At 70.1% G+C, this 41528-nt stretch carries 36 protein-coding genes; 8 read left to right on the top strand and 28 right to left on the bottom strand.

The annotated features are described in order from the left end of the window. Positions 1–853, bottom strand: an 853-nt coding sequence (locus D7Y11_RS17905) for a sensor histidine kinase (RefSeq protein WP_126934278.1), incomplete at its 3' end; no start/stop codon positions are given. Between the two features lie 42 nt (positions 854–895). Continuing rightward, positions 896–1825: an alpha/beta fold hydrolase gene (locus D7Y11_RS17900; protein ID WP_121753783.1), complete on the bottom strand. Its 930-nt coding sequence runs from the start codon at positions 1823–1825 to the stop codon at positions 896–898. Positions 1826–2018: 193 nt separating this feature from the next. Here D7Y11_RS17900 and D7Y11_RS17895 point away from each other — a divergent pair, with 193 nt between their 5' ends. From D7Y11_RS17895 to D7Y11_RS17880, 3 genes are all read left to right on the top strand, one after another. After that, the gene (locus D7Y11_RS17895) at positions 2019–2381 is read left to right on the top strand and encodes a hypothetical protein (protein ID WP_120575963.1); all 363 of its coding nucleotides are present in this window, start codon (positions 2019–2021) and stop codon (positions 2379–2381) included. A 248-nt stretch (positions 2382–2629) separates the two neighbouring features. Then, the gene (locus D7Y11_RS17885; RefSeq protein WP_199753746.1) at positions 2630–6034 is read left to right on the top strand and encodes a Dauer Up-regulated; all 3405 of its coding nucleotides are present in this window, start codon (positions 2630–2632) and stop codon (positions 6032–6034) included. A gap of 307 nt (positions 6035–6341) precedes the next feature. After that, on the top strand, positions 6342–7952 hold the full coding sequence (locus D7Y11_RS17880) for a peptidoglycan-binding protein (protein ID WP_126934276.1): 1611 nt from the start codon (positions 6342–6344) through the stop codon (positions 7950–7952). Positions 7953–8000: 48 nt separating this feature from the next. Here D7Y11_RS17880 and D7Y11_RS17875 read toward each other — a convergent pair whose 3' ends face one another. The 3 genes from D7Y11_RS17875 to D7Y11_RS17865 form a co-directional block, all read right to left on the bottom strand. After that, positions 8001–8585, bottom strand: coding sequence for a TetR/AcrR family transcriptional regulator (locus tag D7Y11_RS17875; RefSeq protein WP_120575960.1), 585 nt, complete (start codon positions 8583–8585; stop codon positions 8001–8003). 63 nt (positions 8586–8648) lie between these two features. Next, on the bottom strand, positions 8649–9839 hold the full coding sequence (locus D7Y11_RS17870; protein ID WP_126934275.1) for a toxin-antitoxin system YwqK family antitoxin: 1191 nt from the start codon (positions 9837–9839) through the stop codon (positions 8649–8651). Positions 9840–9975: 136 nt separating this feature from the next. Beyond that, a complete protein-coding gene (locus tag D7Y11_RS17865) occupies positions 9976–11205 on the bottom strand; it encodes a S8 family serine peptidase (RefSeq protein WP_120575958.1) in 1230 nt (409 codons plus the stop codon). 135 nt (positions 11206–11340) lie between these two features. On the opposite strand from D7Y11_RS17865, the gene D7Y11_RS17860 reads away from it, so the two are divergent. Continuing rightward, a complete protein-coding gene (locus D7Y11_RS17860) occupies positions 11341–12018 on the top strand; it encodes an O-methyltransferase (RefSeq protein ID WP_126934274.1) in 678 nt (225 codons plus the stop codon). Positions 12019–12085: 67 nt separating this feature from the next. On the opposite strand, the gene D7Y11_RS17855 is transcribed toward D7Y11_RS17860, so the two are convergent. Continuing rightward, positions 12086–14239, bottom strand: a complete 2154-nt coding sequence (locus tag D7Y11_RS17855) for a M13 family metallopeptidase (protein ID WP_172808381.1) — start codon at positions 14237–14239, stop codon at positions 12086–12088. Between the two features lie 187 nt (positions 14240–14426). Between D7Y11_RS17855 and D7Y11_RS17850 the strand changes: the two genes are divergently transcribed. The 3 genes from D7Y11_RS17850 to D7Y11_RS17840 all read left to right on the top strand — a co-directional run bounded on the left by D7Y11_RS17850 (position 14427) and on the right by D7Y11_RS17840 (position 18440). Continuing rightward, positions 14427–15056, top strand: coding sequence for a GNAT family N-acetyltransferase (locus D7Y11_RS17850; RefSeq protein ID WP_120575956.1), 630 nt, complete (start codon positions 14427–14429; stop codon positions 15054–15056). A 165-nt stretch (positions 15057–15221) separates the two neighbouring features. After that, a complete protein-coding gene (locus D7Y11_RS17845) occupies positions 15222–16742 on the top strand; it encodes a CocE/NonD family hydrolase (RefSeq protein ID WP_233596776.1) in 1521 nt (506 codons plus the stop codon). A 90-nt stretch (positions 16743–16832) separates the two neighbouring features. Beyond that, positions 16833–18440 (top strand): hypothetical protein, encoded by a 1608-nt coding sequence (locus D7Y11_RS17840; RefSeq protein ID WP_120575954.1) that lies wholly within the window; start codon positions 16833–16835, stop codon positions 18438–18440. 28 nt (positions 18441–18468) lie between these two features. Here the strand turns inward: D7Y11_RS17840 and D7Y11_RS17835 are convergent, their stop codons facing one another. The 22 genes from D7Y11_RS17835 to D7Y11_RS17730 form a co-directional block, all read right to left on the bottom strand. Next, positions 18469–18900 carry an excinuclease ATPase subunit gene (locus tag D7Y11_RS17835; protein ID WP_120575953.1) on the bottom strand — a complete coding sequence of 144 codons (432 nt, stop codon included), beginning with the start codon at positions 18898–18900 and terminating at the stop codon, positions 18469–18471. Between the two features lie 17 nt (positions 18901–18917). Then, entirely contained in the window at positions 18918–20156 is a 1239-nt protein-coding gene (locus tag D7Y11_RS17830; protein ID WP_120575952.1) for a beta-ketoacyl-ACP synthase, read from the bottom strand. Then, a complete protein-coding gene (gene fabG, locus D7Y11_RS17825) occupies positions 20153–20884 on the bottom strand; it encodes a 3-oxoacyl-ACP reductase FabG (protein ID WP_126934273.1) in 732 nt (243 codons plus the stop codon). Before fabG ends, D7Y11_RS17830 begins: the two co-directional genes overlap by 4 nt. After that, positions 20877–21344 carry a hotdog family protein gene (locus D7Y11_RS17820; protein WP_120575950.1) on the bottom strand — a complete coding sequence of 156 codons (468 nt, stop codon included), beginning with the start codon at positions 21342–21344 and terminating at the stop codon, positions 20877–20879. Before D7Y11_RS17820 ends, fabG begins: the two co-directional genes overlap by 8 nt. After that, positions 21341–22522 carry a beta-ketoacyl-ACP synthase gene (locus D7Y11_RS17815; protein ID WP_126934272.1) on the bottom strand — a complete coding sequence of 394 codons (1182 nt, stop codon included), beginning with the start codon at positions 22520–22522 and terminating at the stop codon, positions 21341–21343. Before D7Y11_RS17815 ends, D7Y11_RS17820 begins: the two co-directional genes overlap by 4 nt. Before the next feature lie 6 nt (positions 22523–22528). Further along, positions 22529–23098 carry a DUF3261 domain-containing protein gene (locus D7Y11_RS17810; protein WP_120575948.1) on the bottom strand — a complete coding sequence of 190 codons (570 nt, stop codon included), beginning with the start codon at positions 23096–23098 and terminating at the stop codon, positions 22529–22531. Further along, entirely contained in the window at positions 23086–24315 is a 1230-nt protein-coding gene (locus D7Y11_RS17805) for an NAD(P)/FAD-dependent oxidoreductase (protein WP_120575947.1), read from the bottom strand. The genes D7Y11_RS17810 and D7Y11_RS17805 overlap by 13 nt, the downstream gene beginning before the upstream one ends. Then, on the bottom strand, positions 24312–26609 hold the full coding sequence (locus tag D7Y11_RS17800; RefSeq protein ID WP_126934271.1) for an MMPL family transporter: 2298 nt from the start codon (positions 26607–26609) through the stop codon (positions 24312–24314). The genes D7Y11_RS17805 and D7Y11_RS17800 overlap by 4 nt, the downstream gene beginning before the upstream one ends. Next, entirely contained in the window at positions 26599–27207 is a 609-nt protein-coding gene (locus D7Y11_RS17795; RefSeq protein WP_120575945.1) for an outer membrane lipoprotein carrier protein LolA, read from the bottom strand. Before D7Y11_RS17795 ends, D7Y11_RS17800 begins: the two co-directional genes overlap by 11 nt. Further along, entirely contained in the window at positions 27204–27623 is a 420-nt protein-coding gene (locus D7Y11_RS17790; protein WP_120563610.1) for a thioesterase family protein, read from the bottom strand. The genes D7Y11_RS17795 and D7Y11_RS17790 overlap by 4 nt, the downstream gene beginning before the upstream one ends. After that, entirely contained in the window at positions 27613–29172 is a 1560-nt protein-coding gene (gene hutH / locus D7Y11_RS17785; RefSeq protein ID WP_121753798.1) for a histidine ammonia-lyase, read from the bottom strand. The genes D7Y11_RS17790 and hutH overlap by 11 nt, the downstream gene beginning before the upstream one ends. Then, positions 29144–30091: an acyltransferase gene (locus D7Y11_RS17780; RefSeq protein ID WP_126934270.1), complete on the bottom strand. Its 948-nt coding sequence runs from the start codon at positions 30089–30091 to the stop codon at positions 29144–29146. Before D7Y11_RS17780 ends, hutH begins: the two co-directional genes overlap by 29 nt. Further along, positions 30088–30825 (bottom strand): glycosyltransferase family 2 protein, encoded by a 738-nt coding sequence (locus tag D7Y11_RS17775; protein WP_126934269.1) that lies wholly within the window; start codon positions 30823–30825, stop codon positions 30088–30090. Before D7Y11_RS17775 ends, D7Y11_RS17780 begins: the two co-directional genes overlap by 4 nt. Then, complete coding sequence (locus D7Y11_RS17770) at positions 30822–32531, bottom strand: AMP-binding protein (protein WP_126934268.1); 1710 nt, start codon at positions 32529–32531, stop codon at positions 30822–30824. Before D7Y11_RS17770 ends, D7Y11_RS17775 begins: the two co-directional genes overlap by 4 nt. Then, positions 32524–33075: a hypothetical protein gene (locus tag D7Y11_RS17765; protein ID WP_120575940.1), complete on the bottom strand. Its 552-nt coding sequence runs from the start codon at positions 33073–33075 to the stop codon at positions 32524–32526. Before D7Y11_RS17765 ends, D7Y11_RS17770 begins: the two co-directional genes overlap by 8 nt. Then, positions 33072–33332 carry an acyl carrier protein gene (locus D7Y11_RS17760; protein ID WP_120563604.1) on the bottom strand — a complete coding sequence of 87 codons (261 nt, stop codon included), beginning with the start codon at positions 33330–33332 and terminating at the stop codon, positions 33072–33074. Before D7Y11_RS17760 ends, D7Y11_RS17765 begins: the two co-directional genes overlap by 4 nt. 36 nt (positions 33333–33368) lie before the next feature. Beyond that, entirely contained in the window at positions 33369–33632 is a 264-nt protein-coding gene (locus tag D7Y11_RS17755; protein ID WP_014398640.1) for a phosphopantetheine-binding protein, read from the bottom strand. Continuing rightward, complete coding sequence (locus D7Y11_RS17750) at positions 33619–34398, bottom strand: 1-acyl-sn-glycerol-3-phosphate acyltransferase (protein ID WP_126934267.1); 780 nt, start codon at positions 34396–34398, stop codon at positions 33619–33621. Before D7Y11_RS17750 ends, D7Y11_RS17755 begins: the two co-directional genes overlap by 14 nt. Then, on the bottom strand, positions 34391–35131 hold the full coding sequence (locus D7Y11_RS17745; protein WP_233607320.1) for a beta-ketoacyl synthase chain length factor: 741 nt from the start codon (positions 35129–35131) through the stop codon (positions 34391–34393). Before D7Y11_RS17745 ends, D7Y11_RS17750 begins: the two co-directional genes overlap by 8 nt. A 346-nt stretch (positions 35132–35477) precedes the next feature. After that, positions 35478–36137: a malonate decarboxylase holo-[acyl-carrier-protein] synthase gene (gene mdcG, locus D7Y11_RS17740; RefSeq protein ID WP_126934266.1), complete on the bottom strand. Its 660-nt coding sequence runs from the start codon at positions 36135–36137 to the stop codon at positions 35478–35480. A gap of 247 nt (positions 36138–36384) precedes the next feature. Beyond that, positions 36385–37923, bottom strand: coding sequence for a hypothetical protein (locus tag D7Y11_RS17735; protein ID WP_233607321.1), 1539 nt, complete (start codon positions 37921–37923; stop codon positions 36385–36387). Positions 37924–38008: 85 nt separating this feature from the next. Next, positions 38009–40492, bottom strand: a complete 2484-nt coding sequence (locus D7Y11_RS17730; protein ID WP_126934264.1) for a ribonuclease H-like domain-containing protein — start codon at positions 40490–40492, stop codon at positions 38009–38011. 191 nt (positions 40493–40683) lie between these two features. Here D7Y11_RS17730 and D7Y11_RS17725 point away from each other — a divergent pair, with 191 nt between their 5' ends. Continuing rightward, positions 40684–41319, top strand: coding sequence for a YafY family protein (locus D7Y11_RS17725; RefSeq protein WP_120549247.1), 636 nt, complete (start codon positions 40684–40686; stop codon positions 41317–41319). Positions 41320–41528: the final 209 nt, after the last annotated feature.

Here is a 41528-nt window from a genome sequence, read left to right as displayed (position 1 = left end):
CCAAGCACAGCGCCCGGTCCTCGATGCGAGCCTTCACCGAGACCTCCCCTCCGCGGGGCGCAGGCGCGATGCCGTGCTTGATGGCGTTCTCCACCAGCGTCTGGACCAGCATCGCGGGCACGGAAACGCCCAGCGCGTCGGGCGCTACGTCCATGCGGACGCGCAGCCGCTCCTCCAGGCGGATGGCCTCCAGGCCCAGGTAGTCATCCACCACCTGGAGCTCACGCTGCAGAGTCACCGTCTCCGGCCCTGGCGCTCCCAGCGCGTAGCGCAGCAGCCCCGACAGGCGCGTCACCACCTCCTGGGCGCGGACGGGATCCTCCACGATGAGGCCCCGCAGCCCGTTGAGACAGTTGAAGAGGAAGTGCGGCTGGAGCTGCGCCTGGAGGAAGCGCAGCTCCGCGGACCGGGCCGCCGCCTCCAGCTTCCAGCGCTCCAACTCCACCCGCCGCGCATGCGTGACGGCCTGCACGGCGATGTAGAGGGTCAACCAGACACCCATCACCAGCGACCACATGGTGCCGCTGCTGAAGAAGCCCGCCCAGGAGGCCTGCTCCAGCGAGTACACGTGGAAGACGAACACGGCCTCCAGGAAGACGAGCGTGTTCTGGAGCAGGCCCAGGACGAGCCCCGCCGCCAGCACGCGCGCGACCAGCCGGGGCAATGGCAGACGGGCCCATGCGTGCAACCGCAGCGTCCGGCGCGCCACGTGCGTGAGCCCCAGCCCCGTCGCACCGGCGATGAGCCAGCCCATGGCCGGGGGGCCGTGAGCCCCCGACAGCGCGATGTTGAGGAGGGTGTGCAGTCCCCAGCCCCCCACCTGGCAGGCCGTGTAGCCCCGCGAGCGTGTCATCCGAATCGTGCCTCCGGCGAAGGACCGGGGAGTCGAACACAGTCAGTGGACCGGTTCCACCCGGGCCACCGGTGCGGGCAGGGCGCCGAGGAAGGCGTCGGTCTCCCGCAGGAAGCCCGCCGGGTCGTCCCACATGATGAAGTGCCGGGCCGTGTCGTTCAGCACCACGCGTGCACCGGAGAGGTTGCGGTACTGCTCGCGGTAGACGGCCTCCACCTGCTCCTTCGGCACCCGGCCCTTCAGCGCCACCCACGAGCCCAGCACGAGCGCGGGCACCTGGATGCGCGTCAGCTCGGGCCGCAGGTCCGTGGTGGACAGCTCGGAGAAGGCGTTGATGATGGTCTCCGGATCGCTGTCCACGCTCCAGCGCATCGCGGTCTGGACGTTGTCCTCGTCGGTGATGAAGCCGCGCAGCGTGCGCAGCGTCCGGGCATTGCGCTGATCCGGCGGCTGCATGCGCATCATCGCGCTCAGCTCCTCCACCTGGGGACGGACGCTCTCGGCCGTCGCGGAAGGGTCCATCGCGGCGGGAAGGAACGGCAGGCTGTCCACGAGCACGAGCCCTCCCACGAGCTCCGGTGCATCCTCCGCCACCGCGAGCGCCAGCACTCCGCCCAGGCTGTGGCCCACGAGGATGGGGCGCTCCAGGTGTTCGCCGCGGATGTAGTCCGCCAACGCGCGGCGCATCGTCGGCAGGAAGGGGCCGGGCACCGCGGGCTGCCCCGCGAAGCCCGCGAGCGTGAAGACGTGGCAGTCATACCGGGACTGGTAGTGCGCCACCGTCGCGTCCCAGACCTTGCCAGACGACGACAGCCCGGGGATGAGCAGCAGCGGTCGGCCCTGGCCCGAGCGCTGGACGCGGAACGGCGTGGGCGCCGACGCTTGAGCGGCCGTCGCGCCGCCGCCGGGGGACGCCGTCGCACAGCCAAGCAGCAGGGGAAGGGTACAGAGGGCAAGCAGGATGCGGCGCATCTACTGACTCCGCGAAGGACCGCCGGTCGGACGGTGCGTGACGCGAAGAAGACTAGGGGGCCGCCAGACCGGGTCCGCGCCTTTGTGATGAGCGGCGCCGCGGAAGGATGAGCGGTAACGACGTCATCGCCGTCCGGACAGTGTCCGCATCAGGGAATGGCGAGGAGCCAGGACCTGGGCTGGATTGAGGCCCATGTCCAAGTCCCCGCCGTCGCGCCGCTGGATGCTGACCGCCTTCCTCGTCTGGCTCCCCGGGCTCGTGCATGTCTTCCCGTTCCTGGGCGTCTACATGCTGATGTTCAACAAGGCCTACGCCCTGGCGATGTTCGTCGGCTTCGCCCTCACCGGGCTCGCCCTGGGCCTCATCCAGGCGCTCACGCGCGGCCTCAGGGCGCTGTGGGTCACCCCGGCGTCCTTCGTCGTGGGGTGGACGCCGTTGCCGCTGCTCATGTCCATGGACGCCCCCTTCGGCGTCGTGTGGGTGCTGACCCTGTTCACCTCCGCCGGGTGCGTGGGCCTGGGCCAGTGGATGCTCCGCTCCGACGCTCCGGCCTGAATCGCCCTGGAGGGCATGACGCGGCCGGACAGGAGCGGGGGCTCCTCGGGGAAATTACATAGCGTCCGCTATGCCTCCCTGCGTCATGTGGGGCCCGCGCGATCCATGTAACCCGCAGAGCGACACTGGCGTATCGCCTGCATCGCTCCGGGATTCACGCGATTGCGGAGAGTCAGGCAACATTCGCCGCGAAATGTAGAGAATCCCGGGGACTTTTCTCGATTCTCGAAAACGTAGGAGCTCCGCCCATGACCACCCCCATTGATGGTTCCGCCGCCGCCGCTGCCCGTGCCGCCGCCGAAGCCGCCGCGCGCGCCGCCGCCGAGGCCGCTGCCCGCGCCGCCGCCGCCGCGAAGGCCGCCGCTGACGCCGCCGCGAAGGCCGCCGCCGAGCAGGCCGCGAAGCAGCAGACGCAGCAGCAGATGCAGCCGCAGACGAAGCAGCCCACGGTGAAGCTCTTCAATGACGGGTTCTCCTCGGGCGGCGCGCAGAACAACCGCGGCGGGGTGAACCGGCTGACGGGCGAGACGACCAACCCGTTCGCCACGCCGCTGGGCACCAGTGGCGGCCATGCGCGTCCCCTCACCGGCCCGGTGCCGGGCAGTGCCAACGGCGCGGTCCCGGTGCGGGCCGACGTCAACGGCGCTGCTCCGGCGGGGGAGACGCAGCCGCCCCACGCGGAGGCGCTGCCGGACAAGCCGGAGGATTTGCCCAAGCTCTTCCCGGAGCTGAAGGACAAGAGCAAGGAGGACCTGAAGAAGGCCTACGACTCGCTCAACAAGCTGGGCACCGGCTCCTTCTCCGAGAAGGCCACCGCCCTGGGCGAGCTGGCCTCGCAGTTCCCGGAGACGGTCCCCAACGCCCTGGAGCGCATGGGCATCAAGGACGACAAGCTGGCGAAGCTGGCCACCAACTCGGACGCGCTCACCTCGCTGGGCAAGCTGATGGACCCCAAGGCGACCAAGACGGACAAGGCGCAGGCGGCCCTCACCCTGGCGAAGGCCACTGGCGACATCTTCGCGCCGGAGGACCTGAAGGGCGTGCTGGACACCGCGCTCAAGGGCCTGCCCGCGGCGGAGAAGCTGGTGGGCGCCATTGGCAAGTGGACGGACCCCAACGCCTCCGCCACCGACAAGGCCTCCGCCACGCTGGAGCTGGGCAAGGCGCTCAAGGACTTCGCCGGGGACAAGTTCCCCGCGCTCGCCAATGACCTGCGCAAGCTGGACGGGTCGCTGCGCGCCGCGGGCGCCGCCATCACCCTGGCGGACCCCAACGCGTCCACGCAGGACAAGGCGCTGGCCGCGGCTCAGCTGCTGGCGGAGGTGCCCGACCTCAAGAAGGACCTCAAGGCCTTCGCGGACGTCCTCAAGAACGCGGGCGTGAAGAACGCGACGGACGTGGCCCAGCAGGGCTCGCAGCTGGCCAACGTGAAGGTGAAGGGCCTGGATCCGCAGCTCGCGTCCAAGCTCACGCCGGATCAGCTGAAGAAGCTGGAGTCCGCCGCCACCAAGCTGGGCGGTCCGGAGTCGATGGAGGCCGCGCTCAAGGGCATCACCGACCCCAAGGCCCTGGACAACCTGGTGGGCCAGCTGGGCAAGGTGGACGCGGAGGCCGGCAAGAAGCTGGTGAGCGCCCTGGGCGGCATGGAGCACAAGGTCCTCAACGAGGTCCTGTCGGATCCGAAGACCACGGAGCAGTTCGCCAAGCTCGCGGGCAAGCTGGACGGCGACGCGGCGAAGATCGTGTCCAAGCTGGTGACGGACATGGACTCCGGCGCCGTGAAGGCGCTGCTCAAGCTCACGGACGGCCTGGGCGCGGACGCGCTCAACACCACCGTGAAGGGCCTGGGCCCGCTGCTGGACAAGGCGGGCAGCAAGCTCGTGGGCCAGGGCCTCAAGGTGATGGAGAAGGTGCTGGGCAAGATCGGCGTGGAGATCACCGCCGACGTGGCCGGCAAGGTCTTCAAGAACCTGGCGAAGGTCGTCCCGGTGGCGGGCGCGCTGCCCAACGCCATCGACGCGGTGAAGTACGAGAAGGAATCCCTGGAGCTGCACGGCAAGAACAACGACCTGGGCTACTTCGCGCACACCGCCGCGGCGCTGAACGTCGCGGACGGGGCCCTGGGCATCGCCCTGGATCTGACCGGCGTGGGCGTGGCCGTGGACGTGGGCGCCAGCGTGCTGCTGGGCGCCGCCGAGCTGGCGATGGACATCGGCTTCAGCCAGGAGAAGGCCAAGTACGAGGCCGACCCGGAGGGCTACAAGGCCCCGGACTGGATGAAGGCCGTGAACCTGGCGGGCGCCGCCGCGCAGGGCCCCGCGGGCCTGGCGCACATGGCCGCGTACTACGGGCCGGAAGGCACCGCGCAGCTGATCCAATGGGGCGTGGAGAAGGCCGCCAAGGGCGCAGTGAAGGCCGCCGAGTTCGTGGGCGTGTCCCAGGCGGAGCTGGCCGGCGACGGCCTCAAGGGCGCCGCGAAGGTCATCCACAAGCTGGCGGACGTGGTGCGCAACCCGTCCAAGTACGGCGAGGCCGCGGTGAAGGCGGCCACGGAGGCCTTCAACACCGCCATCGAGAAGGGCGGCGAGCTGGCGAAGGAGGCCAAGGAGGTCCTCGACGGCGTCATCGACGGCGCGAAGAAGCTGGGTGAGAAGGGCCTGGAGACGCTCAAGTACATCGCCCAGAACCCGGGCGAGGCCGCGAAGAAGGCGCTCGACGGCATCAAGAGCGTGGTGGACTCCGGCCTGGACCTGGCCACGGACGCCGGCAAGGCGCTCTACAAGCAGGCCGTCTCCACGCTGAATGACCTGAAGGCCGGCTACGACAAGCTCACTGGCGCCGCGAAGGAGAAGGCCAAGGAGCTCATCGACGGGGCGACGACGCTCGTCTCCAACACGGTGAACAAGGCCAAGGAGCTGGGCGAGAAGGGCCTGGAGCTGCTGGCCTGGACCGCGCAGAACCCGGGCGAGGCCGCGGCCAAGGCCAAGGAGGCCATTGGCGACGCCCTGGCCAAGGGCGGCGAGCTGGCCAAGAAGGCCTGGGAGTCCGTGAAGGACCTGGGCGCCGCGGGCGCCGAACTGGCGGAGGGCCTGGTGAAGGGCCTGGCCAACGCGGGCGAGAAGGCCGTGGAGACGCTCAAGTACATCGCGGAGAACCCCGGCGAGGCCCTCTCCAAGGCCGGCGAGTGGGTGGGCAGCACGCTGTCGAGCATGGCGCGCAAGGGCGGCGAGCTGGCCACCAAGGCTGCGGGGGCCATCAAGGACTTCGTCGACAACCGCGTGTCGTGGGCCAAGGACTTCGCCAAGGACCTGCTCAAGGACGGCGTGGAGTCCTTCAAGAACGTCGCCAAGGCCTGGAAGGACAACCTCACGGAGGGCGGCAAGGAGCTGCTCGTCGCCGTGGCGGACCTGGGCGACGCGGGCGTGGATGCGCTCAAGGACCTGGCTGGCGCGGGCGGTCAGCTGGCGGAGGCCGCCATCGGCCACCTGGGCAATCTGGCGAAGGACGGCGTCGAGGCCGCCAAGGACGCGCTCGGAGTGCTCGCGGACCTGGGTGGCGAGATCGGCGACCTCGCCGGGGACGTGGCCGGCAAGGTGAAGGACTTCTTCGACGACCTCATCCCGGACGACATCCCCGGCATCCCGGGCATCTAACCCACCGCGTCACAGGCCTGTAGCGCCGCACGGGGTCTGTTCCTTCAGGGGAACAGGCCCCGTTCGCGTTGATTGTGTGTGATTGAAAATTTCCACAAATCACCGTGGGTCAACGGCTGTGAAGCAAGGCGGACCCGGGGTGTCATCGTTGCCCGTTCGTGACAGGCCTCATAGTCCAGACAAGTTTGAGCGGAAAATTACTAACTGGTTAAACTGTGAGATCTTTATTTCCAGATCTCACGCAACTCACAGGGAGGGGTCTGGATAATCGGGGCAGGAATCACAGCCTCCACCGAGGAATCCCCGAATGAGCCTCTCCGCGACGACGTCCCAGCGCACGAACTCTGTCTTCTCGAATCGTTCCCAGGCTGTGACGACGAGCCCGGTTCGCAACAGCTCGAACCCCAACGCCATCCTGTCCCAGTACCAGCCGACGGGCGCCTCCGCGCGCACGGCGCGGCAGGACGGGCTGCAGCCGGGCGTGGCCGCGTCGACGAAGATGGCGCAGACGGACCTGGCGCGCCTGAAGCAGTACAAGGGCAACATCGAGGCGGCGGCGGCGAAGCACGGCCTGCCCCCCGCGCTGCTGGCGGCCATCGCCAGCCGTGAGTCGCGCGCGGGCGCGGCGCTGGACCGGACGGGCCACGGCGACGGCGGCAACGGCTTTGGTGTGATGCAGGTGGATCACCGCTACCACACGACCAAGGGTGGCCCCACCAGCGCGGAGCACATCGACCAGGCGGCGGGCATCCTCAAGGGCTACGTCAACGACATGAAGAAGGCGCACCCGGACTGGTCCGAGGCGCAGCAGCTTCGTGGCGCGGTGGCCGCGTACAACTCCGGCCCGGGCAACGTCCGCACCCTGGCGGGCATGGACGTGGGCACCACGGGCAATGACTACTCCAACGACGTGTGGGCGCGCGCGCAGGCGCTGGCGCCGCACTTCGGCGGTGCCGCGACGCCCGGCGCCACCAACACGAACGCCAACACCCCCACGCGTCCGTCGCAGACCGCCGACACCTTCGAGCCCGCGAACACCCCCCAGCGGCCGGGGGCGAAGACGTGGACCCCCGCGCCCTCGATGGACCAGGTGAAGGTGCGTGGCAACAACCTGCGCGAGGGCATGCAGGGCCCGGCGGTGAAGCAGCTCCAGGAGATGCTGGGTGTCCCGGCGGACGGCAAGTTTGGCCCCGTCACCAAGAAGGCCGTGGAGGACTTCCAGCGGGCGAACGGCGTGAAGGCGGGCAGCAACGCGGGCCAGGTCGGCCCCGACACGCTCAAGGCGCTGCAGGGCAACCGCCCCGGCACCACGAACAACACCCAGGGCACGAACAACACCCAGGGCACGAACAACACCCAGGGCACGAACAACACCCAGGGCACGAACAACAACGGCGCGGTGCTGGGCAACGGCGTCCGCATCGACACCAACAACGCCACGCTGAAGAAGCTGGCCACGTCCCGCCTGAACAACGGCCAGACGGGCTACTGCGTGCGCACCACGCTGGACAACATGACCCGGCTGGGCATCCCGAACACGCCGGCGGCGACGGGCAATGACCCGAACAACCCCCGCGGCGGCATGGCGCAGATGCTGCGCAACGGCTGGGAGTCCATCCCGTTCCCGGGCGCCCAGCAGAAGGCCATCAAGAGCCCGTACGGCAACGCGACCGCGAACGTCGTGTCCGCGGACCAGTACCGCAAGCTCGTCGCGGACGGGAAGGTGCCGGACGGCGCCATCATCTTCCAGTCGCGCCACGGCTGGGACTACAGCGGCGGCTCCAAGGGCAACGACATGGGCATCGTGCGCAACGGCGGCAAGACGACCCACAACTACCAGGACATGAACTCCATCATCTATTCGGACTGCAAGGAGGTCGTCATCCTGGTCCCGAAGGGCGCCATCCAGCGCGACTGATGTGAGTCGAGTCGGGTAGGTCGAGGAGGGGGCTGGAGCTGAAAAGCTTCAGGCCCCCTCTTTCGTCAGCAGCTCCGCGCCCAGCTTCCTGGCCGCGTCCAGGAACTCGTCCCCCAGCTTCGTGCCGCGCACGGCGCGCGCCAGTGACAGCGCGCCGTACATGAGCGCGATGGCGGTCAGCGCCTTCTCCCGGCGCCGCGCCCCAGCGGGCAGCAGCTCCGCGTACGACTGGACGAACTCCTGCAGCTCCGCCTCCAGCGCGCCCCGGTAGGGCTCCCCCGCGCGTGACACCTCCGAGGTGATGCTGGGCAGCGGGCAGGTGGGCGTGACGCCGTCGCGGTGCTTGCGCGACAGGTAGCGCACCAACACCTTGAGCGCGGGCGCTTCCGGCGCATCCTCCTTCGCCTTGCGCAGGAGCGCGTTCCACGTCGTGCGAGCGGTCGCCCGGAGGGTCTCCGTGAAGAGGTGCTCCTTCGAGTCGAAGTGACCGTAGAAGCCGCCCACGGTGAGCCCCGCCCCCTTCATCACGTCCATGATGGAGCTGGCCTGGATGCCTCGCTCCAGCAGCAGCGTGGCGGCGGACGCGAGGATGGCGTCATGCGACTTCTGCTTCTGCTCCGTCTTCTGCGTCATGATGGATGACGGCAGTAATCTTGCCGCCATCCACCGTCAAGATGGCGCTCCCTCGCGCGCCTGCTACTTCTTCTTGCGCGAGCCGTCCTCGTAGAAGGCCTCGTCCTCCACGAGCCCGCCGTCGGGGTTCCAGCGCTTGCGCTCGGTGACGCGGCCCTTCGTCCACTGCGAGTCCTCGATGAGGGTGCCGTTCTCCGCCCACACCTGGCGGCGGCCTTCCGCCTTGCCCTTCACGTAGTGCTCGCGGCGCTCCGTGCCGCCGTCCGGGAGGAAGCTCTCCGTCACGCCGTCGGGGTCGAAGCCGTTGTGCCATTCACCCTTGACCAGATTCCGCCGCTCGCGCAGCGCGCCGTCGTCCTCGAAGAAGGACTCCACCGCGCGGTCTCCGGTCACGACGAGCTCATGCTTGCGCTCGCCGTTCTGGAAGTACTCCACGCGCTTCACCTGCTGGCGGCTCTTCCAGGTGACGACCTGCTTCTTGCCGCCGTCCTTGAAGAACTCCGTCTCGTCGCCCTCCCGCTCGCCCTTGGCCCAGGTCGTGGAGGTGAGGGCCTTCCCGTCGGAGTACCGCGTGCTCACGCCGTCGAGCAGGCCCGAGGAGTACGCGTTGGTCGCGGTGCGCTGCCCGTCCTTGTCGAAGAGCTCCGTCACGCCTTCGCGCCGTCCATTCTTCATCTGGATGACGGAGCGCTTCTGTCCGTTCGGATGGAAGAACACGAGCGGCGAGGGCCCCTTCCAGACACAGTCCTTCAGGCCTGCCTCCCACGAGGACTGGAGGCCACAGCCCGCCTTGGTCAGCCGCCCGGTCTCGTCGTAGTCCTCGTAGGTGCTCTTCGAGTCCTCCGGCTGCCGGTCAATTCGCCGGGACACCTTGCCGTTGGGGTGGTAGCGCACCTCCTCGCCTCGCTGGTTGTCGTCCGCGTACTGCGCGGTCTCCACCAGCCGGCCGTCCTCGTAGCGCTTGAAGCCGCCCTGGCGCTTGTCGGCCTTGTACTCCTGCTCCACGGCGCGGCCGTCGGACCAGCGGCGGACCTCCCAGCCGTCCTTCTTGCCGTTCTTGAACGCGACGGTGTGCGTCTCCTTCTTCGTGTCCTCGTCCACGCAGCGCACGGTGCCGGTGAGGTTCTTGGTGGTGTTGCCGTTGTCCAGGTTGATGGGCTTGCCCTGGAACGAGCAGTGCTCGATGGCCCACGCGGGCGCGGAGAACAGGGGCACGGACAGCACGAGAAGACGCATCACGGACGGCGCGCGCATGGGTGACTCACGAAAGAGGAAGGTGGATGCACCGTAGCCGCGAAGCGCCGGGTCCTGGAACGGCTTCCGGGCCCACACCCGCCATGGACATGGCGAGGGGGCCCGGAGGGAGACCGCGAAGTTGCGAAGGGGCTCTTCAGCGCGAGGCGACGGCCTGCGTCTCCGGCTTCGGCTCCAGGGTGGCCTTGGCGGCGTCGATGGCGGCCTGGATGTCCAGCTTGCCGCCGGTGATGACCTTGCCCTTGAGGTCCGGGTCCTGCTCCACCGTCTTGAGGATGAGGTCGCGCACCTGCACGGCCGTCAGGTCCGGGTTCTCCGCGAACATGCGCGCGGCGGTGGCGGCCACGGTGGGGGTGGCCATGGAGGTGCCGCTCATCTCCTCCCAGTCGTTGCCGGGCACGGTGCTGAGCACGTCCTCGCCCACTGCGGCCAGGTCCACCACCTTGTCGCCGTGCGACGAGAAGCGGGCCAGCTTGTCGTTGTTGCGGTCCATGGACGCCACGGTGAGGACGTTGGGCAGGTCCACGTTGGCCGGCATGTCCGGCACGTTGTTCATGTTGCTGCCGTTGCCGTTGGCCGTGGCCGCGAGCAGCAGGATGTCCGCGTCCGCCAGCTTCTGGATGGCGGCCTCCCAGCGCTTCTGGGACGCGGCGTCGCGGTAGGAGTCACCGAAGCTCGCGTTGGCGGCGCGGATGTTCACGCCGTGCTCGGTCTTCATCTTCACCAGGTAGTCCACCGAGCGCTCGAAGTTGGTGAGCAGGTCCGCGCCGTCGTACAGGCCGCCCACGCTGAGAATCTTCGCCTTGCCCGCGGCGATGCCGGTGTTGCCCTCGCCGTTGTCCTCGGCGGCGATGATGCCCGCCACGTGCGTGCCGTGGTCCGTGCCCTCGCCCTTGAACGGGTCGCCCTTGCCGGTGCCCACGTTGAAGCCGTGGATGTCGTCCGCGATGCCGTTGCCGTCGTTGTCGATGCCGTCCCCGTCGATTTCACCGGGGTTCGTCCACATCGCGTCGTCCAGGTCGGTGTGCTTGTAGTCCACGCCACCGTCGATGACCGCGATGACCGGCTCGCCCGTGAGCTTGGGCTTGGGCTGAGACGGATCCACCGGCTTCGTGTCGGCGATCTTGTTCGCGCCCGGCTTCACCGCGACGTTGCCGCCACCGAAGGCGAAGGCCGACGCCGGCACGCTGGCGCCCGGGGTCGAGGGACGGCCCGTCGGGCGGTCCACGAAGTTGGAGGGACGCGCACCCTGGGAGTCGAAGCCGTCACGCACCGTCAGGGGCTTCGCCTTGGGCGCCTGGGCGCGCGAGGTGGCCGTGTTGGTGGTGGGGGCGATGGAGGCGGGCGACTTGCGGTTGATTTCCATGGTGTTCCTCCGAGGGGGGATGAGGAGCGGCCTACTGACTCCTACATTGTCGCATGGCGCCATTTTAAGTTTCGTCCCCAATGGTTTTTCGGCGGGGCGAGGGCGTTAGGACAGGTCCACTTCCAAGGAGGACGCATGAGCCAGGAGCAGTGGACCGAGGTCGACCGCTACATCACCGACCACATGGTGGCGCCGGACGCCGAGCTGGACGCGGCGCTGGAGGCGAGCGCGAAGGCGGGGCTGCCCGCCATCAACGTGGCGCCGAACCAGGGCAAGCTGCTGATGCTCCTGGCGCGGATGCACGGGGCGAAGCGCATCCTGGAGGTGGGCACGCTGGGCGGCTACAGCACCCTGTGGCTGGCGCGGGCGCTGCCTCCAGAAGGCCGCATCATCACGCTGGAGGCGGTGGCCAAGCACGCGGAGGTGGCCCGGGAGAACATCGCCCGCGCGGGTCTGTCCGGCGTGGTGGAGGTGCGGCTGGGCAACGCGGTGGACACGCTCGCCCAGCTGGAGAAGGAGGGCCAGGCGCCGTTCGACCTGACCTTCATCGACGCGGACAAGGTGCGCACGGCGGAGTACTTCGCGTGGGCGCTCAAGCTGTCGCGCAAGGGCAGCGTCATCCTCACGGACAACGTCGTGCGCAAGGGCGGCATCGTGGACGCGGACAGCACGGACGCGAACATCCAGGGCATGCGCCGCTTCTACGAGGCCGTGGCCGCGGAAGCCCGGGTGAGCGCCACCGCCGTGCAGACGGTGGGCAGCAAGGGCTACGACGGCTTCTCGCTCGCGCTCGTCACGGGCGACCCGAAGTAGCGCTTGCGTCGCGGCCCCGTGCACCGGACGCACGGCCTTCGTGCGCCCGGTGCAGGTGGGAAGCGGACTACCAGACCTTCACGCGCTGCTCCGGCGTCAGGTAGAGGCCCTGGCCCGGCTTCACGTCGAACGCGGGGTACCACGCGTCCAGGTTGCGCACGGTGGCCGCGCGGAACATGCCGGGCGAGTGGCCATCCGTCACGAGCAGCCGGCGCAGCAGCGGTTCGCGGAACTTGTTGCGCCACACCTGCGCGAAGCCCAGGAAGAAGCGCTGCTCGCCCGTGAAGCCGTCCAGCGTGGGCGCGGGCTTGCCCTCCAGGGACATCACGTAGGCGTCATGGGCGATGGAGACGCCCGCCACGTCGGCGATGTTCTCGCCCAGCGTCAGCTCGCCGTTCACGTTCATGTCCGGCAGGGGCTTGTACGCGTTGTACTGCGCGGCCAGCGCCTTGCCCGCGGCCTTGAACTGCTCCAGGTCCTTGGGCGTCCACCAGTTGGCCAGCTTGCCCTTCGCGTCGAACTGCGCGCCCACGTCGTCGAAGCTGTGGACGATTTCGTGGCCGATGACGGAGCCGATGCCGCCGTAGTTCACGGCCGGGTCCGCGTTCGGGTCGAAGAACGGAGGCTGGAGGATGGCGGCCGGGAAGATGATGGAGTTCTGCTGCGGCGAGTTGAGCGCGTTGACCTCCTGGGGCGTCATGAACCACTCCATGCGGTTCACGGGCTTGCCCAGCTTGGCCAGGTTGCGCTGGTGCTCGAAGAGCTCCGCGCGCTCCGCGTTGCCGAAGGCGTCTCCCTTCACGATCTCCAGGCCGGAGTAGTCACGCCAGGTGTCCGGGTGGCCAATGCCCACCTGCACCGTGCCCAGCTTCTCCTTGGCGCGGGCCTTGGTCTCCGGCGACATCCACTCGAGCGCGTCGATGTGACGGCCGAGCGCGGCCAGGATGTTGCGCACCATCAGGTCCGCCTCGGCCTTGGCGGCGGGCGGGAAGTGCTTCTCCACGTAGCGCTTGCCCACCGCTTCACCCATGGCGAAGTTGGAGAAGTTCACGCCGCGCTTCCAGCGGTCGCTCAGCTGCTGCGCGCCGGAGAGCGTCTTCCCGCTGAAGTCGAAGCCCGCGTCCACGAAGGCCTTCGACAGGTACGGGGTTCCCTGCTGGATGGCGTGGAAGGCCAGGTAGTCCTTCCACGTCTGCAGGGGCTCGCTGCCCACCAGCTTCGCGATGCCGGTGATGGCGGACGGCTGCCAGACGATGAAGTCCTTCTGGGCCGCGAGGCCGGCGCTCGCGAAGTACGCGGCCCAGTCCATGCCGGGCGCCTTCTTCGCGAAGTCCGTCTGCTTCCAGGGGTTGTTCACCTTCTCCACGTCCTGCGTGTCCTGCGCGGACCAGTGGATCTTCGCGATCTTCATCTCCAGGCCGAAGATGGCGCGGGCCTTCGCTTCCGCGTCGGGGATGCCGGCGTTCTTCAGCTGGGTCGCGATGTGCTGCTGATACTTCTCCCGCACCTCTTTGAATCGCGGCGTGTCCTTCAGATAGAAGTCGCGGTCCGGCAGGCCCAGGCCGCCCTGGAGGATATAGGCGGCGTAGCGGCTGGGGTCGTTCAGGTCCTCCGCCACCCAGAGGCCCAGGAGCCGGTCCGTGGTGGAGTGCCCGGTGTTGAGCGGATCCACGTCGCTGCGCATCGTGGTGCCCAGCAGCGAGGCCAGGCCCTTGCGGTTGGCCACGGCGGCGATGCGATCCATCTCCGGCTTGAGCGGCGTGGCGCCCTTGGCCTCGATGGCGGCCTCGTCCATGAAGCTGGCGTAGAAGTCACCCAGCTTGCGCTCCTCGCTGCCGGCGGGGGCGTCCGACTTCCCGGCGGCCTCCAGCAGGTCGCGCGTCTGCTTCGTGGCGTCCTCGGCCAGGCGCGTGAACATGCCGAAGGAGGAGCGGTCCGGGGGAATCTCCGAGGTGTCCGCCCACTTGCCGTTGACGTAGCGGTAGAAGTCGTCGCCCGGAGCGACGGACGTGTCCATGCCCGGAGTGTCGATACCGAAGCTCCCGAAGTGCGGCTTGGGAGCGGCGGGGGCGGCCGGAGCCGGAGCCGGGGTGGCGGCGGCCTGGGCCGGCGGGGACTTCTCCGCGGGCGAGGTGGAGGCGCACGCGGTGATGAGCGCGGAAGCGCAGACGCCGAGCGTCATGCGCGCGGCGCCAAACGGCGGTCTGGAACGGAACGACATGGAGGCTCCTGGATGTTGCCCGTACGGGGTGGCGCACTCTGGCGCACGCGGGCGCGCCCCCAACAGCGCAAATGGCGGTTTCATCCCAGCCATTGCGTTCTGGACGTCCGGGGACGATGGCGCGGTGCGGTGTCCCACGGGCATCGAGTTCTGACTACGGTCAGGGGTTGAGCCATCCGGAGGGCCCATGACTCCCACCGCGTTTCGTCCCGCATACACGGTCCAGACCGCGCGCACCGTGCTCCGTTGCTGGTCACCGGCGGATGCGCCGCTGGCACTGCGAGCCATCGAAGCCAGCCTGGAACACCTGCGTCCCTGGATGGAGTGGGCGAAGCGCTATCCCATGAGCGTCGAGCAGCAGGCCGGGCAGCTGCGCCGGATGCGCGGTGTCTTCGACCTGGGACAGGACTTCGCCTACGGCGTGTTCAGTCGCGACGGCTCCGAGGTTCTTGGCGGCACGGGCCTGCATCCCCGGGTGGGCGAGGGGGCCCTGGAGATTGGCTACTGGATTTCTGCCAGTCACACGGGCCGGGGGCTCGCCACGGAAATGGCAGGGGCGCTCACCCGCGTCGCCTTCGAAGTGGAGGGCGTGCGCCGGGTGGAGATCCATTGCGACCCCCGCAACGTCCGCAGCTCGGCGGTCGCCCGGAGGCTGGGTTTCGTTCACGAAGGCACGTTGAGACAGCGGCTCGTCGCACCCGACGGCGCGCTCCGGGACACGATGATCTGGACCCTGCTCGTCGAGGAGTACGCCGCCAGCCCCGCCGCCGCGACCGTCGTCGAGGCCTTCGACGTGCTGGGGCAGAAGCTGCTCTGAGATAACAAACAACGCGCTTGGTTTGGAATTCTGCTTATTCTCGTCTGCGTATTGACTCGGGAATCAACGGGTCTCAATATGGCCGCGCTTCACTCCCCAGCCGCCCCCTGAGGTGTCTCAATGACTTTGAAACTCCCTGCGTGGTGCAAGCATTTGCCAGTGGTCATGTTGTTCCTGTTGCTGCCGCTCACGGGCCTGGCCCTGCCGACCACCGGCTTCCGGTTCGTCGACATCCCCGGCAGCGACGGCACCATTCTCAAGGCGAACTACATCGCGCCCACGACGCCGGGTCCGCATCCGGCCGTGGTCTTCATCTCGAGCTGGGGACTCAACGACCTGGAGTACCTGGCCCAGGCCAACGCGATGGCGCAGAAGGGCTACGTGGCGCTGTCCTATACGCCGCGCGGCTTCTGGGCCTCCGGCGGTGGCATTGATACGGCCGGACCGGCGGACATCGCGGACACGTCGCGCGTCATTGATTGGATGCTCGCCAACACGACCGCGAATCCCTCTCGCATCGGGCTCGCGGGTGTTTCTTATGGCGCGGGCATCTCGCTCATCGCCTCCGGCTTCGACTCGCGCGTGAAGGCGGTGGCGGCGCTCTCCGGCTGGTCGGACCTGGTGGCGTCGCTGTTCGGCGGAGAGACGCGGCGTCCGCAGGCGGTGGCGCTGCTGAACCTCGCCGCGACCCTGCTGGGCCGGCCTGGCCCCGAGCTGAGCACCACCATCAACGACTACTTCGCCAACCGGAACATCGAGTCCATCAAGGCCTGGGGGCGCGTGCGCTCGGCGGCCACGTACATCAGCCAGATCAACGCCAACAAGCCCGCCATCCTGATGGCCAATGCGTATGGCGACAGCCTCTTCCCGCCCAACCAGCTCGTGTCGTTCTACGGCCAGCTCGCGGGTCCCAAGCGGCTGGAGTTCGCGCCGGGCGACCACGCCGTCGTGGAGGCCACGGGCCTGCTGGGCCTGCCCAACGGCGTCTGGACCAGCGTGACGCGCTGGATGGACCAGTACGTCGCGGGCGTGGACACCGGCATCTCCCGTGAGGCGCCCGTCGTGCTGCGCACCTACGACGGCGACACGGAGGGCTATGCGTCCTGGGCCCAGGTCTCCAAGGGCACGCAGCGCTTCGGCCTGGGCGCCATCCGCGTCCTGGATGGCACCGGCACGCTGGGCGGCACGCCGTCGTCGAGCGGCTCGCGGACCGTCTGGTCCGGCTTCGACACGAACGCCGACGCGGGCGTGGCGCTGCTGACCAACGGGCTCCAGGCGCTGACCGGCATTCCGCCCGTGGTCTGGCTGCCGGGCGTCAACCGCCTCAACGCCGGCGTCTGGACGTCGTCCCTCACCACGAGCGGCGTCGCCATCCGGGGCTCGGCCACGCTGCGCCTGCGCGTCACGCCCTCCACCGCGTCGGGCACGGTCGTCGCCTACCTGTACGACCTCCTGGGCGACTTCGGCGGGCTCATCACCCATGTGCCCCTCTCGTGGAAGAACGCGACGCCGGGCGTGCCGCTCGACCTGGACCTGACGTTCCCCGCCACCGCGTACGACGTCCCCGTGCTGCACCGGCTGGCGCTCGTCGTGGACACGGAGGATCCGCTCTACCTGGACGCCAACACCACCGGCGCGACGCTGTCGCTCGGCGGGCCGTCCTGGTTGGACCTGCCGACGCGCTGACCACCGCGTGACGGGGATGGAGGGCGCGCTTGCTGGACGCCCTCCGTCATTCCAGCGGGCGTGTCCGGTGTGTTAACGCTCCCGGCGCCCATGGGAACCGCCGTCTCGGAACGCACCCGCGTCGCCCTGCTCGTCCTCGCTGGCGGCGTGCTGGCCCTGTTGCTGTCGCATCATCCCGCCATCCTGTCCGGGCTGCGCCTCGTACAGGGTGACGAGGGCGACGTGCGCTTCAACCACTACGTCCTGGAGCACGGCTGGCGCTTCGTGACCGGCGACCCGGCGCACGCGCGCTTCTGGGATCCGCCGATGTTCTACCCGGAGCTCAACGTCGCCGCGTACTCCGACGTGCTCCTGGGCGTGGCCCCGTTCTACTGGCTGTGGCGCGCGCTGGGCCTTGGCGCGGACCTGTCGTGGCAGGCGTGGTCGCTCACCATGGCGGCGCTCAACTACGCCGCGGCGGTGTGGCTGCTGCGGCGAGGCTTTGGCCTGCGCGTCTTTCCCGCAGTGGTGGGCGCGGTGCTCTTCACGGCCGGCGCGCCGCGCATCAACCAGCTCAACCATCCGCAGCTGGAAGGACAGTTCTTCGCGCTCATCGCCGTGGGCGCGGTCATCGCGCTGACGCGGCCGGAGACGGACCGGCGGCGTGGGATGGCCTGGTCCGCGCTGCTGGTGGGCGCGTTCGTGGCCCAGCTCTACGCGGGCTTCTACTGGGGATGGTTCCTCTTCTTCTTCCTGCTGCTGGCGTTCATCGCCGGGCTCGTCTTCCGGGACACGCGCGGTCCGCTGCTGACGGCGCTGCGCCGCCACCTCCCGGCGCTCGCGGGCTTCGGAGTCTTGGGGCTGGCGCTGCTCGCGCCGCTCGTCCTGCACTCACGTCAGGCCATTGGCACGGTGGGGCTGCGCACCTTCGCGGAAGTCTCGCCCATGGTGCCGCGCTTCTGGAGCTGGTTCTTCGTGGGCCAGGACAGCTGGCTGTACGGGTGGACCAACAGCTTCTCCAAGTTCCAGCGCATGCCCGTGGCGTGGGAGCACCGCCTGGGCTTCGGCTTCGTCACCCCGGTGCTCGCGGGCATCGGCCTGTGGCAGGCGCGCTCACGGCCCGCGGTGCGACTGCTGCTCGTCGTGGCGGTGGCCACGGTGGTGCTCGCGTCGCGCTACACCGGCGGCTACACGCCCTGGTGGCTCGTCTTCCACGGCGTGCCCGGCGCGGCGGCCATCCGGGCCCTGGCCCGCATCGGCATGTGGCTGCTGGTGCCCGCGGCCGTGGGGTTGGCCCTGTACCTCCAGCGGCAGTGGGACTCCGGACGCGCGGCGCTGGCGGTGGGCCTGGGCGCGCTGTGTCTCCTGGAGCAGGGCCTCAACAGTCCCGCCTATGACCGGCACGAAGCTCGCGCGGACGTGGAGGCGGTGGCCGCGCGCATCGCACCGGGCTGCGCGACCTTCTTCTACGCGCCGACGTCCGGTGAGGCCCAGGAGTGGAAGTACCAGCTGGACGCCGTGTGGGCGTCCGGCGAGCACGGCGTGCCCACGGTGAACGGCTACTCGGGCAACTACCCGCAGGGCTGGAAGCTCCAGGACAACCGTCGCTTCAACGCGGAGGCCTCGGCGCGCATCGACCGCGACCTGGAGGACTGGATGCGCTCACGGAACCTGGCGCCCGGGAGCGTCTGCCGCATCGAGGTGCCCGCGCGGCGGTAGGACCCACCGCGCGGAACAGCCTTCGGGGCTACTTGGCGATGGTGGCGTAGTCGCCCTTGAGCGCGACGCCGGTAACGAAGCTGCCGGCGTGGCACTCGATTTCGGTGGCGCTCTTGAACTCCACCTTCTTGTAGTAGCTGACGACGTTGACCACCGCGTTGGCGCCGTTCTTCTTCGCGCCCTCCTGCAGGGCGATGATCGCGGAGAGGGCGGCCCACTTGCAGGCGTAGTCGTCCGACTTGCCCACGCCGTTGGTCTTCTTGTTCGAGGTGTCGCTGCCCAGCGTCTTCAGCACGTTGGGCGTCTTCGCGCCCGCCATGAAGAACTTCACCGAGCCGTCCAGCTTCTGCTTGGCCTCGGGCAGGGCCATCACGTCCGCCAGCTTCACCTTCGTCACGGTGTCGCGCGCCAGGGCGGGGCTCGCGGCGGTCAGGGCCAGCAACAGGAGGGCTTTCTTCATGGCGGTGTCTCCAGGCATCAAGGCCAGCGGCGGAAGATCAACGAGGTGTTGATGCCACCGAAGGCGAAGTTGTTGCTCATCACCAGGTCCGTCTGCAACGCACGTCCCTCACCCACGACATAGTCCAGGGGCGCGCACTTCGGATCCACGGAGTCCGCGGTCAAGTGCAGCGTGGGCGCGAACCAGTCCGAGCGCATCATCTGGATGGTCATCCACGCCTCCAGCGCGCCGCAGGCCCCCAGCGTGTGGCCCATGTAGCTCTTGAGGCTGGAGATGGCGACCTTCTCCCCGAAGACGGTCTTCGTCGCCGCGCTCTCCGCCACGTCGCCCGTGTCCGTCGCCGTGCCGTGCGCGTTGACGTAGGGGATGGCGGAAGCAGGCACGCCCGCGTCCTCCAGCGCCAGCCGCATGGCCTCCGCCATGGTGTCCGCGTTGGGCTGCGTCACGTGGCGGCCGTCGCTGTTGGTGCCGTACCCCAAGAGCTCCGCATGGATGGTGGCGCCGCGCGCCTTCGCGTGCTCCAGCTCCTCCAGCACCAGCGTGCACGCGCCCTCGCCCAGCACCAGCCCGTCGCGCTCGGCGTGGAAGGGGCGGGGGGACTGGTGCGGCGCTTCGTTGTGCTTGGTGCTGGTGGCGAAGAGGGTGTCGAACACCGCCGCGCCCGTGGCGTCCAGCTCCTCCGCGCCGCCCGCGAGCATCGCCACCTGGCGGCCCAGCTTGATGGCTTCATACGCGTAGCCAATGCCCTGGCTGCCGGAGGTGCACGCGCTGGACGTGGTGATGATGCGCCCGGTGACGCCGAAGAAGACGCCGATGTTCACCGCCGCCGTATGGGACATCATCCGCAGGTACGTCGTCGCGGTGATGCCCTCCGTCGTCTTGTGGGTGATCATCTTCCCGAAGTCGCCCATGTTCTCCGGCGTCCCCGCGGAGGAGCCATAGGCGATGCCCATCTTCCCGCTCTTCACCAGGGGGCTGCCCAACAGGCCCGCGTCCTGGAGCGCCAGCTCGCTGGCCCGCGTCGCCATCAGCGCCACGCGGCCCATGGTGCGCGTCGTCTTGCGCGAGTACGCGGACGGCGGCAGCTCGAAGGGCAGGGCGGGCGCGCCCAGCCGCGTGTTGAGGCCTTCGTAGGCCTTCCAGGGCTCCATCACCTGGACGGCGTTCTGGCGCGCGCGCAGCCGCGCCTCGACCGTCTTCCAGTCATGGCCCAGGGGGCTCAGCGCACCGACTCCGGTGACGACTACGCGCTTCATCCGATCATCCCCCCGTTCACCGAAATCACCTGCCGCGTGATGTAGGCCGCTTCTTCCGACATGAGGAAGGCCACCGCGGCGGCGACCTCCTCGGGCTTGCCCATCCGGCGGGCGGGAATGATTTTGAGCGCCTCCTCCAGGACCTCCGGAGGCACCATCTCCGTGTCGATGAGGCCCGGCGCCACGCAGTTGACGGTGATGTCGCGCTTGGCCAGCTCCACCGCCAGCGCCTTCGTCGCGCCGATGATGCCCGCCTTGGCGGCGCTGTAGTTCACCTGGCCCCGGTTGCCCATGAGCCCGGACACGGACGACAGCGTGACGATGCGGCCCGGCTTCTTGCGGCGCACCAGGGGCATCGTGAGCGGGTTGAGCACGTTGTAGAACGCGTCCAGGTTGGTGTGGATGACGCCATCCCACTCTTCCGCCGTCATCGCGGGGAAGGCGTTGTCGCGAGCGATGCCCGCGTTGCACACCACGCCGTAGTAGCAGCCGTGGGCCTCCACGTCCGAAAGCAGCGCGGCCTGCGTGGCGGCGCGGTCCGCCACGTCGAACTGGAGCACGCGGGACTCGCGGCCGGCCTCACGGACCTGGGCGGCCACCGCGTCCGCCTCCTCGCGCTTGCTGCGGCAGTGCACCACGACGTCGTAGCCGTCGCGGGCCAGGCGCAGCGCGATGGCGCGGCCGATGCCCCGGCTGGAGCCCGTCACCAGCACCGTCTTGTCACCCATCTGTGTTGCCCCTTCCCAGGTCCTGCCCCGGTTGCGGCTCGTAGACCGTCAGCGCCGCCGTGGCCACCTGCTCCGTCCCGATGCGCAAGGTGCAGTCGAACTGGCCCAATCCGTTGTCCGCGGAGAACTGGCGGTGGACCTCGATGCGCAGGGTTTCGCCCAGCTTGAACGTGGGGCGGTTGCACTCGTAGCGGCGCGTGCCCAGCAGGAAGCCCACCCGGGGCGTGCCGCCGCGCTTGCGCGCATGCCACCCGGCCCACGCGGCCACGGCCTGCGCCATGTACTCGATGCCCACCCAGCCGCCCACGACGCCGTCCGCGTAGAAGAGGCTGTCCTCGCGCACGGTGACCTCCGCGAGCAGCGAGTCCGCGTCGCCTTCCAGGACGCGGTCGAGCAGCCGCATGCGCCCCTGATGGGGCACCAGTTCCTCGACGGGCTGATCAATCACGATGCGCATCATGCGCGCTCCAGCACGAGGGCGGCGTTGCTGCCCCCGAAGGCGAACGAATTGCTCAGCACGCTCTTCACCGGGCGCCCCAGCGCCTCGCCCGGCTTCACCAGCGACAGCGCCGGCAGGGAGTCGTCCACGGCCCCGTCCCAGAAGTGCCCGGGCAGCTTGCCGTGCGGGTTGTCCACCAGCGTGAGGTACGCGAAGGCCGCCTCCAGCGCGCCCGCGGCCCCCAGCGTGTGGCCGGTGAGCGGCTTGGTGGAGCTGGCCTTCACGCCCGGCCCCAGGAGCGCGTGCACGGCGCGGGTCTCCATGGCGTCGTTCTGCGGCGTGGCGGTGCCGTGCAGGTTCACGTAGTCCACCTGCTCCGGCGAAAGCCCCGCGCGCTTCAGGGCCTCCTGGATGGCGGCCATGGCGCCCTTGCCGCCGGGCTCCGGCGCGGAGATGTGGTGCGCGTCGGAGGACTCGCCCCAGCCGGACAGGCGCACCGGCCCCGGCTCGCGCGTCATCAGGAACAGCGCCGCCGCTTCGCCGATGTTGATGCCGTGGCGGTGGGCGCTCATCGGGTTGCAGCGCTCCTCGCTCACGGAGTCCAGCGAGCGGAAGCCCGCCACGGTGAAGCCGCACAGCGAATCCACGCCGCCCGTCAGCACCGCGTCCACGGTGCCCGTGCGCAGCATCCGCGCCGCGCTGGCCAGGGCCTTGGCACTGGAGGAGCACGCGGTGGAGATGACGTAGGCGGGGCCCCGGGTGCCCAGCACGTGCGAGAGCGCCAGCGCCGGGGAGCCCAGCTCCTGCTGCTGCAGATGGAAGCGGGGCGGCAGCTCGCCCGTGGCCAGGTGGCCGGCGATGGCCGACTCGCTTTCACCGATGCCGGAGGTGCTGGTGCCCATCACCACCGCCACGCGCGAGGGACCGAACCGGGCGATGGCGGCGTCAATCTCGGCGCGCACCTGCTCCAGCGCGGTGAGCAGGAGCGCGTTGTTGCGGCTGTGCTGCGAAGGGGGCAGGGCGTCCTGCGCCGCGAGCGGAGCGGTGACGACGCCCAGGTGCAGCGGACGGTCCGCGTACCCGGCATGCGAGGCGACGCCGGAGACGGTGTCCGCGAACAGCGCCCGGGCCACCTCCTGCTTCCCGGAGCCCAATGCGCAGACGAGGCCCAACTGGTTGAGGAAGACAGGAGGAGGCATGGGCTGTCACTCGTCCGCGACGTGCGATTCGATGGTGAGCTGGTAGTGCTCGGAGTGGTTGGTGAGCTGCGTGCGCCCTTCCCAGCGCGGGGTGCCATCGTAGCGCACCGACACCCATTCCCTGCCGTTCTTCGACAGGGTCCGCTGTCCCGGTCCGTCCTCCAGCGTCCAGCCCACGGGCAGGGCGGCGCGCACGGCGTCGGCCGGCCAGTAGACGAGCTGCACGTCCCGGATGACGAGCGCGGAGTTGAACTGGGCGGGCAGGCGGGGGTCCCGCTCCTCGTCCAGGTGGCTGCCGTCCCAGCGCAGGGTGAGGATGCGGTGCCCCATGGCCAACCCGGCCAGCTGCATCTGGGCCGGGTCCACCTCCAGGAGGGCCTCCAGGGAGCGGGGGCCTCCGGGGTCCTGCTCGTGCGCGAAGACCAGCTGCTGCGCCAGGCTCACGGACGCCCCGAGGGCGGCGGGAGCCAGGCGCAGCTCCGGCAACGGCTCGCCAGGAGCGGCGGGCCGGGGCCGGGGCGTGCTGGTGCAGGCCACCAGCCCCGCGACGAGCAGGGCGGTGACTACGCCGCGCACAGCGCCTCGAGGACGGTCAGGCGCCGCTTGCTGTCCGCCACGTAGGGGTTGTTCTTGTCCCACGCGTAGCCCGCGAGGATGGCGGAGATCATCCGGCGCACGTCTTCCGACGGGTTCGGGTGGAAGATGATGTCCTGGAAGCCGCCCTCGTACCAGGACTCCACGAAGGTGCGGAAGGTGTCCACGCCGGCCTTGAGCGGCTTCGCGTACTCGTTCTCCCAGTCCACCTTCTCCCCCGCGAACTCACGGGCGATACAGGCGGAGGCGAGGCTCGCGGACTTGAAGGCGATGGTGACGCCCGAGGAGAACACGGGGTCCAGGAACTCGCCCGCGTTGCCCAGCAGCGCGAAGCCCGGGCCCCACAGCGACTTCACGTTGGCCGCGTAGCCGGTGAGCTTGCGCGCGGGTGTGTCCCAGACGGCGTTCTTCAGGAGGTTCTGCAGCGACGGCGCCTCCTTCACGATGGCCTGGAGCCGCTCCGTGTCCGTGCCGGTGTACTGGTCCAGGAACTCCTTCTTCGCGACCACGCCCAGCGAGCAGCGGCCGTCGGAGAAGGGGATGGTCCAGTACCAGACGTGCACGTGCTCCGGGTGCGTCGTGACGCGGATCTTGTTCCGGTCGAAGGTGCCGAGCGGAACGTTGTCCACCACGTGCGTGAAGATGGCGCCGCGCACGGGGAAGTTCGACGGCGTCTCCAGGTTCAACATGCGCGGCAGCACGCGGCCGAAGCCGCTCGCGTCCAGGAGGAAGCGCGCCTTCACCTGGTACGTCTCGCCTTCAGGGGAGCGCGCCGTCACCACCGGCTGCCCGCTGGAGAAGTCCACGGTCAGCACCTCGTGGCGGAAGCGCACGGTGGCGCCCTTCTTCTCCGCGGCCTGGGCCAAAATCTGGTCGAAGCGGGCGCGCTGCACCTGGTAGGTGGTGGCCCAGCCGGGGCTGAACTTCTCGCGGAAGTCGAAGTCCGTGTACTTGCCGGCGCGCTCGAAGGCGGCGCCGTTCTTGTACTGGAAGCCCGCCTCCACCACGTCCTGGAGGAAGCCGGCCTCCTGGATGTACTCCATGCTCTGCGGCAGCAGGCTCTCGCCAATGGAGAAGCGGGGGAACTGCTCGCGCTCCAGCACGAGGACATCACGGCCCTGCTTGCGAAGGAGGCCCGCCGCGACGGAGCCCGCGGGGCCCGCGCCGATGATGAGGATGTCCGCCGATTCAGTTTTCAATGTGTGTCTTTCCCGGGTGGAAGTCGGAAACAAGGGGTGAGGATCCAGATGGTGACCTCGCCGAGCAGCATGGCGAGGCCGAACGAGCGCAGCGCGGGCGTGGCGGAAAGACCCAACAGCCCGAAGGAGAGGAGCGTGCTCACGCCGGCCAGCGCCACCGCGAGCCACGCGGAGCCGTCACCGGGGTGCTCCAGAAGGAAGATGCCGTAGTCCACGCCCATGCCCAGCAGCAGCACCAGCCCCAGCACGGTGAAGAGCTGCAGCGGCGCGCCCGCCCACCCGAAGATGGCGAGCGTCAGCAGCGTGCCCAGCACGGAGGGAACCCACGCGCGCCACGCCTGGCGCCCGAAGCGAGCCACCAACGTGAGCAACACCGCGAAGTAACCCGCGACGATGAGCCCGCCCATGATGCGGCGGTAGCGGCTGAGCAGGCCGGAAATCTCCGCCGTCTTGTCCACCCAGCGGACGCCCTCCAGGCCCTGGGCCACCTCTTCCAGACGGGGCAGCACCTTGGGGTCGTTGAGGCCGCGCAGCATGAGGACGCTGTATTGCGCCTTGCCCAGCGTCCCCAGCCACTGCTGCCGGATGACCGCCGCGGCGGGACCGGCGAGGAATTGCTTGGGCGTGAGCGGCTCCGGGGAGAACGCGGCGCGCGTAGGGGCTTCACCCGTGGACTCGCTGACGGCGGCGACCGCCAGGGCCTCCGCGCGGGCGCTCAGGGCCGCGTCCTCGCGCTGCTGTGCTTCGGACGGAAGCCAATCAGACACGGCGCGGTAGCCCGCGAACACCTTCTCGGAGACGAGCGAGTCCAGCTTCGTCTTCAGCACGGCTTCGCGCGCGAGCACCTGTTCGTCGCTGTCTCCCTGCACCAGGAAGAACTGCGCCGGACTGGGCAGTCCCAACAGGCGCCCCAGTTCCCGCTGATCCGCGATGAGGTTCGCGGGTGCGCCCTGCAGCTGGCGCAGGTCGTCCCGGGGCTCCAGCTTCCAGATGCCCACGGCCACGAGCACCGTGACGACCGCGCCGGACAGCCACCACGCGGGGGTGGAAGCGATGCGCGGCCAGCGGGTGATGGACGCGGAGAAGCGCTCCGCGAAGGGCGTGATGGGCAGGGCGCCCGTGTCCAGCGAGGGGAACCAGCACACCACGGTGAGGAACGCGGCGGTGAGGCCCGCGGCGGAGAACACCGCCATCTGCCGCAGGCCCGGGAAGGGCGCCACGCCCAGCGCCAGGTACGCCACCACGCTGGTGACGAGCGCGAGCACCATGCCGGGCAGGAGCGCGCGCATCACCGGACCGCGCTCCGAAGGGGCCTTGCCCTGACGCGCGGCGAAGTAGTGGAAGCCGTAGTCCTCCGCCACGCCCACCAGGCTGGAGCCGAAGACGAGCGTGAGCAGGTGCACCCGGTCGAACACCAGCGCGGTGACCGTGAGCGCCACCGCGCAGCCCAGCGTGAGCGACACGCCCACGAGGAGGATGGGCCGCAGCGAGCGGAATGTGAGCCATACGAGGATGAGCACCGCCGCCAGCGACCCGAAGCCGATGGTGGACATCTCCCAGCTCGCCTGCGCCGCGGCGGCCTCCGCGTACAGCGGCACGCCCGCGGCCACCAGCCGTCCGCCGGGCACCGCTGCTTCGACCCGCGCGCGCGCCCGCTCCACCGTGGCGGTGACGCGCGAGCCGTCCCCCAGCGCGAAGGCGGACACCTTGCTCTTCCACATGAGGAGCACCCACTCGCGCTCCTCGCCGGACAGCCACATGCGTCCGTCGCGGGGCCGGGCGGACGTCTCCGCCGCGCGGGCCTGCCACCAGTCCTGCCACAGGCCCAGCGGATCCGCGTTCCAGTCCGTCAGCTGCGCGCCCGCGGGTTGATACAGCTTCATCAGCGCCGTGCCGCCCAGCTCCTCCGGCGTCGCGTGCGCCAGCCACTTGCGCTGCGCGGGCGTGAGCAACCGGTCGCGATAGGGACGGTAGAAGTCCACCGCCTGCTCCAGCGCGGAGGTGTCCACCACCGCCGGCTCCAGCAGGTCCGAGGACTCCGTGAGCACGCGCGTGGCCTCGTCCGCGGCCTTCTGCGCGGACGGCCAGTCCTTGGCGCCCACCAGCAGCACGAGCTGCCGGCCGGCTTCGTCCGCGAGCTTGCGCGTGGCGGCGTCCACCTCAGGCGCCTGCTCGTCCTCCGGCAGGAGCGCGAGCACGTCCGTGTCCAGGCTCGCGGAGCGCCAGAACCGCACCTGGTGAATGCCAACGGCGAGCACCACCAGCGCCCACAGGATGGCCAGCTTATTTGCCAAGGCGTTCCGCTTCCGTGGCGTCGGGAGGAGGCGTCTGCGCGAGCTGCTCGAACGTAATGACGCTGCTGTCGCCGCGCGTCTCGTCCAATTGCACCTGGCGCACGTACCCGTCACCCTCCAGGTGGATGTGCTTGAAGACGCGCGCGAGCCCCGCGTCCGTGGGCGTCAAATCCAGCTTCCAGCCCTTGTCGCCGACCAGCGCGCCCTCGACCGTGAAGCGCTTCTGGAGCGCCGCGACGTCGCCCGACAAGAGCGCGAAGAGCAGCTCGTTCACCGCCGCCAGCGCGGGCTCCTTGGTGGAGTCCAGGTGATAGGCCGCGCCGCCCGTGGCCTGCTGCGCGCTCAGCGACTTGCGCGTGAGCGTCAGCGTGGAAGCGAACGGCGTGCGCGTGTTCCAGAGCACTCCCTGGTCGCGGGCGAGGAGGAAGTCTCCCTTGGACACGAGCGGCTTCTTGAAGCCCTGCACGGTCTTCTTCTGTTCGAACTGGCCGCGCACCAGCGGCGCGTCCACCAGGCGCGCGCGCACGTCCTTCACCAGGTCCGCGGCGTGAGCGCTCACGGACAAGAGCGACAGCATCAACACGAGGAAGGGCTTCATCCCGGCCACACTCCCAGCTTCTTCCAGAGGACTTCCGGGCAGACGTATTCCATCTCGCCTGTCTTCAAGGACACCGCGACCTGGATGGTGTGGGCCTGGTTCACCTTGCGCCCGGTGTCCGCGTCGCGCAGCAGGTAGTCGAAGCGCAGCCGGTTCTCCCACTCGGTGATTTCGGCGCGCACGATGATGCGCTGCTTGTAGGAGATGGGGGAGACGTACTTGAGCTTCATCTCCACCACGGGCCAGCCGTACCCGGACTCGCGCATCTGCGGCCAGTCGTAGTCGTGCTTGCGCAGGATGACGGCGCGCGCCAGCTCCAGGTACTTCACGTAGTGGCCGTGCCAGACGATCTCCATCATGTCGAGATCGTGGAACGCCGGGTCGATCTCCAGCTCGCAGCTCAGGTCAGGCTTCATGCAGCCTCCACTCCCGACGGCGGATGGCGGTGATAAGGCCCTGCAGCTCACCGTCCAGCGCCCGGTCCTCCACCAGCAAGGGGATGCGTGCTTCCAGGTCCGCGTGCATCGCGGCCATCGCGGGGCCGGGCTTCGCGTCCGCGTCAATCCGCTGACGCAGGGTGACGCCCTGGCGCGCCGCGATGAGCATGGCCGCGACCACCTGCTCCGTCAGCTCCAGCACGCGCAGGCAGTCGCGCGCGGCGATGGTGCCCATGCTCACCTTGTCCTGGTTGTGGCACTCGGTGGAGCGGGAGAAGACGGACGCGGGCATGGTCTGCTTCAGCGCTTCCGCGGTCCACGCGGAGACGCTGATCTGCGCCGCCTTGAGCCCGTGGTTGATGGCCGCGCGGGCGCCGGTGGACGCGGAGAGGTTCGCGGGCAGCCCGTGGTTGAAGCGCGGGTCCACCAGCAGCGCCAGCTGCCGGTCCAACAGGTCCGCCACGTTGGCCACCGCGGTCTTCAGCCCGTCCATGGCGAAGGCGATGTGGCCGCCGTAGAAGTGGCCGCCGTGCAGCACCCGCTCGCCGTCCGGGTCGATGAGCGGGTTGTCGTTGGCGCTGTTCAGCTCGTTCTCGATGAGCGTGCGGAAGTACGGCAGCGCGTCCTCCAGCACTCCGATGACGTGCGGCGCGCACCGCAGCGAGTACCGGTCCTGGAGCCGCTGCTCGTTGCGAGGCGGCCGGTCCGTGACCAGGTCCGCGCGCAGCCGGGCCGCCACGCGCTGCTGGCCCGCGTGGGGCTTCGCCGCGAAGAGCGTCTCGTCGTAATGGTGCGCGTTGCCGGCGCTCGCCAGCACGTTGAACGCCGTGAGCCGCGTGGCGAGCCGGGACACGTACTCCGCCCGCTCCCACGCCAGGCACGCCAGGGCCGTCATCACGGCGGTGCCGTTCATGATGGCCAGGCCTTCCTTCGGCCGCAGCTTGAGGGGCGCGATGCCCAGCTCCTTCAGCACTTGCGCCGCGGGCTTGCGCTCGCCCCGGTGCCACACGTCGCGCTCGCCGCAGAGCACCGCCGCCACGTAGGACAGGGGCGTCAGGTCGCCGGACGCGCCCACGGAGCCTTCCGCCGGAATCATGGGCAGCACGTCGTGCTGGAGCAGCAGCTCCAACTGGGTGAGCAGCGGCACGCCCACGCCGGAGAAGCCCTGCGACAGCGACGCCAGCCGAGTGGCCAGCACCGCGCGCGTCTCCTCCGGGGTGAGGAACCGGCCCGCGCCGATGCCGTGGTACGTGTAGAGGTGGTGCGGCAGCTCCGCGACGAGCGCGGGCGGGATGGACACCGTGACGGAGTCGCCGTAGCCGGTGGTGACGCCGTAGATGACGCCGTCCTCCGCCAGCAGCCGGTCCAGGAACGCGGCGCCCTTGGCGATGCGCTGGCGGAAGGCCGGGGCCGTGCCCAGCTCCGCCGGGCGCTCGCGGCGCGACAGGGCGCCCACGTCCTCGAGCGTCAGCCGTCCGCCGTCGAAGCGGACCGGGGTGTCAGAAAGTGGGGGGCTTCGCGGAGACATGCACCTGATCCCAGAAGGGAAAGAAGTTGAACCAGTCGTAAGGCGCGCGCTGGAGGAGCGCCGTCACCCGGGCTGCGTAGTGCTGCGCGCAGTCGGTGAGCGCCTGCTCGCGCTTGCCCCGAGGCAGCACGACGCGCTCGAAGAGGCGCTCGAAGTGGATGGTGTAGCCCTTGCCCTCATGGATGCAGCCCAGCAGGTAGAGCGGACACTTGAGCAGCGCCGCCAGTACGTAGGGGCCCACCGGAAATGGCGCCGGGTGGCCGAGGAAGTCGACGCGCACGGTCTGGGCGGAATTCACCGGGATGCGGTCGCCCGCGATGACCACGAACTCTCCGGCCTCCACGCGCTCGTTCAGCGCGACCGCGGTGGCCGGGCCCATGTCCGTGACTTCCATCAGCCGGAAGTCGTTCTCCGGGTTGAGCCGCTTGAGCAGGCGGTTGAACTGCTCCGCGTGCAGCGTGTGCACCAGGATGTTGAGCTTCACCTCGCCCCGGCGCTCCGCCATGGTGCGGCACAGCTCCAGGCAGCCCATGTGCGCGGTGACGATGATGCCGCCCTTGCCGGACTTCGCCGCCTCGTAGAGCTCCTCGCGGCCTTCGGTGCGGACGCTCTCGAAGCGGTAGCGCCCGCTCACCGCGAGCAGCTTGTCCAGCATGGTCTCCGCGAACATCAGCACGTGACGCACACTGTCGCGCCAGTGGGGCTCGTGCCCCAGGGCCCCGGTCGCGGTCTGCATCCGCTTCAGGTACTGGCGCGACGAGTGCTGCAGCACCGGCCGCCGGAGCCAGTTCACCAGCACCACCGGGTAGAGGCAGACGCGGAAGGGCCAGCGCCCCAGCAGCCGGTGGACCCAGTAGAGGATCCAGATGCCAGCCACGAAGGTGGTTTCCCCCATCTCCGCCCAGTGGCGGGACTTCATTTCGCCACCTTGTTCCAGAGGAGCACGGGCAGCCGCACCAACATCCCGAAGAAGAGCCGGGCGTGCATGCCGGAGATGCGCACGTTGTCCCAGAGCACGTCGAAGTGGGAGATGCCGTCGGTGGGGTAGCGTACCTGGGTGGGCTGGTTGAGGATGCGCATGCCGCGCCAGAACAGGCGCACCAGCACCTCCACGTCGAAGTCCATCCGCTTGCCGATCTTCACCGAGTCGATGAGCGCCACGGTGGGCTGCAGCGGATACACGCGGAAGCCGCACATGGAATCGCGGATGGCGAACGACAGCGTGTTGATCCACACCCAGATGTGCGTGGCGTAGCGGCCGTACAGCCGGCCCTTGGGCACGGACTCGTCATAGACGGGCGTGCCGCACACCATCATGTCCGGCTGCGCCTTCGCCAGCTCCAGGAAGCGCGGGATGTCGTTGGCGTTGTGCTGGCCGTCCGCGTCGATTTGCAGCGCGTGGCTGTAGCCCCGGGAGAAGGCCGCGCGCAGGCCCGCCATCATCGCGCCGCCCTTGCCCTCGTTCTGGGGCAGGCGGACCACCTCCACGTGCTCGCTGTCCTCGCGCGCCAGGCCGTCCAGCACCGCCGCGCAGCCGGGCTCGCTGCCGTCGTCCACCAGCACGCAGGGCAGCCCGTGGCTGCGCACCGCCTTCACCACCGCGCCCACGGCCTCGCCGTGGTTGTAGACCGGAATCACCGCGCAGACCTTCATCCTGCCCCTCCCCCCAACACGATGCGGCCGCTGGCGTGCGAGCCCGCGGCCGACGTCAACTTGAACCCCAGCCGCCCGGACTCCTTCGCCCAGGTGAGCTCCAGCGACAGCAGCGTGCCGGGTGGAATGACCTGCTGGAACTTCAGCGTCTCGATGCGGAGGAAGTCCGGCGGCAGCGCGAAGTGCTCGCGGCCCAGCAGCAGTGACCACTCCACCTGCACGACGCCGGGCAGGATGGGCGAGCCCGGGAAGTGCCCTTCGAAGTAGGGCGAATTCGCGGGGACCTCCACCGCCAGCAGCACGCGCTCGTCGGAGCGCTCCAGCACGCGGAACGGGGGACGCTTCGGGTCGAAGAGCGCGGTGAGCGCCGCCTCGGTGGATTTGCCCTGGGAGTTGACCGGCATGGCCTCCAGATACCGGAACCGGCGCGGCAAGGCACTGGACTCGAAATGCGGGGCCAACTTCTCGCGCAGCGCCTGGCTCAGGGACCGCCTGCCCCCCGACTCCTGGAGCCGCCAGCCTTCCGCGTCCGGCACCCCCACCACCGCCAGAATCACCCGGTGGCCTTCGGTGAGGGGCAGCACCCGGGCCTCGCGCAGAAGGCCCCCGGCCACGAGGGTCCGCTCCATGGCGGAGAGCGACACGCGCTTCTCCTCCAGCTTGAGCAGCCGGTCGCGGCGCCCCAACAGCTCGAAGCCGCCGGGCACGGGCCGCGCGCGGTCCTCCGTGGTGAACCACTCGCCCGGGGGCAGGTCCAGGTGGGGGGATTGGACGCGGAGCGCGTCGTCTTCCGCGCGCACCTCCACGCCCGGCATCGTGCGCCAGGACGCGCTGTCGTCCGTGTCGCGCCGGCGCCACGCGACGCCGCCCGTCTCCGAGCTGCCGTACACCTCCACCGGCGCCCGGCCCAGGAGGTCGCGGCAGGCCTGGAGCGCTTCGGGGGTGAGCGGCCCGCCGGAGGAGAACAGCCCGCGCAGATTCCCGCGCATGGCCGCCCAGTCCAGCGTGGCCGGCAAGCGCTTCAGGTGCGCGGGGCTCGCCACCAACAGGCCGGGGCCGGTCTGGAGCGCGGCCAGGATGTCCTCCGGATAGGGCAGGGCATTCGCATCGAACGGGCGGCCGGACGTCAGCGGCCACAGCACCCGGAACAGCAGTCCGTAGATGTGCTGGTGAGACACGGTGGCCAGCACCGGCACGTCCCCCACGGCCTCGTCGAACAGCCGGCCCAGCGTGGCCACCTCGCTGGACAGCTGCGACAGGCGCTTGGGGATGGCGGTGGGCTCTCCGCTGGAGCCCGACGTGTAGACGACCAGCGCGGCGAGCCCGGGTGACAACGCCTGGAACGCGGCGGCGGTCCCGTCCTCGTTCATCGCGGGCGCCAGCGGCCCCTGTCCCTGGGGGGCCCGGCCCGCGAAGCCGTCCACGTGGGCCTTCAGCGCGTCCAGCGTGGCGGGGCGCGCGTCCGCGGGCAGGTAGATGCACACCCCCGCGTGCCAGGCGCCCAGGAGCGCGGCGGCGAACTCGAAGGTGTCTTCGGTGAAGAGGGCGTAGCGCTGGCCTCCGTGCGCCGCGAAGGCCGAGCGCCAGCCGGCGACCCGGGCGCGGAACGCACCGAAGTCCCGCACGCCGTCCTCGCTCCGGGCCACGGGGTGCCCGGCGGGACGGCCGTGGACGAGGAGGGTTTCGAGCGCGAGCGGCTCAGCCATGGGCGTGCCGTGCGCGCACCCGCTGCCGCACCACCCACTCGCCCGCGAACAGCAGGCCCATGAGGCCGTAGGCGATGAGGCCGTTGTAGAGCGCCCAGGTCGCGTCGCTCGCGAAGAGCGCCGTGGTGAGCGCGAGCGCGCCGTTGAGGACGAAGAAGCCGCACCACACCTGCGTCACCCGGCGCGTGTACGCCACGCCCGACGGCGGCAGGTCCTTCTCCCGAAGCCGCGCCAGCCGCTCAATCACGCTGGGTGGATACACCAGGCTGGTGAGGAATACGGTGAGGAGCACCGCGTTCACCAGCACCGGGTAGAGCTTCAGGGGCAGGGCGTTGTTGCCCAGCATGCTGGAGCCCGCGAGCACCAGGGCGCCCACCGCGGCCGCGAGCCACATCTTCTCCCGCGTGGCCACCGCGCGCACCACCGCCATGGCCGCCAGGGGCAGCGCCATCCAGCGGGGCTCGAAGTGGCCCAGGCCCAGATAGACGAGCGGGGGGTAGGCGAGGCTCAAGAGCCCCAACAGCACCGGACGCAGACGTTTCACGCCGCGGCGGAGTCGCTGCCGAGCAGACCGTACAGCGCGTCCACCACGTCCTGGATGGTCCGCACGGAGCGGAAGACTTCCGGCGGAACGCGCTGGCCCGTCACCGGCTTCAGGCGCACCAGCAGGTCGATGGCGTCGATGCTGTCGATGTCGAGGTCGTCGTGCAGACGCGCCTCCGGGACGATGCGGGATGGCTCGATGTCGAAGGTTTCCTGGAGGATGGCGCTCAGGCGCTCGAACAGCTCGTGCTTGGTCATGGGGTGAGTCCTCGCTTTGGTTTTGACGGGGGCTGCTTAGGAACGGGTGCGGTGGGTGCTGACGAAGTCCGCGAGCGCCCGAACACTGGCGAAGTGACGGCGATTCTCCTTGGAGTCGCTCGCCAGCACGACGCCATAGGACTTCTGCAACGCGAGGCCGAGCTCCAGGGCGTCAATGGAGTCCAGCCCCAGCCCTTCGACGAACAGCGGCGCCGCCGGATCGATGTCGTCCGGCTTCAGGTCCTCGAGGTTCAGCGTGTCGATGACCAGCCGCTTTATTTCCTGCTCAAGCTCCAACATGTTCCTGGCTCCCCCTGGAGAAATGGTCGTGCAGCCGGGTGGTGAGCTGGCGCGCGGCCTTCGCCGCCTCGCCCGCTTCCGCGTCCTGGGCGGACACGGGGATGTCGTCCTCCACGCGGATGACGTAGTGCATGGGCTTCTCCGGCACCTTCCACCAGGGCATGCCCTTGGTGAGGCCCCGAGGCTCGCAGCGGATGATGACCGGCGTGATGTCGCACGGGCCGCGCACCGCGATGTTGGCGGCGCCTCGCTGCAGCTGCATGTTCCCGTCGAGCGGTGTGCGCGAGCCCTCCGGGAAGATGATGAGGTTGTTGCCGGCCTTCACGGACTCGATGCAGTCCTGGACGAGCCCGGGCCCGGAATCGTTGCTCAGGTAGCGCGTCGCCCGGATGGGGCCGCGTGTGAACGGGTTGTTCGCCAGGCTCGCCTTCACCACGCAGTCCGCGTTGGGGACCAGTGAGATGAGGAACACCACGTCGATGAGCGACGGGTGGTTGGCCAGGATGAGCAGCCCGGAGCGCGCCAGCTTCTCCACGCCTTGCAACTCGTAGCGCAGCACGCCCAGCGCGCGCATGTAGCCGATGAAGAAGCGGAACGTGTAGTGCACCGCGAGCCGCGCCAGCCGCTGCTGCCGCTCCGGGTCGCGCACGAAGAGCGCGAGCAGCGGAAAGTAGATGAGGCGCAGCGCCAGTCCCCCCAGCCCGAAGGTGGCGAAGGACAACCCGGTGGCGAAGATGCGCCACGGACGGTCGAGCATCTCAAGCATGGCGCGCCCACCGCCAACACCGGCCGCCCGTCGCGTGCTCCCACCGCGAGGCGCCGGAAACGAGGAATCGCAGGGCACGCAGGTCCGCCGGGAGGTTCGCCGCATCCAACGGCGCGACGGGCGAGTCTGGGGCGCTGGCCGCGCAGTCCAGGTGGATGGCGTCCGCGCCCGTGCTGGCGGAGAGGAGGCAGGCCCATGCGTGGGGAAACGCCACGTCCCGGGAGAAGTGTTCCCACGGCGTGGGAACGGGCTCTTCGTAGACGACGACCATCACCCGGGGGACGCCGTCCGACAGCAGGCCGCACGCCTCCGTGAAGGCGGCCTCCACCGTCTCTTCTCCCGCGGCGATGGCGGCGTAGGCGGACGTGTCCCCCCGAGCGATGGAGTAGAGCGCGCCGATGGCGTTGTGCACCGACAGGCTGAAGGAGGTGGGCGACAGCGGCTCCGAGCGCGCCAGCTGCGTGAGCAGCTCCACCGAGCGGCCCAGGTCGCCATAACGCGATGCGAAGATGACGGGCGCGTCCGGCGCGTCCACGTGCGCGTCATACGCAGCCTGCAACGCGATGCGGCCCAGCCGGTCCACCCGGCGGCGCATCATCGCGGGCATCGCCGCGAGCGCGGGCGTGCCTTCCGCGGGGAGCGGATGCGGGGTCGCGAGCCACGTTTCCCAGGAAGCAGGATGGACGAGCCCGGGGGCCCAGGCGGCCCAGCGCTGTACGGAGAATCCCACCATCGTGACGGAGAGGCCCCAATCGCCCCCAAAGACAACCTTTACCAAACCATTCACAGGGTGACAATTGGGCGGCCGACCCGAGCGGGCCAGACGCCGGGAGCCCGCCCTGCCGCCTGCCCTGTGTCCGTTACAACCCCAGGTTCTTGTTGATGCAAGACGCAACACGGCCTCGGCCTTCACGTTCTTCCGGGTTTGTCCAGGGAGGTGACGCGCCCGTGTTTCGCGCGGAGTGCGAAGCGCCCCGCGAGTCATTCGAAATGGGCGGTGGAAACGGGTTGTGACGACGGCTTGCGTGACGTGGCGGCGGGCGCGCGTATTCACGCGGCGCGTGCTTGCCCCGCGAGTTTCAGGACTCGGAGGGGAAGAGGGCGCGCAGCTCGCGGAGCGTGCGGGGCCTGGCGCCGCGGGGACCGGTGACCCAGATGCGCTCGGGCTCCAGCGCCAGCTCGCGCCAGGACACGGCGCCGCCGTCGGGCAGCAGCACCTCTCCGTCCAGGCGCACCACCGAGTGGCGCCGGGACACCGCTTCCAGGCCGAACAGCAGCCGCTCCACGTCCGACCAGCGCGCGGGGGCGAACAGCAGGTCCACGTCCGACAGCGGCCGCACGAAGGGCACGCCCGAGCGGTGCTGCCAGGCCAGCGAACCGAACACGCCCACCGTCAAATCCAGCGCGGTGCCCAGGGCGATGACGTCGTCCAGGGCTGGGCCCCAGGCCGCGGGGGCGGAGGCGCGCACCTCCTGCACCGTGGGCGGCGGCAGGTGGCGCTCCACGGCGGACAGGGCCACGTGCATCGACAGGTGGCGGCGGTCGGGCAGGGTGAGCCCCAGCCTCAGGTCGTCCTCCGGGTCCGGCGGCTCCTGCCGGGCGACGGCGAAGGGCCGGCCCTGATCCCTCCACGCCGTGACGTGCGCGAGGACGTCCGGGACCAGGGGCGAGCGCAGGGCCTCCGCCCAGTTGGCGCCCAGGTACACCCAGTCGTGCCGCACCGGACGTTCACCGCCCATCAGCGGGCATCTCCTGCCGCCAGGGGGAAGCCGTGCCCGCTTCCGCGACGCGGGACGGGGCTGCCCCCGGGACAGGCGGAAGCGGAAGCGGTGGAACTCACTCCTCGATTCATTACCCGGATTCACGCCGCCGGTGGGAGCGATCCTGCACCGCTCGGTGCCGGTTGCTCCCGGCCGCGCGAATCTCCCCGGAAATCCGGGTGGGAGCCGAGCGCACGCCTCAGGGATTCCCCTGAGACGCGGGGAGCTAGCGGGGCTTCTGGAGGATGGGGCTGACGGCGCTCACGTGCTGGCGGCGCATGTCGATGAGGATGTCGTAGTTGCGCGGCTCCGGGGCGACGGGGCCGGCGGCGAAGCGGTAGAGGCCGCTCACGTCGCGCTCGCGGGGGAAGCGCTCCTTCACCAGGGCCTTGAGCATCTCCTTGGCCACCCACTCCGCGTCCACGGAGACGGAGCCGAACTCGTCCAGATAGTGGAACGGCGCGGTGGAGTCCGACTGCTTCGCGGTGAGGACGAAGACGCGCGGCTTGCGGTCCGGGACGACGAGGCTCGCGCCCTGCGCCATCACCGCCAGCTCCCGGCCCTGGGGCAGGGCGAACAGCTCCAGGGACTGCTCGTGCGCGAGCAGGGCGCTGAAGGCCACGAACGCGGTGAGCAGGCCCGTGGCCATGCGCGGGCCATGCCTGGGCCAGATGGTGCCCAGATTCACCAGCGACGCGGCGAAGAACACGGCCCACACGCCAGTCAGCGCGTTGAGCGTGCGGTAGGTGGGCCACCGCTCCCCGGCGAGGAAGCTCACCGAGTACGCCACGCCCGACAGAGTCACCAGCGCCAGCAGCCAGCGCCCCACGCCCCCGAGCCCCGAGCGGCGCCCCTCCACCGCGATGCCCACGCCCAGCAGCGTCAGCGTCAGCACCACCATGGCCCAGTAGCCGTCCATGTCGCCCAGTGGCGCCTCGTTGAGCGCGGACAGCGCGAGCGCGTTGGGGAACACGTGCGTGAGCGCCCAGACGGTCTTGTCCACCCAGTGCTTCTCGAAGCTGAGCCGGGGCGAGGGCGGGAAGATGCCCGCCTTGAACAGCACCTGCGTGACGGCGTACGCGAGCGCCAGGCCCGCGGCCATCACCAGCAGGTGCTTGAGCATCCATCGCGCCGTGTCCTTCAGCGACACGTCGCGGTGCACCACCAGCGACGCCGCCAGCAGCACCGCGGAGAACAGGCCGCTCACCTGATAGATGAGCGTCGCGCTTGCCATGCTCCCCACCGCGGCCAGCGCGTACGGCCACCGGACGGAGGCCTCCGCTCCCGGCGGACCGATGGCGCGGCGGGCGAAGGCGAACGCGCCCAGGCCCAGCATCAGCGCCAGGGCCTGCGGCCAGCAGATGCTCCAGTTGGCGATGACCTGCGCGGACGGCGTGACCGTGAGGAACCCCGCCAGCAGCGCGGCGGAGCCCGTCCGCCAGCCCTCCTTGCGCAGCAGCAGGAACACCGCCGCCGCGAGCACCCCCAGGCCGGCCACGCCCATCAGCCGCAGCCCCACCAGCCCGTCGATGCCGTTGGCCGCCTTCGCGGACACCTCCAGCATCCATCCGTAGAGCGGGCGGCCCTGCGACGCGCAGAAACGGAGGATCTTCCCCGGCTCCTCGCGCGCCTCGCGCAGGATGGCGTAGTCGTCACGCAGGCCGTACCGGTGGATGACCGCGCTCCAATAGATGAGCCAGGGAAGCAGGAGCAGCAGGGCCACGGTGCCGGGAACCACCAGCGCGCGCGGCGGGAGACGCTTCATCAACGAGAAGGCCATCGAAGTTGACGCAACGTAGCAGAAGCCTCCCACTGACTCCCGGAGCAACCGGGACACGGCAGGGTTCCAGTCACGGTGAGAAGGGCGGGGCTCCAACCACCTGCGTGTCCTCACCGAACTCCGGGCCTCGGGGCTCTCTCACGATGTTGAGCACGGGCCGCGCGTCCGCGAGCGACGGAGTGAAGAGGGAGGGCTGGTCGGGGTCCGCGAACACGGTGGCGAAGTCCTCCGGGGCCAGGCCTCGCGCGAGCCGGGCCGCGAACGAGTCCTTGAGCTGGCGCACGTAGTACTCGACGTCGTAGTCGCGCGCGTCGTCGCCCGCGGGCTCGCCTGGAGCGGGGCGTGGGGCGGGTTCGCCGTCCTCGGTGAGTGCTTCCGGGAGCAGGCCCGCGCGGCCGCCGGTGGCGCGGTAGATGCGCACGCGCTCGCCCAGGGACCAGTGCTCGCGGCCGTTCGTGAGCAGCGCTTCGTACGGCAGCTCCCTGCGCTGCTTGCGCGTGGCCAGGTACTGCGAGGGGGACTTGGTCAGCCGCACCTGCGCGGAGACCTCGAAGGTGGGCACCCGGCGCCGCCGGAGCGCCATCACCGCGTCCACGTACGTGTCGCGCACGGTGCGCACGTCGCCGGCCAGCAGGTGCTGGAGGGCCCGGCGCAGGAAGTCTTCTCCATAGGGCTCCGCGCGGCTGGAGCGGAAGGCCACGCCGCGCAGCAGCAGGGGCCCGGTGTAGGGCTGGAGCGCGTAGTTCTTCGGTTCGTGCGACAGCATGGCGGCGTAGCGCCCGTCGAACTCCAGCTTCACGCGCGGCGGCAGCAGGGCCGCGACTTCGGACACCACGCGGCGCTCGTCGGTCTCCGTCCAGGTTTCTGGCACCGCGAAGTAGACGCCGTCCGTGTCGGCCTCCAGCAGTGTCACGCCCCGGTGTGCCAGCTCGCGGCACATCAGGCCCAAGAGCTCGCGTCCGCGCCGCGTCACCTCGTTGGCGGCGTGCACGTCCGAGAAGCGGGTGAGGCCCACCGCGCCCATGTAGCCGTAGGCGGAGTTGATCAGCAGCTTCATCGCCGCGGAGATGGCTTCGTATGTGTGGCGCTCCGGAGAGCCGGGCGGGGCCTTCTTCCCCTTGGCCTTCGCGTCCAGGCGCTGATCCACCAGCCGGTCCACCAGCGCGAGCAGCGCGTTCAGCCGGTCGCGCTTCGGCCCGATGCGGTACTGGCGCATCAGCGACGGGTAGAGGCTGGCCACGTCCGCCTTCACGATGTGCCGCGCGACGCCGGAGGCGAACAGGTGCAGCGCCGCGCCGCTGTGGGACGTGCCGTCGCCGGATTCGTGCCCGGGCAGCGCCGCGCCCGAGCGCACGTAGGCGCGCACCAGCAGCGGATCCAACACGCCCGTCGCTGGGCCCGCGTCCGCCAGCCGCTCGTAGCGCCGGGGGGCCATGCGCGCGAGCGCGAACGCCGCGCCGCCCATGAGGTGCGCCAGCCCCGCGGCCTCCGTCACGTCCTCGCGCGCGTAGCGGCGCACGCGCTCCGGGTCCTTCAGGAAGACCTCGTGCACGCGCGCGCCGGGGATGAGCTCGCGGTCGGGCCCGGACAGGCCCAGGTGCCGCGCCACCGCCTTGAGTCCGTGGCCGGGCAGGTCGCGGGCGGCGAAGTCGTGGCGGCGCACGGCGTCCAGCGTGTCGATGAACTCGCGGCCGGGGACGGTGTAGCGCGCGCGGCGCATGGCGTCCGCGTCACGGCCTCCGGGCCCTCGGTTCAGCGCGGCGCCCCTCGCGGACGGGCGGTGGCGCAGGCCCGGCAGCCCCGCTCGGCCCAGCGCCAGCGACACGTTCAGCCGCTTCGCGCGCTGGTCCAGGAAGGGCAGGTCGAAGCCGTGCAGGTTGTGGTTCTCCACCACGTCGGGGTCGGCTTCGCGGATGCGCGCGACCAGCCGGCGCAACAGGTCCGCCTCACCCGCGTCTCCGTCCGCTGTCACCTCCAGCGTCTCCGCCCGGCCGTCTGGATCCCTCACCGCCACGAGGAAGATGCGGTCCCTGGATGGGTCCAGGCCGGTGGTCTCCAGGTCGAACTGGAGCCTTCGCAGGTCGTCGAAGACCAGGTCGCGGAAGTACGTGCGGCCGGTGGCCACCAGGTACTGCTCCTCCGGAGGCAGCACCAGCGCCGCGGCCGGGCCCAGGTCGCGCAGGTGGCCCACGCGTTGATCCAACCGCTTCGATGCGCCCTTGAGCACCGCGGACGCCAGCGCGCGGCCGTCATCCGCGCTAACGAGGAAGCGCAGCGCGCCGGGGCCCTCCAGTTCACGGAACGTCATCGCGCCCGGCACCGGCGGCATGCCTTCCGGGCGGAGCGCGTCCCCCAGGTGCTCCAGGTCCTGGAGCGACGAGAGCAGCACCCAGGGCCGGTACCTCGCGTCCTCGCGCAGCCTCGCGTGCGTGCCCTGATGCCGCTTCCAGATGAAGGCTCGCCCGTCCGGCTCCGCCCAGACGGACACGATGCCCGGCGTGGGGTCCCATCCCCACAACCACTCGTCCTCCAGCGGATGGGGCGGCGGGACCATGGGCGGGGACTCGGGGGACAGAAGGCGCGGCGCGCGGGCGCTGCTCCGGCCGCTCATAGGCGCGCGAGGGCCCGCTTCGCAAGGGTGGGCGGACAGGAGCGGCGTGGCGCTGTCGGAAGGGCTTCGCATCGCTGGGGCTCGGCCCCAGCTTGAGGGCACCGGCTGACAGCGGTATGTCAGGATTCATCGTCATGCAGCGCACTGAGCGACTCTTCGCCCTCGCCGAGTACCTGAGGGGCCGCCGCACCGGCGTCACCGCGGAGGTGCTGGCGGAGCGCTTCAGCGTGACGGTGCGGACCATCTACCGGGACCTGGACGCGTTGCGCGCCGCGGCGCTGCCGGTGGGCGCGGAGCGTGGCCGGGGTGGTGGCTACGCGCTGGACCGAGGCTACAGCCTGCCGCCGGTGAACTTCACCGCGCGCGAGGCGGCGCTGGTGGTGGCGCTGGGACGCTTCGCCATCGACATGCGGCTGTTGCCCTTCACTGGGACGCTGGAGTCGGCGCTGGACAAGGTGCGCTCGGCGTTGTCCACGTCCGCGCAGCGGGAGCTGCTGGCCCGGCTGCGCGAGCTGACGTTCCTGGGCGTGCCGTCCCTGCCCACGCGCAAGCCCGTGCGCGAGGCGCTGGAGCGCGCGTGGTTCGAGCGACAGCCGCTGCGCATCACCTACGTGGACAGCAACTTCCTGGAGACGGTGCGCGAGGTGCGCATCGAGTCCGTGGTGATGGACCGGCACGAGACGCGGCTGGACGCGGTGGACCTCGCGTCCGGGGAGCGGCGCCACTTCCGGCTGGACCGAATCACACGCGCGGAAGTGGTGGGGGCCTGAAGCGCGAAGGAGGGGCCGTGCTCCTGTCGCGGCACCCTCCTGCCGTGGGCCTCAGCCGCGCGAGGGGAAGACGCCTTCCGTCGCGATGATGAAGTTCACGCAGGTGTATGGGTTCTGGATGGGCACGGGCTGGTTGCCGCCGGAGATGCCCACGGCCTGGGGGCCCATCACCGTGCTGGGGGTCGTGACGTAGGGCAAGGGGGTGGTGG

It is taken from the genome of Corallococcus sp. AB018, from assembly GCF_003986945.1.
GTDB lineage: Bacteria > Myxococcota > Myxococcia > Myxococcales > Myxococcaceae > Corallococcus > Corallococcus exiguus.
This window is presented reverse-complemented; position numbering and strand designations above follow the sequence as displayed.

What these genes read in the sequence shown, in the direction of transcription:
- D7Y11_RS17900 (WP_121753783.1), bottom strand. Translation starts at nt 1,825, where the DNA reads ATGCGCCGCATCCTGCTTGCCCTCTGTACCCTTCCCCTGCTGCTTGGC.
- D7Y11_RS17895 (WP_120575963.1), top strand. Translation starts at nt 2,019, where the DNA reads ATGTCCAAGTCCCCGCCGTCGCGCCGCTGGATGCTGACCGCCTTCCTC.
- D7Y11_RS17885 (WP_199753746.1), top strand. Translation starts at nt 2,630, where the DNA reads ATGACCACCCCCATTGATGGTTCCGCCGCCGCCGCTGCCCGTGCCGCC.
- D7Y11_RS17880 (WP_126934276.1), top strand. Translation starts at nt 6,342, where the DNA reads ATGAGCCTCTCCGCGACGACGTCCCAGCGCACGAACTCTGTCTTCTCG.
- D7Y11_RS17875 (WP_120575960.1), bottom strand. Translation starts at nt 8,585, where the DNA reads ATGACGCAGAAGACGGAGCAGAAGCAGAAGTCGCATGACGCCATCCTC.
- D7Y11_RS17870 (WP_126934275.1), bottom strand. Translation starts at nt 9,839, where the DNA reads ATGCGCGCGCCGTCCGTGATGCGTCTTCTCGTGCTGTCCGTGCCCCTG.
- D7Y11_RS17865 (WP_120575958.1), bottom strand. Translation starts at nt 11,205, where the DNA reads ATGGAAATCAACCGCAAGTCGCCCGCCTCCATCGCCCCCACCACCAAC.
- D7Y11_RS17860 (WP_126934274.1), top strand. Translation starts at nt 11,341, where the DNA reads ATGAGCCAGGAGCAGTGGACCGAGGTCGACCGCTACATCACCGACCAC.
- D7Y11_RS17855 (WP_172808381.1), bottom strand. Translation starts at nt 14,239, where the DNA reads ATGTCGTTCCGTTCCAGACCGCCGTTTGGCGCCGCGCGCATGACGCTC.
- D7Y11_RS17850 (WP_120575956.1), top strand. Translation starts at nt 14,427, where the DNA reads ATGACTCCCACCGCGTTTCGTCCCGCATACACGGTCCAGACCGCGCGC.
- D7Y11_RS17845 (WP_233596776.1), top strand. Translation starts at nt 15,222, where the DNA reads ATGTTGTTCCTGTTGCTGCCGCTCACGGGCCTGGCCCTGCCGACCACC.
- D7Y11_RS17840 (WP_120575954.1), top strand. Translation starts at nt 16,833, where the DNA reads ATGGGAACCGCCGTCTCGGAACGCACCCGCGTCGCCCTGCTCGTCCTC.
- D7Y11_RS17835 (WP_120575953.1), bottom strand. Translation starts at nt 18,900, where the DNA reads ATGAAGAAAGCCCTCCTGTTGCTGGCCCTGACCGCCGCGAGCCCCGCC.
- D7Y11_RS17830 (WP_120575952.1), bottom strand. Translation starts at nt 20,156, where the DNA reads ATGAAGCGCGTAGTCGTCACCGGAGTCGGTGCGCTGAGCCCCCTGGGC.
- fabG (WP_126934273.1), bottom strand. Translation starts at nt 20,884, where the DNA reads ATGGGTGACAAGACGGTGCTGGTGACGGGCTCCAGCCGGGGCATCGGC.
- D7Y11_RS17820 (WP_120575950.1), bottom strand. Translation starts at nt 21,344, where the DNA reads ATGATGCGCATCGTGATTGATCAGCCCGTCGAGGAACTGGTGCCCCAT.
- D7Y11_RS17815 (WP_126934272.1), bottom strand. Translation starts at nt 22,522, where the DNA reads ATGCCTCCTCCTGTCTTCCTCAACCAGTTGGGCCTCGTCTGCGCATTG.
- D7Y11_RS17795 (WP_120575945.1), bottom strand. Translation starts at nt 27,207, where the DNA reads ATGAAGCCCTTCCTCGTGTTGATGCTGTCGCTCTTGTCCGTGAGCGCT.
- D7Y11_RS17790 (WP_120563610.1), bottom strand. Translation starts at nt 27,623, where the DNA reads ATGAAGCCTGACCTGAGCTGCGAGCTGGAGATCGACCCGGCGTTCCAC.
- hutH (WP_121753798.1), bottom strand. Translation starts at nt 29,172, where the DNA reads ATGTCTCCGCGAAGCCCCCCACTTTCTGACACCCCGGTCCGCTTCGAC.
- D7Y11_RS17780 (WP_126934270.1), bottom strand. Translation starts at nt 30,091, where the DNA reads ATGAAGTCCCGCCACTGGGCGGAGATGGGGGAAACCACCTTCGTGGCT.
- D7Y11_RS17775 (WP_126934269.1), bottom strand. Translation starts at nt 30,825, where the DNA reads ATGAAGGTCTGCGCGGTGATTCCGGTCTACAACCACGGCGAGGCCGTG.
- D7Y11_RS17770 (WP_126934268.1), bottom strand. Translation starts at nt 32,531, where the DNA reads ATGGCTGAGCCGCTCGCGCTCGAAACCCTCCTCGTCCACGGCCGTCCC.
- D7Y11_RS17760 (WP_120563604.1), bottom strand. Translation starts at nt 33,332, where the DNA reads ATGACCAAGCACGAGCTGTTCGAGCGCCTGAGCGCCATCCTCCAGGAA.
- D7Y11_RS17755 (WP_014398640.1), bottom strand. Translation starts at nt 33,632, where the DNA reads ATGTTGGAGCTTGAGCAGGAAATAAAGCGGCTGGTCATCGACACGCTG.
- D7Y11_RS17750 (WP_126934267.1), bottom strand. Translation starts at nt 34,398, where the DNA reads ATGCTTGAGATGCTCGACCGTCCGTGGCGCATCTTCGCCACCGGGTTG.
- D7Y11_RS17745 (WP_233607320.1), bottom strand. Translation starts at nt 35,131, where the DNA reads ATGGTGGGATTCTCCGTACAGCGCTGGGCCGCCTGGGCCCCCGGGCTC.
- mdcG (WP_126934266.1), bottom strand. Translation starts at nt 36,137, where the DNA reads ATGGGCGGTGAACGTCCGGTGCGGCACGACTGGGTGTACCTGGGCGCC.
- D7Y11_RS17735 (WP_233607321.1), bottom strand. Translation starts at nt 37,923, where the DNA reads ATGAAGCGTCTCCCGCCGCGCGCGCTGGTGGTTCCCGGCACCGTGGCC.
- D7Y11_RS17730 (WP_126934264.1), bottom strand. Translation starts at nt 40,492, where the DNA reads ATGGTCCCGCCGCCCCATCCGCTGGAGGACGAGTGGTTGTGGGGATGG.
- D7Y11_RS17725 (WP_120549247.1), top strand. Translation starts at nt 40,684, where the DNA reads ATGCAGCGCACTGAGCGACTCTTCGCCCTCGCCGAGTACCTGAGGGGC.